Origin of the sequence: Rhodococcus sp. IEGM 1306, from assembly GCF_036541985.1 — a bacterium.
GTDB classification, from domain to species: Bacteria; Actinomycetota; Actinomycetes; order Mycobacteriales; family Mycobacteriaceae; genus Rhodococcus_F; species Rhodococcus_F qingshengii.
This window is the reverse complement of the sequence record NZ_JAZHFF010000006.1, coordinates 230,687-288,357: the sequence shown is the minus strand read 5'-3', so window position 1 is coordinate 288,357 and position 57,671 is coordinate 230,687. Positions and strand designations below refer to the sequence as shown.

Here is a 57,671-nt window from a genome sequence, read left to right as displayed (position 1 = left end):
TCGTCGCGCAACCGAACCTCAGTACGACCATCGCATTGGGAATCATCGTCGGGGCCCTGCTGTGGTTCGGTGGGCTGCCACTGAAGCTCTTCGGCTCGATCGCGGTGACGGGCGTCGTCGTGGCGGGCGTGCTGGCGATGACGGCCGGTTATCGTTCCGATCGAGTTCAAGCCTTCTTCAACAAGAGCGACGACTTGCAGGGCAACAACTATCAGGCCAAGCAGGCTTTGTATTCGCTCGCCGACGGGGGCCTTTTCGGACGCGGACTCGGTCAGAGCGTCGCCAAGTGGAACTACCTACCCAACGCGCACAACGACTTCATCTTCGCGATCATCGGCGAAGAGTTGGGATTTGTCGGCTGCGCAGTGGTGATCGGTTTGTTCGCTGTATTCGTCTACACGGGATTGCGGATCGCAGCCCGCAGCATCGATCCGTTCTGGCGGCTCCTGTCGGCCACTGCAACTACCTGGATCGTCGGCCAGGCAATGATCAACATCGGTTACGTCATCGGACTGCTGCCGGTGACCGGACTCCAGTTGCCCTTGGTCTCCGCCGGCGGTTCGTCCTTGGCGATCACATTGTTCATGTTCGGTGTCATCGCCAATGCAGCGCGCCACGAGCCCGAAGCAGTTGCCGCTCTGAACTCCGGGCAGGACGGCAAGATCTCGAAGTTGCTCAGACTGCCGAAGCCCGTGCTGTACCACCCGCCGTCAGGGGGCCGGCCGATCCGTCGACCGAAGCCCGCACGGCAGATCGAACCGGCACGCGGACGCGACGGCCGGCGCGCGATCGAGACGGGCGATCGACGCAAGCGGGCAGATCAAGGTGCTCGCCCTTCCTCGGATTCCAACCGAGGTGCGGCCGCTGGGTCACGGAAGCGCACCGCGGGAGGGCAGAATGGTCAGCGTCGGCAGGCGCCGACACGTAGGGCACAAGATCCACGAGAAGTTCGAGAGCGAGGAATTCGTAGGTGAGCGGCAACAAATCGGCTCTGTCGGTAGTGGTGGCAGGGGGAGGCACGGCTGGTCACATCGAACCCGCACTTGCTGTCGCGGACGCGGTCAAGGCCGCTGCGCCCGACACCAGAATCACTGCGCTCGGGACGGCGCGTGGTCTCGAAACCACCTTGGTGCCGGCTCGCGGGTACACGCTCGAGCTCATTCCCCCGGTTCCGCTTCCTCGTAAGCCCACGATGGATCTCGTCAAACTGCCGACACGCATCCTCGCCTCGGTGCGCAAGACCCGTGAGGTACTCGATTCCGTCGACGCCGACGTGATCGTCGGTTTCGGTGGTTACGTCGCGCTTCCGGCGTATCTTGCCGCACGTGGCGGAGTTCTTCGGCGCCGCCGCAAGATTCCGATCGTCATCCACGAGGCGAACGCCAGTGCCGGCATCGCGAACAAGATCGGTGCTCGCCTGGCGACGCGGGTGCTTGCCGCCGTTCCGGGGTCAGGTGTGAAGAACCGCGGCGATCAGGACGCCGAGATCGTTGGCATCCCGGTCCGGGCGTCGATCGCGAATTTCGATCGAGCGGGACTCCGCTCGCAAGCTCGCGAGTACTTCGGACTTCCTCAGGACGGTCCCGTTCTGCTCGTCTTCGGCGGATCGCAAGGCGCGAAGTCGCTCAACGACGCGGTGTCCGGAGCAGCGGAAGAACTGGCGAAGGCCGGGATCTCGGTCCTTCACGCACACGGACCCAAGAACTCTCTCGAAGTCACGCAGTACTCGGAGACGGCACCGTATGTGGCTGTTCCCTATCTTTCGCGGATGGATCTCGCGTATGCCGCAGCCGACGCGACTATCTGTCGTTCGGGCGCGATGACGGTCGCCGAGGTCTCGGCGGTCGGGCTTCCGGCCGTCTACGTTCCGTTGCCGCACGGCAATGGTGAGCAGGAACTCAACGCGAAACCCGTTGTCGCAGCGGGCGGTGCGATCATCGTCTCCGACAACGAGCTCACGCCGACGTTCGTCGCCGGTACCGTCGTCCCGATGCTGAGCGACAGCGCGCGCCTCGACAAGATGAGCAGTGGTGCTGCCAACGTCGGGCACCGCACCGCGGCAACCGAGATCGCACGGATCGTGCTCGACATCGCGGCAAAGGAAAACGCCGTCCAGGAAAACGCAAGGGGAAACCGATGACCGCGCTGCCCGCCCACCTCGAGCGAGTACACATGGTCGGAATCGGCGGTGCCGGTATGTCCGGCATCGCTCGAATTCTGCTTTCCCGCGGGGGCCTTGTCTCGGGTTCGGACGCCAAGGAGAGCCGAGGAGTCCTGGCGCTTCGTGCACGCGGGGCGCAGGTCCGGATCGGCCACGACGCCGATGCTCTCGACCTGCTGCCGGGTGGTCCGACCGTCGTCGTGACGACGCACGCGGCTATCCCGAAGGACAACCCGGAACTCGTCGAGGCCGCTCGCCGCGGAATCCCGGTGATTCTTCGGCCGGCTGTCCTTGCATCTCTGATGCAGGGCAATCGCACGTTCCTGGTTTCGGGTACACACGGCAAGACGTCGACGACCTCGATGCTAGTGGTCGCCCTGCAGCACTGTGGTTTCGACCCTTCGTTTGCCGTTGGCGGCGAACTCAACGAAGCGGGAACGAATGCCCATCACGGCAGCGGTGACGTCTTTGTCGCCGAGGCGGACGAGAGTGACGGGTCGCTGCTCCAGTACGACCCCAACGTGATCGTCGTGACCAACATCGAGGCCGATCACCTCGACTATTTCGGCAGCGTCGAAGCGTATGTGAAGGTGTTCGACGATTTTGTCGACAAGTTGCGTCCGGGTGGGCTCTTGATTGCTTGCCTCGACGACCCGGGATCGGCGGATCTCGCGAAGCGAATCGTGGCCTCGGGCCGTTCGGACATCCGGGTACTCGGTTACGGATCGGCAGACGCGCAGGAGGTGGAGGCGGGCACCGCCTTCGAGCCTGTCGACGGTGTCGAGGTCGGAGTCCGACTACTGGGCTTCCATGCGCACGACGTCGGGGGAGTCCTGCAGTTCCACCTGGCGGGCGAGAGCGCCGCGCGAACCGTGCGGATGGCAGTGCCGGGTCGTCACATGGCGCTCAACGCACTTGCGGCTCTACTGGCTGCCCGTGACGCCGGCGCCGAGACGGAGGAGATCGTCGAGGGGCTCGCCGGATTCGGTGGCGTACACCGCCGGTTCCAGTTCACCGGCCGCGAGCGTGGTGTCCGGGTGTTCGACGACTACGCCCACCATCCGACCGAAGTTCGTGCGGTTCTCGGCGCGGCGGCGGATCTGGTTCGACCGGAGGACGATTCGTCGTCGACCAATTCGGCGGCCGGACGCGTGATCGTGGTCTTCCAACCTCATCTCTATTCACGCACCGCCGCGTTTGCCGAGGAGTTCGCGCAGGCGCTGGACTTGGCCGACGAGGTTGTCGTTCTCGATGTCTACGGCGCTCGCGAAGAGCCGATGCCGGGCGTCAGTGGTGCGCTGGTCGCTCAGTCGGTCACGAAACCTGTTCACTATCAACCGGATCTGTCACAGGCGCCGAAGCAGGTGGCGGCGTTGGCTCACCCCGGCGACATCGTCATCACGATGGGTGCCGGTGACGTGACCATGCTCGGCAAACAGATCCTCGATGCTTTGCGTTCGGCGCCGCATCCCGCGCCGCGATGACACCCGACGCACGAAGTCAGCGCGGGCGTCGAGATCCTCGAGCCAGACAAGCCACCAGTACGCGTCGGCGCAGTACTCGCACCGAATCGCGATACTCGACGCGGTCGACGGAGCCGGCTCCCGAACCCACACCGACTCGTAAGTGGTTCAAGCGACCGCTGATCGTGGCACCGCTGGCAATCGTGCTGGTGGTGGGAATTGCGTTGACGGCTTGGTTGTCTCCGGTGCTCTCGGTCCGGGGCACCGAAGTTCTCGGTGCGACGACCGTCAGTGAGGAACAGATCCTTTCGCTCCTGGCCGTACCGACCGGTCAGCCGTTGATGCGGGTAGACACCGGCGCCGCCGCCGCACGTGTGGCGACGATTCCGAAGGTGGCCTCGGCTCGTGTGCAGCGGGTGTATCCGTCGACTATCCGCGTCACCGTCACCGAACGGGTACCGGTCGTCTTCGTCGACTCACCTGAGGGTGCACACCTGCTGGACGAGAAGGGCGTCGACTTCGAGATGGGCGTCCCGCCGCCCGGGGTTCCGCGTCTGGTGACACCGACGCCCGGGTGGAACGACGAGCCGACGCTTGCCGCGCTCGAGGTGTTGTCGGTGTTGCCGCCGGATCTGAGATTTCAGGTGGGAGAGGTTGCCGCTCGGTCGATTTCGAGTGTCACGCTGACTCTGCTCGACGGTCGCGTCGTAAACTGGGGCGGTGTCGAGCACTCGGATCGTAAGGCTGCTGTGACGCTTCCGCTGTTGACCCAACCGGGGCAGACGTACGACGTGTCCAGTCCTGATCTGCCGACGGTGCGATAGCGCCCGGTGCAGCCGTGCGTCAGTGCGCAGCAAATACTTCGGTGTGTCTCGGCGCGCCTAATGGCGGAACGCGACGACGGTGCATAGCGTTTCGTTTCAGATCGAATACTTGACATAACTCTAACCCTGTGGTTGAGGTTTAGGGTTTATCTCGAACACCAGCAGTGACAAATACAGCAGCAGTAAAAAGACAGCAGCACTGACAAGCAGCGTGAAACACGACACGGAAGGCGAGAGCCGATGACGCCCCCGCACAACTACCTCGCCGTAATCAAGGTCGTCGGCATCGGCGGCGGCGGCGTGAACGCAGTCAACCGCATGATCGAACAGGGACTCAAGGGAGTCGAGTTCATCGCGGTCAACACGGACGCGCAAGCCCTTCTGATGAGTGACGCCGACGTCAAGCTCGACGTCGGTCGTGAATTGACCCGTGGCCTCGGCGCCGGTGCCGACCCGGAAGTGGGTCGCAAGGCAGCCGAAGATCACAAGGACGAGATCGAAGAGGTCATCAAGGGCGCCGACATGGTGTTCGTGACCGCAGGCGAGGGTGGTGGCACCGGAACCGGTGGTGCCCCTGTCGTGGCAAGCATCGCCCGGAAGCTGGGCGCACTCACCGTCGGTGTCGTGACGCGACCGTTCTCTTTCGAGGGCAAGCGTCGTGGGGGACAGGCGGATACCGGAATCCAGGCGCTCCGCGAGTCCTGCGACACGCTGATCGTCATTCCCAACGATCGCCTGCTCCAGCTGGGTGACGCGGCCGTCAGCCTGATGGACGCGTTCCGCAGCGCGGACGAGGTTCTCCTCAACGGCGTCCAGGGCATCACCGACCTCATCACCACTCCGGGTCTGATCAACGTCGACTTCGCGGACGTCAAGGGTGTCATGTCCGGTGCCGGTAGTGCGTTGATGGGAATCGGTTCCTCGCGGGGTGAGGGACGCGCGATCAAGGCGGCGGAATCCGCGATCAATTCCCCGCTCCTCGAAGCTTCGATGGAAGGCGCCCGCGGCGTGCTTCTGTCGATCGCCGGCGGTAGCGATCTGGGTCTGTTCGAGATCAACGAGGCGGCTTCGCTGGTGCAGGAAGCTGCCCACATCGACGCCAACATCATCTTCGGAACGGTCATCGACGATTCACTCGGTGACGAGGTTCGTGTGACGGTCATCGCTGCGGGATTCGACGGAGGAGCTCCGGCTCGTCGTCCCGTGGAGTCGACCGCGCAGGGACGTGGAGCTATCGGCGCCGGGCGCGCGGGTGAGGTCGGCCGGTCGCCGGTGGCCGCCGAACCTGCTGGCGAGCAGCCGATTTCCGCAGCGCGCGAGACCACCGGTTCGGGCAGCTTGCCTCCGATCGGTGGCCCCCGCCATGCGCCGGTCCAGGAAGACGAGGGCGACGACGACGTCGACGTGCCGGTCTTCATGCGTCGCTGACGTAGGGCTACAAACAGTTTCGAGAACAGGGTGCCCGGAATTTCTGGGTACCCTGTTCTTGACTGGATGTCCGGTCACGTCTGAGCCGGACGACAACTTTCGACGTTTGTGAGCACACTTATCTTGAGTACCGAGAAGTCGACCACCCGCACCCGCATTCGCCGCGTCGTGACCAGCCGAGCTGGTGGTGTTTCCGCGTCACCGTACGAGTCGTTCAATCTGGGCGATCACGTCGGAGACGATCCCGCAGCCGTCGATGCGAATCGCCGACGTCTGGCACGCGAAATAGGCGTCGAGCCTGACCATCTCGTGTGGATGGAACAAATCCATTCGCGCAACGTCACTGTCGTGACGGAACCGACCGACGAAGTGATTCCGGTGACGGATGCTCTGGTCACCACTGTTCCCGGCCTGGCGCTCGCCACCCTCAGTGCAGATTGTGTTCCCGTTCTGCTCTCCGACGAGGAGGCCGGTGTGATCGCGGCCGTTCATGCCGGACGGATCGGTGCCCGCATCGGTATCGTCCCGCGCGTCCTCGCGGAGATGGTGCGTCAGGGCGCGGACGTTTCGCGTATCGGCGCCTTCCTCGGTCCGGCTGCGAGCGGACGCCAGTACGAGGTTCCCGCTGCGATGCGCGCGGACGTGGAAAAGCACTTGCCGGGCAGCGCAACTCGCACCGAGAAGGGCACGCCGGGGCTCGATCTGCGTGCGGGACTGCGTAAGCAGTTGCTCGCCGCGGGTGTGTCCGGTGTCGCCGAGGACCCGCGGTGCACGATCGAGGATCGCGCGTTGTTCAGTCATCGCCGAGAATCTCTGACCGGGCGTCAAGCTGCAGTGATCTGGATGGAAGCGCCCGCAGCGCAGGAAACCGTCTAGGCAGAAATGCGCGAGACGGAAATGCGGCTGACAGAAATATCGACGGCACTCGACTCGGTGAGGGCGCGATTGGCGGCCGCCTGCCTTGCCGCCGGTCGCGAGGTTTCCGACGTAGCACTGCTGCCGGTGACCAAATTCTTTCCGGCGTCCGACGCTCGAATTCTGTACGAACTGGGTTGCCGTGAATTCGGTGAGTCGCGTGAGCAGGAAGCAGTGGAGAAGGTCGCGGACTTCGACGGCGCTGCACAGACGGGCGCGATCGATGATCCGGTTCGCTGGCACATGATCGGACAGTTGCAGCGCAACAAAGCTCGATCGGTAGCGAAGTGGGCCTATGCAATTCACTCGGTGGACAGTGCGCGACTGGCCGATGCACTCGATCGGGCTGCGCTGAGTGCTTTGTCGGACGGTGAGCGCACGGAGCCGCTCCGGGCGCTCATCCAGGTAAGTCTCGACGGAGACCCCGCGCGTGGCGGAGTTCCGACGGGCGAGCTAACGCCTCTCGCCGAGCGGATCGAATCAGCCGAAGGTCTCGAATTCGCGGGACTGATGGCCGTCCCGCCGCTTGGATCAGATCCGGACGAGCAGTTCGAAATCCTCCGCAGGGCACATCTTTTGATCCTCGAATCGCATCCCCGGGCAACCGAACTCTCGGCCGGTATGACCGGCGATCTGGAGGCTGCAGTGCGCCACGGATCAACCTGCGTGCGTGTCGGAACCGCACTGCTCGGCTCACGACCAGTAATCTCGAGGTGATCGCTCAGGTGATCGCCCAACCCGTCCACACCGCTGCGACCGGTCGCAGTCGGATTGATTCCGCCGCGCCAAGGAAGGTCGATCAATGAGCAACCTGCATAAGTTCAAGGCTTACTTCGGCATGGTTCCCCTCGATGACTACGAGGACGAATACGTGGAGGAGCCCGATCAGGCTCGCCGCGCACCCCGTCGTAGTCACGACGGCTATGCCGAGCGCGACGACCGCGAGTTCGTCGAACCTGCCTTCTCGAAGGCGAGCTACGCGCCCAGTCGTCGTGACGAAGAGGACGCGGAGTTCGATCGCTACGATTCCCGGCCCCGCGTCGACACCGTTCCCAGCCGCAGCAGCCGCCCGGCGATGGCGCCGCGCCCGGCAAGCCGTGGCAACCTCGCGGTCGACGCGCGCGCAGAGCGACCCGAAGCGCGACGTGCGCCGGTTGTCGACGACGGCGGCCCGCTCGCCAAGATCACGACACTGCGTCCGCAGAGCTACGCAGAGGCCCGCACGATCGGTGAGCGGTTCCGGGACGGCACTCCCGTCATCATGGATCTGGTCGACATGAGCAACGCCGACGCGAAGCGTCTGGTCGATTTCGCGGCCGGCCTGGCGTTCGCATTGCGTGGTTCTTTCGACAAGGTAGCCACCAAAGTGTTTCTTCTCTCACCGGCCGACATCGACGTTTCCGCCGAGGAGCGCCGTCGGATCGCCGAGACGGGTTTCTACAGCCAGAAATGATGGTCTCGACCGCAGTCCGGCCCCTGAGCAGGGGTGACGTGAGCACATTCGAACGGCGGCCCGCCTCGGCGGACGCCGCATTCGGACCCATCGTCGGCCGTTACAAGACGGACTCGATGCGGACCGGTTCCGGAATTGCTGCGGTGTGTCTGTTTTGGACACACCGCAGAAGTCAGGCAGAGTGAGGGTGTGGACGCGCTTCTCTCTGTGATCTATCTGGTGCTGGTTGTCTTCTGGCTGTTGCTGATCGGCAGAGTGATCGTCGAGTTCGTTCGTTCGTTTGCCAGAGATTGGCGACCGACCGGATTGGTCGCAGTCATTCTCGAAACCATTTTTACGATCACCGATCCTCCGGTGAAACTGCTCCGCAGGTTGATCCCCCCGATCAACCTCGGTGGAGTTCGCTTGGATCTATCCATCATGGTCTTGCTTTTCATCGTCATCATCCTGATGTCGGTTGTTCGCTGAGCGCAGTCCGAGTGAGTGGTATGCCAGAATGGATGCCATAACTCATCCAGTGGTTCGCCACTACGTAGACTGTGTTGCAACTGAATGCTTGCTAGACCGCCAAATGACGCGTGAAGGGATCCTTCCATGCCGCAACTGACTCCAGCTGACGTGCACAACGTTGCGTTCAGCAAGCCGCCTATCGGCAAGCGTGGCTACAACGAGGACGAGGTCGACGCATTCCTCGACCTCGTCGAGCAGGCGCTGTCGCAGCTCATCGAAGAGAATGCGGACCTGCGCCAGCGCGTAGGTGAGCTGGATCAGGAGCTCGCGGCTGCCAAGAAGTCGCCGGCACCTGCTCAGCAGGCAGCACCCGTCGCAGCGCAGCCCAAGCCGGAGCCCGCTCGGGTCGTCGAACCGCCCAAGCCTGCACCTGTTGCAGCGCCGGTTCCCGCCGCCGCTGCCGTTGCAGCGCCGCAGAGTGGCGACACCCACATGCAGGCCGCAAAGGTCCTCGGACTGGCTCAGGAGATGGCGGATCGCCTCACCAACGATGCCAAGACCGAGTCCGAGCAGCTGCTCGGCAGTGCCCGCACCAACTCCGAGCAGCTCATGAGCGAGGCTCGCAGCAAGGCTGACGGCATGATCGCGGATGCGCGCAACAAGTCGGAGGCGATGCTCACCGACGCTCAGACTCGCTCCGAGACCCAGCTTCGCCAGGCTCAGGAGAAGGCAGACGCTCTCAAGGCGGACGCCGAGAAGAAGCACACCGAAATCATGGCGACCATCAACCAGCAGCGTTCGGTCCTCGAGGGCCGTATCGAGCAGCTCAAGACGTTCGAACGCGAGTACCGGGTGCGCCTGAAGTCCTACCTGGAATCGCAGCTCGAAGAGCTCGAACAGCGCGGCTCGGCCGTTCCGGTCGACGGTGGACAGGATTCCTACAGCCCGTCCTTCGCCAAGGGAAACAGCTGACCGAGAGCGCCCCGTCGGCTCAGCTATCGGACCGGACAAAGGTTGATACGTGCTGGTCGTGACGTTGGTTCTCGCGGGAGTTGGTTTCGCTCTCCTGATCGTCGCCCTGACCACAGGGTCGCTGATCTGGGCGTGGGCATGTATCGCGATTTGTGTAGCAGGTGCCGTCCTCCTGCTGGTCAGTGCACTGACCAGCAGGAAGGCGGTTCCTTCGTTGGATGACCCGGCATCGGGCAGCGGAATGTCGTCGCCTTACGGTCGAGTCGAGAGTTCCTCGAATTCGTCGATCGACGATGCAGCCACCGCCAACGATGACAATCAGAGAAATCATGGCGAGTCGCCGGGTGGCCCCGACAAGTCCTAGGGCGAGTTCCGACAAGGTCCAGGACGAGTATTAGACTGTCCAACACGAATACCAGGCTGTGATCCGGCAATCACCGGGGAGCTTTCGGAAGAACGGTTCTTGTCGCTTCAGGCGCCCAGAACTCAGTAGAACCGAACGGGTGAGCCCGTCACAGCTCGATCGAGTGGCACCTCGGGATCCAAGCGCGGATCTACGGGGTGCAAACGGGGTGGTACCGCGGTGTCGGCGCACAAGCGCCACGTCGTCCCCGTGCCGAGTCCGACTGGCACGAGGAGATCGCCATGGCGAGTAACGGGTATCCCAAAGTCGACTACGGTGTCCCCGCCGACACCGGAGTCAAGTTCCCCGAACTGGAACAGAAAGTCCTGAAACAGTGGGACGACGACGACACCTTCCGTGCGTCGGTTTCCAATCGGGACGGCAGCGAAGAGTTCGTTTTCTACGACGGACCGCCCTTCGCAAACGGTTTGCCGCACTACGGCCACCTGCTGACGGGGTACGTCAAGGACCTGGTGCCGCGCTTCCAGACCATGCGTGGACGCAAGGTCGAGCGACGCTTCGGCTGGGACTGCCACGGACTGCCCGCAGAACTCGAAGCGGAGAAGCAACTCGGCATCAAGGACAAGGCCGAGATCGAAGTCATGGGTCTGGCCAAGTTCAACGAGTACTGCAAGGCCTCGGTGCTCAAGTACACCGACGAGTGGCGCGACTACGTCACCCGCCAGGCACGTTGGGTCGACTTCGACAACGACTACAAGACCCTGGACGTCGACTTCATGGAGTCCGTCATGTGGGCCTTCAAGGAGCTGCACGACAAGGGCCTGATCTATCAGGGCTTCCGCGTGCTGCCCTACAGCTGGTACGAGCAGACTCCGCTGTCCAATCAGGAGACTCGTCTCGACGACGCGTACAAGATGCGTCAGGATCCTGCAGTCACGGTCGACATGCCGCTGGTCGCTCCGGGTTCACCATTGGACGGCGCAAACGCGATCATCTGGACCACGACTCCGTGGACACTGCCGTCCAACTTGGCCACTGCGGTTCATCCCGAGGTCGACTACGTCCAGGTGCTCGGCGAGGACGGAAAGCGGTATGTGCTCGCGGAAGCACGGGTTGCTCATTACGCACGTGAGCTGGGGGAGGACCCCGAGGTCGTTTCCCGTCACAAGGGCGCCGAGTTGGTCGGACTGTCGTACATACCGCCGTTCGACTTCTTCCTCGGACATCCGAACGCGCACGTCGTGCTTTCGGCCGACTACGTGACAACCGATTCCGGAACCGGAATCGTCCACCTCGCACCGGCTTTCGGTGAGGAGGATATGGATGTCGCCACAGCCAACGGTATCGAGGTCGTGCAGCCGCTCGATCCGGGTGGAAAGTTCACCTCGATGGTTCCGCCGTACGAGGGCTTGATGGTCTTCGACGCCAACCCGGTCATCATCAAGGACCTCAAGGCCGCTGGAAAGCTGCTGCGGCACGAGACGATCGAGCACTCGTACCCGCACAGTTGGCGCAGTGGGCAGCCGCTCATCTACATGGCGGTTCCCTCGTGGTTCGTCGCGGTCACCAAGTTCCGCGATCGCATGGTCGAGCTGAACAAGGACATCACGTGGGTGCCCGAGCACATCCGTGACGGCCAGTTCGGCAAGTGGCTCGAAGGTGCACGCGACTGGAACATCAGCCGAAACCGCTACTGGGGCAGCCCGATCCCGGTGTGGGTGTCGGACGATCCGCAGTACCCGCGTACGGACGTCTACGGATCGCTCGATCAGTTGGAGGCAGACTTCGGTGTGCGTCCGACCGATCTGCATCGCCCGATGATCGACGACCTGGTCCGCCCGAACCCCGACGACCCGACCGGGAAGTCGATGATGCGCCGCGTTCCCGAGGTGCTCGACTGCTGGTTCGAATCCGGTTCGATGCCGTACGCGCAGGTGCACTACCCATTCGAGAACCGTGAATGGTTCGAGGGCCATTTCCCGGGCGATTTCATCGTCGAGTACAACGGGCAGACTCGCGGCTGGTTCTACACGCTGCACGTGCTGGCCACCGCACTCTTCGATCGTCCGGCGTTCAAAACCGTTGCTGCGCACGGCATCGTGCTCGGCGACGACGGACTCAAGATGAGCAAGTCCAAGGGCAACTACCCGGACGTGAAGGAGGTGTTCAACCGCGACGGCAGCGATGCGATGCGATGGTTCCTGATGTCTTCGCCGATCTTGCGCGGCGGAAACCTCATCGTGACCGAGCAGGGCATCCGCGAAGGTGTGCGTCAGGCATTGCTCCCGCTGTGGAACGCCTGGAGCTTCCTGCAGTTGTACGCCCCGGAATCCGGGGTGTGGCGTACCGATTCGGAGAACATCCTCGATCAGTACATCCTGGCCAAGCTCGCTACCACCCGCGACGTGATCACCGAGGCCCTCGAGGTCAACGACATCGCCGGTGCGTGCGACGAGCTTCGGTTGTTCTGTGATGCGCTCACCAACTGGTATGTGCGACGGTCTCGTTCGCGGTTCTGGGACGAGGATCGCGACGCGATCGACACCCTGCACACCGTGCTCGAGGTCGTGACGCGTCTCGCTGCGCCGCTGTTGCCGTTGGTGTCCGAGGTGATCTGGCGAGGGTTGACCGGGGAGCGCTCGGTTCACCTGGCTGATTGGCCCGAGGCGTCGGAGCTCCCCGCGAACCCCGACCTGGTAGCGGCGATGGACGACGTCCGGACCGTGTGCTCCACGGTGCTGAGCCTGCGCAAGGCACAGAATCTGCGTGTTCGTCTTCCGCTGCCCGAGGTCACGGTTGCGGCGCCGGATGCCGAGCGTCTGCGTCCGTTCCTCGGACTGATCGCCGACGAGGTCAACGTCAAGAAGGTCGATCTGACCGATGACGTCGACGTGCACGGGCGCTTCGAGATCGCGGTCAACGCGCGTGCTGCAGGACCGCGTCTGGGCAAGTCCGTTCAGACTGTCATCAAGGCGGTCAAGGCGGGCGACTGGACCGAGAACGCGGACGGCGTCGTGGTTGCGGCGGGCATCGAACTGCTGCCCGAGGAGTACACGCAGAAACTGGTTGCGGCCGAGCCGGATTCGACGGCTGCTCTGCCGGACGGTGCGGGACTGGTCGTACTCGATTCCGCTGTGACGGAGGAACTCGAAGCCGAGGGATGGGCCAAGGACCGTATCCGTCAGTTGCAGGATGCGCGCCGCGCCGCCGGTTTGGACGTCTCGGACCGGATCAACGTCGTGCTCGAGGTTCCGCAGGACTGCAAGGAGTGGGCAGAGCGTCATCGCGAATTGATCGCCGGTGAGGTTCTGGCCACCTCCTTCTCGGTGGGTGAAGCGGGAGACGACGCCGTCGATCTCGGTGAGGGTATCCGCGCCGCAATCACGAAGGTCTAGTACCGACGCGACTACTCCGGCTCTCCGATGAATGTCTGTATGTCGGGGTGCCGGAGTAGTTTGCTCTCATGAGCACGAGCAAGGAAACCGTGGCGCGCATTCTCGAGCAGTTGGAACCGCTCGACGTGCGGGCAAGGGCGATGTTCGGCGAGTACGGACTGTATTGCGACGAGAAGATCGTGGGCTTGATCTGCGGAGACGTTCTGTTCGTCAAACCCACCGAGGTCAGTACGGAGTTCGGATCAGAGGCCGATCTGGCTCCGCCGTACCCGGGAGCGAAGGATTATTACCGGGTGACGGAGGAACGGTTGCAGGACCTCGATCACCTGCACGCCTTCATTCAACGGACTGCCGACGTATTGCCCCTGCCGAAGAAGAAGTCGCCGAAGAAGAAGGCGCGGACGTAAATTCTGCACCTACTTTTGAGAGAACCGTAACGCCCGATGAATCAAGGTGATCCCACACGAAGTCGTAGGTGGGTGCTGCATCTCGACATGGATGCGTTTTTCGCTTCCGCCGAGCAGTTGACGCGTCCCACTCTGCGAGGTCGCCCGGTGCTGGTCGGCGGCTTGGGCGGGCGCGGGGTGGTGGCCGGGGCAAGTTACGAAGCGAGAGTTTTCGGTGCGCGATCGGCAATGCCGATGCATCAAGCACGCCGGATGGTCGGTGGTGGAGCGGTGGTATTGCCGCCACGGATGTCCCTGTACTCGGTTCTCAGTAAACGCACGTTCGACGCGTTGCGCCTTCGTATGCCGATCCTCGAGCAACTGTCGGTGGACGAGGCTTTCGGGGAACCGGTGGAGTTGGCCGGTGTCGGAGCTGACGAGGTCCGCGCGTTTTGCGAGGACCTGCGGGCGTTGATCAAAGCCGAGACCGGGTTGGTCGCTTCGATCGGGGCCGGCGCAGGTAAGCAGGTCGCCAAGATCGCGTCGGGACTGGCAAAGCCCGACGGCGTCGCAGTGATTCCTCCCGGGATGCAGCACGAGTTGCTCGATCCACTGCCGGTGCGAAAGCTCTGGGGGATCGGTCCCGTCGCCGAGGAAAAGCTCAAGCGTCTCGGCATCGAAACCATCGGTGGGTTTGCCCGCACTCCCATAGCGGAGGTGGCGTCGATACTGGGAACCACTGTCGGTCCGGGGTTGCATCGGCTCGCACAGGGGATCGACGATCGGCCTGTCGCCGAGCGTGCCGAATCCAAGCAGATCAGCGCGGAATCCACGTTCGCCGCAGACATCGTCACGATGGCGCAACTGCGCGCCGCCGTCGAAAGTAGTGGTCGTGCAGCATTTTCCAGGCTGGAGAAGGACGGAAGAGCTGCTCGCACCGTCGTACTGAAGCTCAAGAAGTCCGATATGAGTATCTTGACTCGATCCGTGACGCTGCCGTTTGCCACCATCGACCGCCAAATCCTCATCGCGACTGCGCAGAAACAGGTCATCGATCCACAGGAATTGGGGCCGATTCGCCTGGTCGGTGTGGGATTCGCCGGTTTGTCCACCGTTCGGCAAGGATCACTTTTTCCCGAGTTGGATCAGGACGTTCCCGGCTATCCGGTCGAGACTCTCACGGGCGCCCTCGATGAGGCCGAACTCGACGTTCCGGTGGCAGCACGTGTCCCTCAGCGCTACTGGCACCCCGGTTTGGACGTGAAGCATCCAGAATACGGACACGGTTGGGTGCAGGGCGCCGGGCACGGTGTGGTCACCGTTCGCTTCGAAACCCGTTCCAGCGGAACGGGAATCGCCAAAACCTTTGCCGAATCCGACGAGGTGCTCGAGGTAGCAGATGCGGTCGACAGCCTTCTCTGAGGATGTCCTTAGACTTTTTCCGCTTACCGTTGGGTAATGTTGTCGACGATCCTCGAGCAAGCACGATGTTCGACTGACGCTCGAATGTGAACACCCGAATGGATAGGACTGAGAAGTTGAAGCTTCAGAAGATGACCGTTGCAGCCGTGGCGATCGCAGCAGCCCTGACGATGACCGCGTGTGGTTCAGACGGAGGAGACTCCGACAAGACGACTTCGGCGAAGCCCACGACCACCACCTCTGCGGCACCCACGTCCGAGGTTGTTCTGCCGACCGCCCCTGAGCTCAACGCCAAGGTCGCTCAGGCACTCGACGAGAGCGTTCCGGCCGCAGACAAGGTCAACCTCGTCCAGGGCGCCGAGGCTGATCCCGAGCTGATCAACCAGGTCGCCGCTGCCGCCAAGGCTGCCGGCGCGCAGGTCGAGATCCTCGACCCGGTCACCGACACGGGCAGCGAGACGGCAGCGGCTTCGCTGAACATCGTCGTCAACGGCCAGCCGCTGCAGCAGGGCCTGCAGGCTTCGTTCGTCTACGAAGACGGCGTCTGGAAGCTCTCGAAGACCACCGCTTGCCAGATCGTCGGCGTTGCAGGTCTGACCTCGCCGGCTTGCGCTGCTTGATCTCTCGGTAACACCTGAAACACCAGAGCGGCCGCCGACTCCCGAAGGGGAGTGGGCGGCCGCTCTTCACGCGGTAAGCGACGTCAGTGATGGAATCCCTCGGTGACGCGCGGCCGCGGCATCGGGCTGTCCAGTTCGTCGAGGAACGTGGTTTCCTCTTCGATGATGCGCAGCAGATTGGCCGCCAGGTCCATGCTCAGTCCGTTACGAACCACGATGCGCTGCACTGTCAGATCCGCGAGATCGTCCGGCATGGGGTAGGCCGGCACCAACCAGCCCTTGCCTCGCAACCGGTCCGAGAGGTCGTACAGCGTCCAGTTGGACGTGTGCCCCTCGGCGAGGCGCCACGCGAAGACCGGGATGTCGGAACCGTCGTTCCACAGTTCGAACGCGTCGAGTTTCCCGATCCCTTCGGCGAGAAATTTCGCCACGTCCTGGGAGGACTGCTGGATCGCGCGATAGCCGTCGTGGCCGAGACGCAGGAACAAGTAGAACTGCAGGATCACCTGAGCGCCGGGACGCGAGAAGTTCAGTGCGAAGGTCGGCATACTGCCGCCGAGGTAGCTCACCTTGAAGACGAGGTCGTCGGGAAGTAGATCCTGCGATCGCCAGACCACCCAGCCGAGGCCGGGGTAGACGAGCCCGTACTTGTGCGCCGAGGTGTTGATGGAGTGGACGCGCGGGAGCCGGAAATCCCATTCGAGTTCGGGCTGAAGGAACGGTGCGATCATCGCACCGGAAGCGCCGTCGACGTGGATGGGGACGTCGAGTCCCGTCTTCGCCTGGATCGCATCGAGTGCCTTCGAGATTTCCAGGACCGGCTCGTACATCCCGGTGTACGTGACGCCCATGATCGCGACGACGCCGATGGTGTTCTCGTCGACGTACTTGTCCAGATCGTGACCGTCGAGGGTGCGGTGTTCCTCGCTGATCGGCACGTAACGCGCTTCGACGTCCCAGTAGTTGCAGAACTTCTCCCAGCACACCTGGACCGCGGAACTCATGATGAGATTTGGCTTTTCGGTGGACTTGCCCGCGGCTTTTCGTGCGTGCTGCCAGCGTCGTTTCATCGCCAGGCCGCCGAGCATGCAGGCTTCGGACGAACCGATCGTCGAGGTGCCGATTGCGTCCTTGGGGGAGGGTGAGTGCCAGAGGTCGGCAAGGATGCGCCAGCAATAGGTTTCGATCGCGGCGGTCTGCGGATACTCGTCCTTGTCGATCATGTTCTTGTCGAACGACTCGGCATACAGTTTGGTGGCGTGATCGTCCATCCACGTGCTGACGAACGTCGCGAGATTGAGCCGCGCATTGCCGTCGAGCATCGTTTCGTCGTGGACGATCTGATACGCGGTCTCGGGAAGCATGCCGTCGGGTTCGAGTGTGTACTTCGATGCAACCGAATCCTCGCCAGGCCTCGAGAAGATCGGATTGACGGCTACGTAATCGGTGTGATCTGACCTTCTGGGTTCCGGCATGAACTCTGGCTCCTCACATCAGTGTGTCGCGTTGGTCTGTTTCGTACCTACTCTCACCGTTCAGTGTGGACGGGCAGTTGTCAAAGGGTCTGTGGTCCCGAATCATTCGCGAAAGGCCGAGACAGGACGAATCCGCTCGTAGTCAGGGCGTTTGTGCGCGCAGGCGATCTGCGGCGGCCGATGCCATCGAGTGGAGAACATCGGGGGCGATCGGACTCGGCGCCGTCGCGGACAGCTGAGTCAACGTCGTCCCGACTGCGGCCACGATCGCGTCGGCAACCAAGGTGAAACCGCCACTCTCCGTGATGATTCGGAAAGCGAAAGACGCGTCGCCGATGTTCGGGTCCGACGCTCCGCCGACGCGATAGGTGATTGTCGTTCCGTCGGCATCGGTTCCCGAATACTCCGCACACCCAGCCAGCGTGGTCTGAAGTTTCTCGAAAGCTGCTGCTGCCGCGGTGCCGTCGGCGTACGAAGCAGAGTCCTGATCGATGCTCGTGAAATCGGGGCCGGTGAACATGTCGGAGAGGTCGGCGACCGATCCGGGAGCCTGGGTGGCTATCGGCGCCAGAACCTGGGCGCAGACGGCGGGGTCGGTGCTCGACTTGTCCGCCTCCGAATTTTCCGGCGCCGGTGCGAGGCCGAGGTCGTCGACCGGGTCGGGAACTACGTCGAAGTCGGCAGGTAGCTCGGACAGGGTGAGCGCGGCTCGTTGCAGGCCGTCACGGTCGAGAGGCGCCCCGCTCAGCGGTGCGGCCGGAGCAGCCGTGAACGGCGCCAAGCCGACCTGTGGGGCGGAAACCTGCGTAGTCGTGTCGGCACCAGGCGAGTCGTCCGAGCCGCAACCGGTCACGACGAACAGTGCCGCCGTTGCGGTCAGACCAAGTGCGAGAAGCGACCGGCGTGTCACGATTCCCACCGAATGCTGTTGGAGATGGTCTGCCGGATCACCGAGGAGCTGTCCGGGTCGCCGTATGCCTGGTCGCCGCCGACGGTCATCTGTCCGTCGATCGGCAAGGGGAGTGAGAGGTCGACGGTGAGGTTTCCGGAGCCGGCCATGACGTACTGATCGATGTTCAGCGTTCCGGCGTCACCGGCCAGGTTCCAGACCGGGCTCTGCGGGGTCTGCGATACGTCCACCGCGAGCGAAAGCCGATTGCCCTCGCGCGCGGTGAGCGTGACGGTGGTTGTCTGATCGAGCAGGATTTCGCTGCTGACTTGCTGCCGAACCACCCAACGTGCGCCGACACCGACCGGAGCGTCGGGGAGTGCGACGGTCCGGTAGACCGCTTGGCCCAGCGCTTGTTCGATTGCAGCGCGGGCAGCATTGGCCGAGTTGGCGGAGGGCTTCAACCGTAGGGCGGTGATGGCGCCCGAATCCGTGACCGACAATCCGGCCGCAGACCCGTCGGCCCCGCTCAGCGCAGCCTGCAGCGTTGCATCGGGCGAGGTCATCGACGACAGCGTGAGGTCAACGACTGCGGTGGGATCGTCAGCGGTCACGTTTGCCGAGAGCGGGATCGTGATCTCCGGCGAAGAGAAATCCTGCGCCGGTTGTTGATCGATCTGCTGACTCACGACGGCCTGGGTGACGAGCGTCGTCGTCTGCGTGGTGCCGACAGGCAAGTTCGTACGCAAAACCTCGCGCGGCTCGCTTCCCGCCTCGAGAACTTCGACCGTCGCGGCGGTCACCGGAACAGTCACCTCACTCGGCGAGGAGGTCGGGGTGTTCGGAGGTTGATCCGAGTCGCCGCAAGCGGTGAGAACGGTGATGAGAGCGAGGGCAGCGAGGGCGAACGGAACGCGTCGGCCGGTCGTGGACAGCAGTGGCACGCGCTCCAGGCTAGCCGCAGTTGCAGAGTGCGTGACCCGGTGCGGTGAACATGAGGGATGATGGTTGCGTGAGTACAGACCACCCAGACCGAGATGTCAACGCGGAGGATCAGCCGATTACCGAAATCTCGAAGGCCGACGAGCCCGAAACCGTGAAACCGGAAGCCGTGAAATCGGAAGACGGTGACCTGGCGGTTGCGCCGGTCGAAAAGCCCCGCCGGCTGACCATGCTCATTGCCATCGCCGCTGTCATCCTGCTCTCGGACATTCTCACGAAGGTGTGGGCAGTCGCCGCGGTCAAACCGGGGCAGCCGATCGAAATCATCGGTGACGTGGTCACATTCACGATGGTGCGCAATCCGGGGGCAGCGTTCTCGATGGCGACGTCGATGACGTGGATCCTCACTCTCGTCGCAATCGGTGTGGTCATCGGTGTGATCAAGATCGGTCGCACGCTCCGATCACCGTGGTGGGCGCTCGGTCTCGGCCTCGTTCTCGGCGGCGCGCTGGGTAACCTCGTCGACCGATTCTTCCGCTCTCCCGGAATCATGCGCGGACATGTGGTGGATTTCGTCTCCGTCGGCTGGTGGCCGGTGTTCAACATTGCGGATTCCGCGATCGTCTGTGGCGCGATTCTGCTCGTCGTCCTGACACTGTTCGGCTTCGAACCCAACGGTGAACGCCTGCGTGATCACAAGGCGGACGACAAGAAGCTCACCGAATCGAAGGCTGCAGCCGAGGGAGAAACCAAGTGAGGGAATCCCGTTCGATGCCAGTGCCCGACGGTCTCGATGCCATGCGCGTCGATGCCGGCCTCGCGCGCCTTCTCGGACTCTCGCGCACCGTGGTCGCGACACTCGCGGAAGAAGGCTCGGTACTCGTCGACGGTGTGGCCGTCGGCAAGTCCGATCGTCTGACGGCAGGATCCTGGCTCGAGGTAGTCCTGCCCGAACCGCCGCGGCCCCTGACCATCGAAGCGACACCGGTCGAGGGAATGGAGATCCTCTACGCCGACGACGACGTCGTGGCAGTCGACAAGCCCGTCGGAGTTGCCGCGCACGCCAGCGTCGGGTGGACGGGACCGACCGTCATCGGCGGACTTGCCGCGGCCGGTTTCCGCATCTCGACGTCCGGTGCCCACGAGCGTCAGGGCATCGTCCACCGCCTGGACGTCGGAACGTCGGGTGTCATGGTGGTTGCCACATCCGAGCGCGCGTACACGTTGCTCAAGCGCGCTTTCAAGCAGCGGACCATCGACAAGCGCTACCACGCTCTCGTGCAGGGACACCCCGACCCGAGCAGCGGAACGATCGACGCGCCCATCGGACGCCATCACGGGAACGACTGGCGATTCACGGTCACGGCCGACGGCAAGCCCAGCGTCACGCACTACGACACCATCGAGGCGTTCCAGGCAGCGAGTCTGCTGGACGTGCACCTCGAAACCGGTCGCACACACCAGATCCGTGTCCACTTTTCGGCGTTGCGCCATCCGTGCTGCGGCGACCTGACTTACGGCGCGGACCCTCGACTTGCCGAAAGGCTCGGCCTCGAGCGCCAGTGGTTGCACGCCGTGTCTCTTGGATTCGCACATCCGGCGGACGGGCGCTGGGTCGAGATCAAGAGCAAGTACCCGAAGGATCTCGAACACGCACTCGAAGTTCTCCGGTCCTCATGACACCGCGCGGGCTTACCCCCGCGCTGGCCGTCGTCGCGGTGGTGGTCGGTGTGGCGGCGGTGGTGGGCGTGGGGTTCGCGAATCCCGTGCCGACCCCGCCGATCCGGACGGACACTCTGGGTCCGGACAGCGGGGAAGCTGTCCCGGACTACCTCGACCGAGCGCGAGATTCTGTTGCGTCGGTCGACGGGCCGGTGTGGGCGTTGGTCTCGTTCACGAAGGCACTCACCGTCGGCGAGGTCATCACGTCGACCAGCAGTGTTCAGGTGCCGGGCGCTGAGGTCTCGGGCGTTCGCGTGTCCAGGGTCATGTTCCGAGTTCCGATCGAACGCGTCCAGACGCCGCTCATGTCGGTGCCCGTGCCCGACAACGACGAAGCAGTGCGCAGATCGCCCGGGGTTGCAGCCACGCGACTGGTCTCGCTCGGCGGCGACACCGATCGCCAGCAACAGGTGGCGCTCGCGTCGGCGAAGCGATTGTCCGCCGGGTGCGCCTGCGCGGTGGGCGTGCTGGTGCGAGCTACTCCCGAAGGACTCGAAGCGATCGAACATGACTCGAACGTCCGTGCAGTGGAAGCGTTGCCGTCCGACGCCTCGCCGTGGCTGGCAGCCGTCCGTCCCTTGCTGCCGGAGTACGTGGACGTCGTTGCTCCCGGCCCCGACGACGGCCCGGTCCCGTGAACTCCGGTTCTGTGAACAAGGACGAACGCGCTAGGTCTGGTTCGTCCTCGGGGATCCTCTACGGTGTGGCGGCGTTCCTGTTGTGGGGAACGTTCCCGGCATTCTTCGGACTACTCGACTTCGCCGATCCGGTCGAGATCCTGGCGCACCGGGTGGTGTGGACCCTTCTGTTGATGCTGATCGTGTTGGCCTTTGCCGGCCGCCTCGGATCGCTTCGCGGAATCAGCGCACGCACCTGGCTGCTGGTGACCGCGGCGTCAGCGGCGATCGCCGTGAACTGGGGGACGTACATCTATGCCGTGGTGTCAGGCCGCGTCGTGGAGGCGGCTCTCGGGTACTTCATCAACCCGCTGGTCACCGTTCTGCTCGGCGTCGTGATCTTCCGCGAACGACTGCGTCCCGCCCAGATCGCCGCGCTCGTTCTCGCTGCCACGGCAGTTGTGGTGATCACGGTCGACTTCGGGAAACCTCCGATCGTCGCTTTGCTGCTCGCCGGCTCGTTTGCCACCTATGGGTTGGTCAAGAAGGTGGTTCCGCTCGATCCTCGAACCAGTTTGACTGCCGAGGGAGTCGTTGCCGCACCGTTCGCGGTCGGCTACCTCGTGTTTCTCGGCCTGACCGGGGCCGGTGCATTCATCAGCAGCGGTACCGGGCACAGCCTGTTGCTGCTTGCCGCCGGCCCGGTCACCGCGCTGCCGCTGCTCCTGTTCGGCGTCGCCGCTCAGAGAGTTCCGTTGGCGACGATGGGCATGCTGCAGTACCTCACCCCGGCGCTCCAGATGGCGTGGGGTGTGGCCGTCATGCACGAGGACATGCCGGCGTCACGGTGGATCGGCTTCGTTCTGATCTGGGCTGCACTGGTGATCTTCACGACAGACACCTTCGTCGCCGGTCGACGTTCGCGGCGTTCGGTGAGGTCGAGCGCCGAACCCGAGGTTCCGGTCACGTGACCGGAGGCGGCGCACGGCGACTCCGCTACGTCGGTCGCCGGTCGTGTCGGCAGCGCGGCATACACTCGATCTCGCTCCCAGACCTTCAGAGAGGCGCACGTGGCTGACTCGTTCGTACATCTTCACAATCACACCGAGTACTCGATGCTCGACGGTGCGGCCAAGGTCGGCGCCATGTTCGAGGAGGCCGCTCGTCTCGAAATGACCGCAGTCGGCATGACCGACCACGGAAACATGTACGGCGCCAGCCAGTTCTACAACGAGGCAAAGAGCGCCGGCATCAAGCCGATCATCGGCATCGAGGCCTACATCGCACCCGAGTCTCGCTTCAACACCAAGCGAGTTCTGTGGGGCGATCGCAGCCAGAAGTCCGACGACGTCTCCGGTAGCGGTGCGTACACCCACATGACGATGGTGGCCGAGAACGCGACCGGACTCCGCAACCTCTTCAAGCTGTCGTCGCTCGCGTCCATCGAGGGCCAGCTCGGTAAATGGCCACGGATGGACGAGGAGCTCATCGCCGCGCACGCCGAGGGCATCATCGCGACCACGGGTTGCCCGTCCGGTGAGATCCAGACCCGCCTTCGTCTCGGTCACGATCGCGAGGCTCTCGAAGCTGCCGCGAAGTGGCAGGAGATCTGGGGCCCGGACAACTTCTTCCTCGAACTGATGGATCACGGTCTCTCGATCGAGCGCCGTGTGCGAGAGGGTCTGCTCGACATCGGCAAGCAACTCGGTATTCCGCCACTTGCCACCAACGACTGCCATTACGTCACCAAGGACGCCGCCGAGAATCACGAGGCGCTGCTCTGCATTCAGACCGGCAAGACGCTCTCCGACCCCACTCGCTTCAAGTTCGACGGCGACGGCTACTACCTCAAGTCCGCTGCCGAGATGCGCGCCATCTGGGACAACGAGGTACCGGGGGCATGCGACAACACCGTTGCCATCGGCGAGCGTGTGCAGTCGTACGAGGACGTCTGGGCATTCCACGACCGCATGCCGATCTTCCCGGTCCCGGAGGGACACACGCAGCAGACCTTCCTGCGCGCCGAGGTGATGCGCGGACTCGATCGCCGCTTCCCGAGCGGACCGCCGCAGGAGTACCTCGCCCGCGCCGACTACGAGATCGGCGTCATCAACGAAATGGGCTTCCCGGCCTACTTCCTCGTGGTCGGCGACCTGATCAACCACGCCAAGGATGTCGGGATCCGTGTCGGGCCCGGCCGTGGATCGGCTGCCGGTTCGTTGGTGGCCTACGCGATGGGTATCACCAACATCGACCCCATCCCGTACGGGTTGCTGTTCGAGCGATTCCTCAACCCCGAGCGTGTGTCCATGCCCGATATCGATATCGACTTCGATGATCGCCGTCGCGGCGAGATGGTTCGCTACGCGACGGACAAGTGGGGCAACGACAAGGTCGCCCAGGTCATCACCTTCGGCACCATCAAGACCAAGGCTGCCATCAAGGACTCGGCTCGCGTCCAGTTCGGCAAGCCGGGCTTCGCCATCGCCGATCAGATCACCAAGGCACTCCCGCCGCCCATCATGGCCAAGGACATCTCTGTCTCCGGTATCACCGATCCGAAGCACGAGCGGTACAAGGAAGCCGTCGAGGTTCGAGCACTCATCGACTCCAGCCCGGACGTCGCGAAGATCTACAAGACTGCGGTGGGTCTGGAGGGGCTGATCCGTAACGCCGGTGTGCACGCCTGCGCGGTCATCATGTCGTCCGAACCGCTCACCGACGCAATCCCGGTCTGGAAGCGCGCCCAGGACGGCGCCATCATCACCGGGTGGGACTACCCTTCGTGTGAAGCCATCGGCCTGCTCAAGATGGACTTCCTCGGTCTGCGAAACCTCACGGTCATCGGCGACACGCTCGAGAACATCAAAGCCAACCGCGGCATCGACCTCGACCTCGACACTTTGCCGATGGACGATGCGGCAACATACGAACTGCTCGCCCGCGGCGACACTCTCGGTGTGTTCCAGCTCGACGGCGGCGGTATGCGCGAGTTGCTGAAACTGATGCAGCCCACCGGATTCGGCGACATCGTCGCCGCCTTGGCGCTGTATCGACCGGGACCGATGGGTGTGGACGCCCACATCTCGTACGCCAAGCGCAAGAACGCCTTGGAAGACGTCAAGCCGATTCACCCCGAACTGGAGGAGCCGCTCGCGGAGATCCTCTCCGAGACCTACGGCCTGATCATCTACCAGGAGCAGATCATGCAACTGGCGCAGAAGGTGGCCGGGTACACCCTGGGTCAGGCCGACTTGCTGCGTCGCGCCATGGGTAAGAAGAAGCTGTCCGAGCTGGAAAAGGCCTACGCCGGCTTCCGGCAGGGCATGTTGGACAACAACTTCAGCGAAGCGGCCATCAAGGCGCTGTGGGACACGGTCCTTCCCTTCGCCGGCTACGCGTTCAACAAGTCGCACTCCGCCGGCTACGGACTCGTGTCGTACTGGACTGCGTACCTCAAGGCGAACTACCCGGCCGAGTACATGGCAGGTCTGCTCACCTCCGTCGGTGACGACAAGGACAAGTCCGCGATCTACCTCGCAGACTGCCGCAAGTTGGGCATCACCGTTCTCCCACCGGACGTCAACGAATCGCGAGTCGACTTCGCGACCGTCGGCGACGACATCCGTTTCGGTATGGGGTCGGTGCGTAACGTCGGCGCCAACGTCGTCGCCTCGATCATCAAGGCGCGCACCGAGAAGTCGAAGTTCACAGATTTCTCCGACTATCTCGGCAAGATCGACGCGATGGCTTGCAACAAGAAGGTCACCGAATCTCTCATCAAGGCCGGTGCTTTCGACTCGTTGGGTCATCCGCGCAAGGGCCTGATGTTGGTCCATGCCGACGCCATCGATTCCGTGATGAGCACCAAGAAGGCAGAGGCGATCGGACAGTTCGACCTCTTCGGCGGTGCCGAGGCGGACGAGTCGATCACCTCGGTGTTCGACGTCAAGATTCCTGACGAAGAGTGGGATTCCAAGCATCGCCTGGCACTCGAACGAGAAATGTTGGGGCTGTATGTCTCCGGCCATCCGCTCAACGGTGTCGAGCACATTCTTCGCCAGCAGTCCGACACGTCCATCGCTGCGATACTCGAAGGCGGCGTCCAGGACGGTGCCCAGGTAACTCTCGGCGGCATCATTGCCTCGGTGGACCGCCGGGTCAACAAGAACGGTCTGACCTGGTGCATCGTGCAGCTCGAAGATCTCGTGGGTGGAATCGAGGTGCTGTTCTTCCCGCAGGCGTACGCCGTGTACGGAATGGACATCGCCGAGGATGCCATCGTGTTGGTCAAGGCTCGCGTTTCGATCCGAGACGATCGGATGTCGCTGATCGGCAACGACCTTGCGGTGCCTGATATTTCGGCGATCGGGGTCGCGCGCCCCCTGTCGGTCTCGCTGCCGCTTCGGCAATGCACCAAGGACAAGCTCAGTGCTCTCAAGCAGGTGCTGACGAGGCACCCCGGAACGTCCGACGTTCACGTTCGGCTGATCGGTGGAACCGAGATCAGCTTGTGGAAGGTCGACGACGTCCTTCGGGTCGAACCATCCTCGGCTTTGATGGGCGACCTGAAGGCATTACTCGGGCCGAGCTGTCTGACGGTCTGACCGCCGATCGAGCGGATCTGAACAGAACGAAGGGACCTTGCTGCATCAGCAGCAAGGTCCCTTCGTGGTTCGCGGGAGATCGGGGAGTGGAGTGATCAGGTGGTGCGCGAGTAGTACACGCGACGCGCCCACCAGGTGACCACGGCTGCTGTTGCGGCAGTCAGTACGGCTACCTGCATCGACTGGGTGACAGCTCCGGCGACCACGAACAGCACAAAACCGACCGCGAGAGCTTCGATCTTGTACAGCGGCCACCGAGTTCCGGCCAGATCGACGCAATAGTCGGGGGAGGGGCGTGATTCGCGAGTGGAGATATCTGCGGTGGTCATCTCGTCCCTTTCTGATACGGCTGTTCGAAGCTGTGGTTTCAGAGTAGCCAGAGATGAGAGTTCGGGCAAGCGAACTTTATTGATCGGCAGCTCACTTAATCGATCAACCAGGGGAGTGTGCGGGCGACAGGCCTGGTCGGCGTGGTTCGGTGGCCAAGGTGCTCGAGTGGGTGTTCACTGGTACACATGCCAATCACAGGTGAGTACGAACCCAGTCCAGCGTCGTGGGCCGCCGATCAGGTCGCACGCATCGAGAACTCCGGTGGCACCGAGGGAAACGACATGAACGGCATGCCCGTCGTCGTTCTCACGACCATCGGGGCAAAGTCCGGCAAGGTCAGGAAGACGCCGCTGATGCGCGTCGAGCACGACGGTTCGTATGCCGTTGTGGCTTCGCTCGGTGGCGCCCCGAAGAATCCGGTCTGGTACTACAACGTCAAAGCCGACCCGCACGTCACGCTGCGTGACGCGACGCAGGTCTTCGACCTGGTTGCTCGGGAAGTCACCGGCGACGAGAAGGCGGTCTGGTGGGAGCGCGCTGTCGCTGCGTACCCCGACTACGCCGATTATCAGACGAAGACCGATCGTGAGATTCCGGTGTTCGTGCTCGAACCCAAGTAACCCCGCATTCCACAAGAAGCGCTGCATCAATCACAAGTAAATCGTCACTCCCGGGGGTCGGCGATCCCGACTCCCGTGAGTGTGTCATGGAGGTCTGATGAGTCCGAAAACCGTTGCAGATCAATTGGTTCAGCAGCTCGTTGACGCGGGTGTCAGTCGGATCTACGGCATTGTCGGTGACAGTCTCAATCCCATCGTCGATGCGGTTCGTCGCACCGGTGGTTCCGAGAAGGGCGGAATCGATTGGATACACGTCCGGCATGAGGAAGCAGCTGCGTTTGCGGCCGCAGCGGATGCCCAGATCACCGGAAAACTCGCAGTGTGTGCCGGATCCTGCGGCCCCGGAAACCTTCACCTGATCAACGGCCTGTACGACGCTCATCGTTCGGGCGCGCCGGTCCTCGCGATCGCCTCACACATCCCCAGCGCCCAGATCGGAATGGGCTACTTTCAGGAAACGCATCCCGAGCGGATCTTCATCGAATGTTCGAGTTACACCGAACTCGTCAGCACGGCAGTCCAATCACCACGCGTGGTGCAGTCGGCGATTCAGCATTCGGTGGCTCGAAACGGCGTCTCGGTGATCGTGCTTCCCGGGGACATCGCCGATCGTCCGGCAGAAGGCACCCCGCCGACGCTCGTCGAAACCCGAAGGCCGACAGTCGTTCCGGATGCCGGTGACGTCAAGGCGTTGGCAGATGTGATCAACGGCTCGCGTAAGGTTGCGATCTTCGCCGGCGCGGGCGTGCGAGATGCGCGCGCGGAGGTTCTGGCGTTGGCCGAAACCGTCGGCGCTCCCATCGGGCATTCACTGCGTGGCAAGGAATGGATCCAGTACGACAATCCATACGACGTCGGGATGACCGGATTGCTCGGTTACGGTGCGGCGCACGACGGTATCCACGGCGCCGATCTCCTGCTCCTGATCGGTACGGACTTTCCCTACGATCAGTTCTTGCCCGACGACGTTCGCACTGCTCAGATCGACATCGCGGCCGAGCGGTTGGGGCGTCGAACCAGCCTGGACCTGGCTGTGCACGGCGACGTCGCGAGCACCTTGCGCGCACTGATTCCGCAGCTCGGTCGAAAGACCGACCGCGGGTTCCTGGAGGACACGCTCGCCAAGCACAACACTCTGATGACCAAAGTGGTTGGTGCATACACGGATCCGGTCAAGCAGCGCACGCCGATTCACCCCGAGTATGCGGCATCGATCTTGGACGATCTGGCAGCCGACGACGCAATCTTCACCGCCGACACCGGGATGTGCAACGTGTGGACGGCGCGCTATCTCAATCCGAACGGATCGAGACGCTTCATCTCCTCGGCGCTGCACGGATCGATGTCCAATGCGCTCCCACACGCGATGGGTGCTGCATGGTCGAGTCCGGGGCGTCAGGTCATCTCGGTGTCGGGCGACGGTGGATTGTCGATGCTGCTCGGTGAGTTGGTCACCGTCGCGATGTACAAGTTGCCGGTCAAGATCGTGGTGTTCAACAACTCGACGCTCGGAATGGTCAAGCTCGAGATGCTGGTCGACGGCCTTCCGGATTTCGGGGTCGACGTGCCCGCGGTCGACTACGCGGCGGTTGCTGCTGCGCTCGGTATCTTTTCGCGCCGAATCGAGAATCCTGCGGACATCGAAGCGGGCCTACGCGCCGCGCTCGATCATGACGGTCCGGCCTTGGTGGATCTGGTGACCGATCCGTTGGCATTGTCGTTGCCGCCCACCATCACCGGTGGTCAGATGAAGGGCTTCGCTTTGGCGATGTCGAAGATGGTGATGAACGGCGGCGTCGGCGAGGCAGTACAGATGGCCAAGTCGAATCTGCGGAACGTGCCACGTCCCTCACAGTTGGATCCGCGCGGCTGACCTACCGCCACCCTGCCTCGCAGACCATGCGGGGCGGGGTGGTGGGAAGGTTGATCTCCGACGTGCGAAAATGGCGGGGTGTCTAACTCGCCCGATGTCGTAGTAACGAAGTCCACCGTCCCCGCGCTCGACGCGCAGGAGATCGACGCGGCCATCGAGCGAATTCAGCACGTCATTGCGGCGACGCCCCTGCAGTACAGCGATCGTCTTTCGGCGTTGACCGGGGCACACGTGTATCTCAAGCGTGAGGACCTCCAGGGCGTTCGTTCGTACAAGATTCGTGGCGCGTACAACCTGATCGCTCAGCTCAACGAGGCCGAACGCGGTGCCGGCGTAGTGACTGCCAGTGCCGGTAACCATGCGCAGGGTGTTGCTTTCGCGTGCCGAACGATGCAGATCAAGGGTCGGATCTACGTTCCGGCCAATACCCCCAAGCAGAAGCGTGATCGCATCCGCGCGCACGGTGGAGCGTTTGTCGAACTGTTCATGATCGGTGAGACCTATGACGCCGCCGCTGCTGCGGCCGCGGAGGACGTAGCCGAAACCGGCGCAACCATGGTTCCGCCGTTCGACGACGTGCGCACCGCTGCGGGGCAAGGAACCATTGCAGCGGAGATTCTCACGCAATTGGACGCCCCTCTCGACACGATCGTCGTGCCGGTCGGCGGCGGCGGTTGCATTGCGGGCATCGCCACCTACCTGCACGAACGGTCGCCGAAGACGTCGATCGTCGGGATCGAGCCGTCCGGTGCGGCGTCAATGACGGCCGCTCTTGTTGCCGGGGGCCCGGTGACTCTTCCCGACGTCGATCCATTTGTCGACGGAGCAGCGGTCAAGAGGATCGGCGATGTTCCCTACGAGGTCGTCTCACGTCTGGGTGCCGCCGTGGTGTCGCACGCGTCGTTGCCGCTCGTGGCTCGTCAACTTCAGACACGGTCCGGTTCGGGATCGTTTGTCGTCAATCAGATCGACGAGGGCGCTATCTGCACGGCGATGCTCGAGCTGTATCAGAGCGAGGGCATCATCGCCGAACCCGCGGGAGCGCTTTCCGTTGCGGCACTTCAGAATTTGACGTTCGAGCCGGGTTCGACCGTCGTGTGCCTGATCTCCGGTGGCAACAACGACGTCTCTCGTTACGGCGAAATCCTCGAGCGTTCGCTCGTTCACCTCGGGCTCAAGCACTACTTCCTGGTCGACTTTCCGCAGGAACCGGGAGCGCTCCGTCGCTTCCTCTCGGACGTGCTCGGGCCGGACGACGACATCGCGCTGTTCGAGTACGTCAAGCGAAACAATCGCGAGACGGGTGCCGCGTTGGTGGGTATCGAACTCGGTTCCGCCGACGGGTTGGCGGCGTTACTCGAGCGGATGGAGCGCGCGCCGATGCAGTCCGAGAGGCTCGAGCCGGGAAGCCCGGCGTACCGCTATCTGACGTAAGGGACGCCCCCGGTCAGGGCCGCAGTCGCTCGACCACCTGTCGATGCAATTCGGGATCCGGCTGGGGGAGCCCGAGCATGGCCGCCAGATACAGGCCGTCGCCGACGAGTCGGATGATCTCGGCCTGCACAGGGTCGGCGATCTCGGTCTGAAGGCCCTTGTCCCAGCTCCGCATCACGTGGGTGACGGCTTTCTGGATCTCGTCGTGTTGTCCGTCGACTGTTCGCAGTGCCGCGATGATCGACCGGAAGAGTGAGAGTTCTTCGCTTTCGTTCGCATCGGGGATCTGCAGATAGAACTCGGTGACCGTCGTACCGCCGGCTACGGCGTCTTCGAGTTGCTGATCCGAGCGTTCTCCGAGTCTGCGGACCATCGCCGCGAGCAGTGCTTCCTTGCTGGGGAAGTGATAGAGAAGTCCGCCCTTGGAAACCCCGGCTTCGGCGGCAACGCCTTCGAGCGTGACTTGGGCGACGCCGCTGACCAGCAGCAGCTTCTCCAGTGCGTCGAGAATTCGATCGCGAGTGTCGGCAGCCATGTGATGTGACCCTACCCGGAAATAACTTTACCGCTCGGACGGTTCACTGTTACCGTAGACCTACTGTACCGGCTGGACGGTGCAGTGAAGTCTTTTCGAAAGAACTCAGAGAAAGTCGCAGGGGAGCAATGTCAGTGTCGGCAGATCAGACGTCTGCAATCAATCCCGACGAGGTTCGGGCGACAAAGCGTGACTGGGCGGGCTTGATAGTCCTTGCCTTTGCTGTGTTGCTCATCGCAGTCGACGGCACGGTGCTCGATCTTGCGCTTCCGTTCATCAGCGCCGACCTCGAACCGAGCAGCACGCAGTTGCTGTGGATCATCGACGTCTATTCGTTCGTGCTCGCCGGTCTGCTCATCACCATGGGTACGCTCGGCGACCGGATCGGTAGGCGAAAACTGCTCCTGATCGGCGCAGTCGGCTTCGGTCTCGCCTCGATCATCGCCGCTCTCGCTGTCAGTCCCGAGATGCTCATTGCCGCCCGCGTGCTGCAGGGTATTTCCGGTGCAACGCTGATGCCGGCCACCCTCGGTCTGATCCGCACGATCTTCGTCAACCCGCGTCAGCGCACCGAGGCGATCGGTGTCTGGGGCGCGATGGCCGGTGGCGGTACCGCGGCAGGCCCTTTGGTCGGTGGTTGGTTGCTCGAGCACTTCTGGTGGGGTTCGGTCTTCTTGATCAACATTCCGGTCATGATCGCGCTGGTTGTACTCGGCCCGATCCTGATCCCGGAGTCGAAGGACCCCAATCCGGGTCGATTCGACCTCATCAGCGCTGGTCTGTCGATGGCGACCATGTTGCCGCTGGTGTACGCGGTCAAGGAATCCGTGGTGCACGGCGTCAGCATCACGTTGCTGGTGATCGGCCTCGTTGGTCTCGCGGCGGGTTACGTGTTCGTGCGTCGTCAGCGGATGCTGAAGGATCCGATGTTGGATCTGAAGCTGTTTGCCAACGCGTCGTTCTCCACCGCCGTCATCACCAACCTGCTCTCGATCTTCGCGCTGGCAGGTGTCCTGTTCTTCGGCTCGCAGTACCTGCAGTTGGTGCTCGGTAACTCGGCGCTCGACGCCGGGCTGCTGATGCTCCCGGGTATGTTGCTCAGCGCATTCACCGCGGTTGCGGCGGCCTGGTTGATTCGCCGGTGGTCGGTGTCTCACGTGCTCAGCGCGGGCCTCGCGGTTGCCGGTATCGGTGCTGCGATGCTGCTCGCGCTCGGCGTCGACAGCGGCCCGTTGATGTTCGTGCTCGGCTTCGGTCTGGCCGGTGCTGGTGTCGGTGTCGCGTTGACGTTGACATCGGATCTCGTGGTCAGCTCGGTGGAACCCGAGCGTGCCGGCGCTGCGTCCGCTGTGTCGGAGACCGCGTACGAACTCGGCATCGCGCTCGGCGTGGCGATTCTGGGCAGCGTGGTGATGGCGATCTTCCGCAAGGGAATCGACACCTCGATGCTCGAAGCAGATCAGGCGCATGCTGCACAGGGCACACTCGGCGGTGCCCTGCAGGAAGCAACGTACCTACCTGGTGAACTCGGTTCGGTGCTTGCCGATTCCGCGAAGTAGGCGTTTGTCGACGGTATGCACGTTGCTGCCGGTGCAACAGCTTTGGTTCTGTTCGTCAGTGCCGCATTGGTGTTGAGGATGCTGCGGAGTACACCAGAGAACGCGAAGCGTTAATACCGGAATTTCGAGAGTTAGTCAGCTTTCGAGTACGACGAACGAGTGCCCCGGCACCACTGTTGCGGACGCGGTCTCGTCCTGTGTCGGCGGATCCCACCAGAGGATGGGGGTTCCGCCGGCCGGGACCGAGGCCGCGTCCGTTCCCAGATTGCACACGATCTGTAATGCGCCGCGGCGCAGGGTGATCCACTGGTCGTCCTCGTCGTAGTCGACGTGCAGGTGCCCCAGCCAAGGGTCGGTGATCTCGATTCGCTTCCTGCGCAGGGCAAGTAGATCGCGATAGCAGGCCAGGACGCGAGCGCGTGTCTCGTCGTCTCGCTCGTCCCAGTCCAGTTTCGATCGCAGAAATGTCTGTGGGTCTTGCGGATCCGGAATGTCGTCACTGTTCCAGCCGTGCGCCGCGAACTCCGCTTTGCGGCCTTTGGCAGTGGCCTCGCCGAGTTCCGGTTCCGGATGCGAGGTGAAGAACTGGAACGGAGTGGTCGCTCCCCATTCCTCGCCCATGAACAGCATCGGCGTGTACGGCGAGAGCAGGACCAGCGCCGCCTTGATCGCCAATTGTCCTGGCGTCAGATAGGCGCTCGGGCGGTCCCCGATCGCGCGGTTGCCGATCTGATCGTGGGTGCACGTGTATGCGAGCAGGGCGCTGGCGGGCTGATGCGTGATGTCGATCGGCCGGCCGTGAACCCGTCCACGGAACGAGGAATACGTTCCGGCGTGGAAGAAACCGCGCCGCAATGTATTTGCAAGGGATTCCAAGGATCCGAAGTCGGCGTAATAACCCTGGCGTTCGCCGGACACGGCCGTGTGAATGGTGTGGTGGATGTCGTCGTCCCACTGCGCGTCCAAGCCGAACCCGCCGGCCGCTCGTGGCGTGATCAGAGTGGCGTCGTTGAGATCGCTTTCGGCGATCAACGTGAGCGGTCGACCCAGATGGGCCGACAGTGTTTCCGTTCGGACGGCGAGTTCCTCGAGGATGTGCGTTCCGGTGTGATCGACCAACGCGTGGACGGCGTCGAGGCGTAGACCGTCGATGTGGAAATCGCGCATCCATCGCAGGGCATTGCCGATGATGTACTCGCGAACCTCGCCCGACTGCGGGCCTCCGATGTTGATCGTTCGGCCCCAGGTGTTCGCTCCATCGGCAATGTAGGGGCCGAACTTTTCGAGGTAGTTGCCCGACGGGCCCAGGTGGTTGTAGACCACGTCAAGAATCAGGCCGAGTCCGCGTTCGTGGGCCGCATTCACCAAGCGTTGCAATCCGTCCGGGCCACCGTAGATCTCGTGGACCGTGTACCAGAGCACACCGTCGTAGCCCCAGTTGTGAGTTCCGTTGAAGCCGTTGACCGGCATGATTTCCACGAAGCCGACGCCGAGGTCTACCAGGTGATCGAGACGTTCGATCGCGGCGTCGAATGTTCCTTCGGGGGTGAACGTTCCGATGTGCAGTTCGTAGACCGATGATCCTGGGAGTTGTCGTCCGGTCCACTGAGAGTCGGTCCAGGACGCCTCGTCGAGTTGGTGCAGTTGGGAGCGGAGATGCACGCCTTCGGGCTGGCGTGGTGAACGCGGATCCGGGAGTGTTTCACCGTCGACGACAAAGCCGTAGCGAGCGCGGTTGTCGCAGTCGACCTCGGCGCGCCACCACCCGTCGTCGGTCCGGTCCATCTCGTGCGTGATGCCGTCGACTTCGACCCGGACCGATTCCGGTGTTGGCGCCCAGACCTCGAATGTATGCACACGATCAGCATGCCTTGTTCGGCCGGATGTGGCAGCCCGGCGGGCTGGTTCCGTCGTCAAGGACTGTTTCTATCCGCAGGTGTTGCCGGACGGTGCAGACAGCGTGATCAGTTTCGGAGCGGGGGCGCTGCAGCATCCGCCCTCGGCTTTCCCTGTGTCGGTTTCTGCTGTGTCAGGTTCGTCGAAAATGCCTGCGCCGCCGCAGACTCCGGTCTCCGGAAGGATCAACTCGACACGGGCCGCTGCCTCGTGATCGCCGGCGAGCTCGGCTGCGATGCTGCGAACCTGCTCGTAGCCGGTCATCGCCAGGAAGGTGGGTGCTCGGCCGTAGCTTTTCATTCCTGCCAAGTACACCCCCGGCTCCGGATGGCGAAGCTCCTTCGCGCCATGCGGGTAAACGGTGCCGCACGAGTGGACGTTCGGGTCGATCAGCGGAGCAAGCTCGACCGGTGCTTGTAAGACCGGGTCGAGGCCGAGTCGAATTTCCGAGAGCCAGGACAGATCGGGGCGGAAGCCGGTCAGCGTTATGACGTTGTCCACGTTCTCGATGCGATCACCCGCATCGGAGGCAAGTATGAGTTGTCCCGAAGGGGTAGTTGTCACCTCTGTGGTGCGGAAGCCGCTGACGACGCTCAACAGGCCATCCTCGACGGCCTTCTTTGCGCGCAATCCCAGGGCGCCGCGCGCGGGCAGTTCGTCAGCGTCGCCGCCTCCGAATGCAGAGCCGATGTTTCCTCGGCGGACCGCCCAGGTGATGCGGGTGCTCGGAGCCTGCTCTGCCAACCCTGACAGCGCAACGATCGCCGTCAGCGCGGAGTGGCCACTACCTGCGATGACGGTGTGCGTTCCGGCGAACTGTGCCCGCACTGCCGGATCGTCGAGATCAGGAACCCGGTACCGGATCGCAGTACCCACAGCGCCTTCGCCGAGCGCAGGAAGACCTTCACCACCGAGCGGGTTCGGGGTGCCCCAGGTGCCGGACGCATCCACAATGGCCTGGGCGAACATCCGATCCTCGGTTCCGTCCCGGCGCCGCAGGTGAATCGAGAGGGGTTCGCTGTCGCGTCCGGCGTCGACGACCAGGTCACGTCCGCGTCGAGCGACGCCGATCACCTCGGTGTCGAACTGGACCAGGTCGGCGAGGGCCGAGGCGAGTGGTTCGAGGTAGAGCTCGCGCCATTGCCGGCCGGTCGGATAGGTCTGCCCGTCGGGTGAGCTCCATCCATTCTGGTCGAGGAGTCGCCGCGCGGCGGGGGAGACGAGTTCGGACCACCGGGAGAACAGTCGAACGTGATTCCACTCGGAGATCGCAGCACCGGCTGTGGTTCCGCGCTCGAATACAAGGGGTGTGAGTCCGCGCTCGCGCAGTTCTGCTGCGGCTGCCAGGCCGATCGGGCCGGCCCCGATCACGACAACGGGTAGGGGGTTCATTTTCGTGCCTTTCATCGACGATTATCGATCTACGGAGAACTGTATCGACGATCATCAATGTAGGCAACCATCGACAGCTGTCGATATAGTGGAGAGATGACTTCGCTGCAGACTCCGACGGTGCGAGTCGGAGATTCGGACCCGGATCAGATCCGTTCTTCCGTCCTCGCGCAGGGCGATGCCGATACCTACGCGCAGTGGTTCGCCTGCCTTGCCGAGCCGATGCGCGTCCGATTGCTTCACCGGGTAGCGAGCGCGGTCGGTGGTATTACCGTCGGAGCGCTCGCCGAGGCGTTGGGGATCGGGCAACCGACGGTGTCGCACCACCTGCGCAAGCTCGCCGATGTGGGTTTTGTGACCATGCGTAAGGAAGGGACGAGCACGGTCGTCGCGATGAGTCCGACGTGTTGCGTTGCCTTGCCGCAGGCGGCGGATGTGGTGATGGGAGTCCTTGCTCCGCGTCCGTGCTGCCCGAGTGATCTGCCCGACGATGTCTCTGTCCGGGTCATGATCGACGACGACTGGGATGCGGTTCGCCGTATTTACGGCGAGGGTATCGACACCCGAAATGCCGCCTTTGCCGCTGAGGTCCCCTCGCGTGAGCATCTCCACGAACGGTGGCTGCCGCAGCATCGATGGGTGGCGACTGTCGGGGGTGTTGTTGTCGGATGGGCTGCGTTGAGTCCGGTTTCCGAGCGTGACTGCTACCGCGGGGTTGCCGAGAACTCCGTGTACGTTGCGGACGGCATGCGTGGTCGTGGCGTCGGAAAGGCGTTGTTGCGCAAGCAAGTCATGGCCGCCGACGCCGACGGACTCTGGACTCTGCAGACGTCGATGTTCCCGGAGAACCGTGCCTCCATCTCGCTCCATCATTCGGCCGGGTTTCGAACGGTCGGCCTTCGCGAGAAGATCGCCGAACTCGACGGCGTGTGGCGCGACACTGTTCTGCTCGAGCGTCGAACGGCGATCGCCGAGGGATGAGTCCGGGATCCGGCTGACCGGATGCCCGATTGCGCGTTGATTCGATATCTGTCAATATCGAAGAATGTCGAATCAAGAGCTGACGGACTCCGAGGCTTGCTGCACCCCGCTCGTTCGTGAACCGTTGACCGAGGATTGGGCCGGCGACTTGTCTCGGATGTTCAAGGCCCTCGGCGATCCGGTTCGTCTCCGCTTGCTCAGCTTGGTGGCAAGTCACGAGGGTGGTGAAGCCTGCGTCTGCGAAATCTCCGACTCGTTCGACTTGTCTCAGCCGACTATCTCGCATCACCTGAAGGTGTTGCGCCAGGCCGGGCTGCTCGATTGTGAACGACGCGGGACCTGGGTGTACTACTGGGTTATTCCGGCTGCGCTGCAACAGCTTTCCGCCGTTCTGCTGGTAGAAGGTGCGAGCGTGAGTGCCGTGGACGCTTGCGCTGAGGTCACCGCATGAGCAACACCGCTGCCACCACCGAACACCCCGAAGTCGTCGGAAAACTCTCCACCCTCGACCGCTATCTGGCGGTCTGGATCGGCGTGGCCATGGTCGTCGGCCTGCTGGTTGGACGCTGGATCCCCGGTGTGAACACTGCCCTGGACAAGGTGCAGATCGACGGCATCTCGCTACCGATCGCCCTCGGTCTGCTGATCATGATGTACCCGGTCCTGGCGAAGGTCCGCTACGACCGCCTCGACACAGTCACCGGGGACAAGAAACTCCTCGCCGGCTCCCTGTTCCTGAACTGGGTTCTCGGCCCGGCGCTGATGTTCGCCCTCGCCTGGCTGTTTCTTCCTGACCTGCCGGAATACCGAACCGGTTTGATCATCGTCGGTCTCGCTCGCTGCATCGCGATGGTGATCATCTGGAACGACCTGGCCTGCGGAGACCGCGAAGCCGCCGCGGTGCTGGTCGCCATCAATTCGGTGTTCCAGGTGATCATGTTCGCCGTGCTCGGTTGGTTCTACCTCTCGGTCCTGCCCGGGTGGCTCGGCCTCGAACAGACCACCATCGACACCTCGCCCTGGCAGATCGCCAAATCCGTTCTGATCTTCCTCGGTATCCCGCTGCTGGCAGGTTTTCTGTCCCGCTTCTTCGGCGAACGCGCCAAAGGCCGCGACTGGTACGACAACAAGTTCATCCCCAAGATCAGCCCCTGGGCGCTCTACGGTCTGCTGTTCACCATCGTCGTGCTCTTCTCGATGCAGGGCGAACAGATCACCTCCCAGCCTTGGGATGTCGTCCGGATCGCGCTGCCCTTGCTCGCGTACTTCGCGCTCATGTGGGGCGGAGGCTACATCCTCGGCGCCGCAATCGGATTGGGCTATGAACGCACCACGACCCTGGCGTTCACCGCCGCGGGCAACAACTTCGAACTCGCGATCGCGGTAGCCATCGCCACCTACGGCGCCACCTCGGGGCAAGCTCTTGCCGGTGTCGTCGGCCCGCTGATCGAGGTACCGGTGCTCGTCGGGCTGGTCTATGTCTCCCTTGCACTACGCAAACGCTTTGCAGTCGAAGAGGTTTCATCCAGTCGAGAAAGAGCGAGGTCATGAGCAAACCATCGGTGTTGTTCGTCTGCGTCCACAATGCCGGTCGATCTCAGATGGCCGCGGGATTCCTGAGCCATCTCGCAGGCGACGCCATCGAGGTCCGTTCCGCCGGATCCGCACCCGCCGAGACCGTCAATTCGGCAGCGGTCGAGGCGATGGCAGAGCGCGGTATCGACATCTCAGCGCAGTCTCCGAAGATCCTCACTGTCGACGCCGTCCAGGATTCGGATGTCGTCATCACCATGGGCTGCGGCGACACGTGCCCGATCTTCCCCGGCAAGAGTTACCGAGACTGGGTTCTCGACGACCCGGCCGGACAGGGCCTTGAAGCAGTTCGCCCGATCCGTGACGAAATCGAGCGGCGCGTTCAAGCTCTGATCGACGAACTCACGCAGATTCGCCAGGCATTGACCACGGCGACAGATTCGGACCCGCCAGACACAAACAGAACGGATGACCAGCGGGATCGAGTAGAACCCGGCAACGCTCCGGCGCGTTCTGCCGGCTACCGATTTGAGCACCGAGGCTGACAGCTTGCTCCTGTGCGATGTCCAGATCATCGACCACTAAATCCAGATGAATCTGCTTCGGTATTGCAGCCATCGGCCACGTGCTCGGGCGGTGTTCGTCGATGCGGATTGCGGTGATCTGGCCACCGCCTGTGCTGACGGTCGCAAACTTCTCAGTGTTGTACGTGATTTCGCCGCCCAGCATATTTCGCCAGAATTCCGCAAGGCGTTGTGGATCACTGCAATCGAGGGTGATCGATCCCAAGCAAGCTACAGGCATGGTCTCGACGCTACAGAATGCCTTGCTTCGGCTTCCTTTGCGGAGGCGTCATTCGTCGGTGGGCTCGATGTGTTCGGCACCGAGGACGGAGAGTCGGTATTCCTGTGCGTCCTGCTCGGTTTCGAAATCTTTCTCTTCGAGGAGATTCCGGTCGGCGTCGAGGTATCGGTAAGTAGTCATTCCTCCACCGTGTCACTGATGAACGATTCGTGCTCGGATACCGGTTCGATTTCGTCGACGGCTATTTGAATCAGCCTTCCGTAGCGCCGGATCAGATCCTCCGACGACAGTGAATCCTCACCGAGGAGTTCGAGCGTCCGCATGCCGGTGGCCAGTCCGAGCAGCAGTGAGACGACGATCTGGCTGCGTACCAAACCGGGCTCCGTGTCGCCGATGCGGCGCGCGATCCCGTGAACGTATCGTTGCTTGATCTCGGCCCGAGCGGCGGCCGGATCTGGCGCCTCGTGAACGTGTACTGCGAGCATTGCCCACGGATCGGTTTCGTCGGATTCTCTACGAGCGACAAGTTTCTCGACCAGTTGACAGCCGATGTCTCCGGTGGCGTCGGCATTCGGATCCTCGTCCATCGGAGGTGCGGACGGGATCGCAGCCGAGTACAGCCGAGCTTTGCTGCCGTAGATCTTCATGACCAGGGCAGGGGAGTAGCCGGCTGCGACCGCGATGTCCTTGATGGTCGTCGATGCGTAACCTCGTTCCGCGAACAAGGCTTTCGCTGCTGTGAGGATGCTGGCTTCGCCGCTGCTCATGTCGCTCGCCTCCGCCTCGATACCCGATCGCCATGCGTTCGGTTGCTCGTACTGGCGTTCATACTGTCGTCAACGGCTCGGCATCGACGGGTACGTCGAAATCGACGACGGTGGACTGCGCGATGACCGCTATCTGACGAGCCAATGTGCCGTGTCCGCTCTCGGTCAGCGCGGTCAGGATGTACCGGCCGGATGTGGGAAGTGCGATTCCGTGGTGCCCGGTTCCGTCGGTGACCGTGGATGCGACGAATTCGCCGGTCGGTTTCGTGAGTGTGACGACGGTTCCCGAGGTTGTTCGGCCGCCGACTCCGACCTTGCCGGAGATGGTGAGGCGGTCACCGAGTTCGACGGTGTGCGTCGATTGCGCGCTGTCGAAGCTGATTACCTGTGATCTCGGGGACCAACCGTCGGCGCTCGTGACCACCAGGTACCGGCCGGGCCGGGGTAGGGCGAGGGAGAAGTTGCCCTCGTTGTCGGCGCGACTCCAGTCAATCGGTCGACCCTCCATATCCATCACGGTGACAACGGCCTGCCGGATCGGTCGGCTGTCGGCCCGGACCACACGACCGGCAACCACAATTTCCGTTTCGGACACGGCGGCGTCGGGAAGCTCGAACCCTTCCGGGGTCACCGGGCGAAGTGCCGCTTCCGGTTTTGCGCCGCGGCGAGGAATGAACGCAGCGGCAGCGGCAGCAGCCACGGCGGCGATGGCGGCCAGCCAGAAGATGTTCTTGAAGGCGTCGATCGACGGAAGGCCCTCGCCCGGCCCGGACGGGATGACCATCGACGTGAGCATGGCGGCAACCACCGCGCTGGAGGTCGACGTACCGACCGAGCGGAGCAGCGAATTGAGGCCGTTTGCCGACGCGGTTTCGGTGATCGGAACCGATCGCATGATCAGCATCGGCATCGCGGAGTAGGCGATTGCAGTTCCGATGCTGACCACCGCCGCGCTGATGATGATCAGTGCTATCGAACCGGTCAGGAACACTCGCGCGATGTAGGCGAGCGCGAGCACCGTGCCGCCGACGATCAGGGTGATCTTGGCTCCGAATCGCTTCGTGATGTTCGCGGAGACGGGCGCGAAGAAGACCATCGCGAGGCCTGCCGGAATCATGCACAGTCCGGCCGCCATCACGCCCAGTTCGAAGCCGTAGCCGGAGATCTTCGGCATCTGAAGTTGTTGGGTGGTGGAGAGGTTGTTCGCGTACATCGAGAAGCCGACGAGGATCGAGGCGACGTTGGTCAGCAGAACAGGCCGCTTGGCCGACGTTCGTAGATCGACCATCGGCTGGGTGACGCGGAGTTCGTAAGGGAACCACAATGCGAGAGTCACGATTCCGATGACGAACATCAGCAATGTCAGTTCGCTCGTCCATCCCCAACGGGCGCCCTTGGAGATGGCGAGGAGGATCGCCGTGAGTGCTGTCGAAAGCATGACCGCGCCCAGGAAGTCGAATTTGCCGCGGGTACGAACACTCGATTCCGGGACGACGACGGCTACCGCGATGATCAGCAGGACGCCCACGATCGCCGAGAGCCAGAAGATGGCGGGCCAGCCCAGATGCTCGAAGATCAACCCGGACAGCGGGAGCCCGAGTGCGCTGCCGATTCCGAGAGTGGCACTCATCAACGCTGTTGCCGACGCCACCTTCTCCTTGGGCAGTTCGTCGCGCATGATGCTGATTCCGACGGGGATCATCGAGATCGCGAAGCCCTGGAGACCACGTCCGATGAGCAGGGCGACAAAATTGCCGCCGATCGCCGCGACCAGTGATCCGACCACGATCATCGTCATCGAGATCAGCATCATGCGTCGTTTTCCGAACATGTCTGCCAGGCGGGAGACGATCGGAGTGGCGACGGCACTCGTGAGGAGCGTGACGGTGACGAGCCAGGAGGCGTCGTCAGCGCTGACGCCGAGGATCTTCGGGAAATCGGGCAACAACGGAATGACCATCGTTTGTTGCAGCGCGACCACGGTGCCGGAAAGACAGAGAATTGCGGTAATGAGCCGACTTGAACGGCGAGTGGTCGGAGACGAGTGCAATGCCAAGAGACGGTCCTTCACGCGGCGATGGTGAACGGGAATTCACCCATGAGTGAACCACTGTTCACCCGTCGGTGTCACCTTCGGTGAATATGCGATTTCTCACGACGGCAACTCGCCCCGGGGTTTCCGAGTCGGCATGGCGGGAACAACGTCAGTGGTTGGTCTGCGCCTGCGCGAGCGGGCAGCGAGGAGGAGTGATGCATGCCGAAGTGGGTGACCGTCTCCACGTCCAGGGGCGCGTGGTGGGGCAGGCGGAGGTAACTGCCGAGGTTCTCGAGGTGCACGGCGAGGACGGCGGTCCTCCGTATCTGGTCAGGTACGACAACGGCCACGAGGCGTTGGTGTTTCCCGGTAGCGACGGCTGGATAGATCACCCCGGAAAAGGCTCCTGAGCTGCACGATTCTTTCCATGCATGGTCGTTGCATCGAATGCGGCTAAAGTGTGCGCAATGGAGGGCAGACGCCAGTACCACTCCCGCGTGCGTGAAGCTTCCGCGCAGCGAACGCGTGAACTCATTCGTGATGCGGCGACGGCCTTGTTTGTTCGAGACGGGTATGTCAAAGCCACCGTCAAGCAGATTGCCGCCTCGGCCGGCGTCGCCGATCGGACGGTGTTCACAGCCTTCCCCGGCGGGAAACTCGAGATCTTCGAAGCGGCCCTCGCTGCGGCGCTCGATGCCGAAGAGGTTCCACTCGGCGCGCCGAACCTGGCCTCGGACTCCGATGACGTTCGCCGGATCGTCTCCCAGATCGTGGCTCAGGGCATCGGACTGCTCGAACGTGTTGGCGCTCTGATGATGGTCGCGGTCGAATCCTCGGGTGCGGATGCCGACATGCGTCGACTATCCGAGGAGTCGTCGGATCAGTCGGCCGTCAATGCGATGTCGATAGCCGAGGGTCTCTCCGAGCATGGCTTGTTGAGGCCTGAGATTTCGCTCGAGAAAGCCGCGGGCATACTTGCCGCTTTCGTCTCGCCTCAGCTTCATCAGCAATTGCGTCGGGTCAGTGGATGGGACGTCGATGCGTACCGAGGATGGCTCGAGTTCAACATTCGCCAGAATCTAATGTACTAATTGGTCTGTTTTCGTTAGCATGGCGAGGGTTTTTTATTCTCGGGAGGAATCGCCAGCGTGCCCTATGCCTTGTTCGGCCTCATCACGATGTTGCTGTGGATTTTCTGCATCGTCGACGCCATCACGAGAGATGACGCCTACATCCAGTACCTACCCAAGGTCGTCTGGATTCTGATCATCATCTTCCTTCCTACTTTGGGATCGGTTCTGTGGCTGGTGGTCGGGCGCGGACAGAACGCGCCCCGCGGTTACGTCGGCCCAACCGGTTACGGCGAATACGAGCGCCCGGGACGTGCCGTTGCGCAGGATCCGGCGGCGGACGAAGCCTTCTTGCGTCAGTGCCGCGAGCGGGCGGAAGAGCAGCGTCGAATTGCCAAGCAGCAGCGCCGCGACGGCGACGCTGATCGGATGTGAGTTATCGGTAGGCCGTGAGTCGGTCCAACACGAGCCGAAGCGGCGGCCACGACGATCGGCCGCGACGCGTCACCGCATAGGCAGTGAGGATGACGGGCGGATCGACGAGTGGTTCGACGCGCACGCCTTCGCGAGTCTTGCGTTCGAGCGGCATCAGCCCCACGCCGTAACCACTGAGGATCAAGAGTTCGACCAAGTCGAGACTGTCGATCTGGTGAGTGATCCGAGGGGTGAACCCGGCCAGCGACGCGAGGGTTCGCACAGCGCGCTCGTCTGCCGTGTTGCGTGAGTTCACTATCCATGACGTGTCGGCGAAGGCGCGGAGATCGATTCCGGATTCTGTGGACTTGTCGGGAGCTTTGGCGTCGTCGGGAACACACAGTCCCCATGGCGTCGACCAGAGCGGAATTGCTTCGAGTAGTGGGCTCGGCGACGCGGGGGCAAGGTTGTAGTCGTACGTCAGTGCGAGGTCTAGATCGTCGCGTTCGAGGAGTGCAAAAGCCTCGACGGGTTCGTATTCGTAGATCATCACGTCCACCTGCGGGTGACTGCGTTGCAGGCTTCGAGCGACGGGGAGCATCGCGGTTCTGATCGCAGTTGCGAATCCGCCGACTCGCAGGGTCCCCACCGGTTCCGCGTCCGGATCGAGGTCCAGGCGAGCTGCATCGACGGCTGCCAGGATGGTGACGGCATGTTCGGCCAGCCGTTGACCGGCCGGCGTCAGCCGCACCCGGCGACCGTCGGGCTCGATCAGTGCGGTACCGGTCTCCGCGGTCAAGGCCGCGAGTTGTTGGGACACTGTCGACGTCGTGAGGTTGTGCGCTTCGGCGACCGCACGCATCGAACCCAAGCGGGAGAGTTCGAGGAGGAGATGGAGTCGACGGGTTTCCATCCTTCGATCATTCACTAATCGTGAACATAATGTAGGTCAAAATCGCGTGGACACGAACGGTTGGCCTCCCGTTCAATTCAGCTATGGATACGAAAGCGCGGGCCGGAGTGGGCCTGGCTGTTTTGGCGATGTTGTGCGTGCAGCTCGGGCTCGCTGTGTCGGTGGGCCTGATCGATCAGCTCGGCGCAGACGGAGCGGCGTGGCTACGACTCGCCTGGGCAGGCATCATTCTTCTGATCATCGTCAGGCCCCGACCTTCGGCGTTCACTCGCAAGGCGTTTCTGGCTTGCGTGGTTCTGGGTGTGGTCACCGCAGGCATGACGCTCCTGTTCATGGCAGCGGTGGAGCGCCTTCCGCTGGGAACAGCAAGCGCATTGGAATTCTTGGGTCCGCTGACGGTTGCATTGCTCCGGGGGCGTGGCCGCGTTCTGTGGCCGGTTCTGGCAGGCGTGGGCGTCGTGCTTCTCACCGAACCATGGGCAGGGACAGTCGATCTGGTCGGTGTGGCGTACGCACTCGGTGCGGCGCTCTGCTGGGCGATGTACATAGTGCTCACCCAGCGCGTCGGCGACGAGGTTGCCGGTATCAACGGGCTGGCGGTGTCGATGGCGGTAGCCGGGTTGGCCGCGACAATTGCCGTAGGCCACTCGGCTATCGGGCGGCTGACTCCGCATCTGATTCTCGTGGGCCTCGGACTCGCGATCTTGCTGCCCGTCGTGCCGTTCGTTCTGGAGATGGTCTCGTTGCGAAGGCTGTCCACGGCGGCGTTCGGCACGCTGATGAGTCTCGAGCCTGCTTTCGCGCAGCTTATCGGTCTGGTTGTGCTGCAACAGGTTCCGAGTGTTCTGGCCGTGGCAGGTATCGCGTGCGTCGTCGTCGCAGGAATCGGCGCGGCCCGCGGTGGTGCTCGGGATGGTGCTCGGGATGGCGCCCGGAAGCCGACTGAGTCACCCTCCGATTCCGAGCGAACGTACCTTTCGGCGCCTTCATGAGACCGAGAGTGCCGTTCGCTCAGGTCGCGTTCGCTCAGTGCGAGTGCGCCGCGGCGATTGCTCCGTCGAACACGTCGGCGACCTCGCCGAGGGAATCGAGAATCGGCTGACCGGATCGTTCGACGCGAGCCCGCACCAGCGAGGACACTGCCAGGACGGCAAGCCGTTCCGCTCGCGCACGTCCGACCCCGGACGCGATCAGTGTGTCGCGCAGTAGCGAAGTCCACTGTCGATACACCGCCTGTCCGGCGGCTGTCACGCTCTCCGAATCGGGGGCAAGTTCCAACAACACCGTCGTGATCGGCGAGCCTTCGTGGAAATCCGAATCGCTCACCCATCCGGCGAGCAACCGCGCGTACTCGCGCAGCAGCGACCCGGCGTCCGATTGGCTGTCGGCGAGTTCGGTCAGGGTGTCGGTGACCAACTGCCCGCCGACGCGGACGACCTCTTCGCCGATCTGCTCTTTGCCGCCGGGAAAGTAGTGGTAGAGCGAACCTTTCGGCGCCCCGCTCGACTTGAGGATCTCGTTGAGGCCCGTTGCCGCATACCCCTGGCGGCGAAACAGATCGGCCGCAGCTCGTACGAGTGCTTCGCGGTGTTTCGGGGGAGTCGCCACGAGTTGGAGCTTAAACACCCCAGCGATCCACCACAATCTATGTAGACTGGTCTACATTGGAAATTCTGAAATGCTCGAACAGTTGCGCGCGGTCAACGCCTCGGCGGCCTTCAACCGGTGGGCCGGATTCGAAGTCACGGGGGCCGAACCGGGTCGCGTTTGTCTGCGGCTCGAATGGCGTGAGGATCTGGGCCAGTACTCGGGACACCTGCACGCTGCGCTCGTGGCGGGACTCGTCGACACCGCGTGCGGATTTGCTGCTTTCACCCAGGTAGGTGTCGTGGCGGCGTCCAACTGCGCGGTCAATTTCGTGAGTCCGGGCGTCGGAACCGCATTTGTCGCTACGGCGCGCTCGGTCAAGGCCGGGCGCAAGCAGGTGTTCGTCACTGCCGAGGTACATGCCGAACGCGAAGGCGAATCGGTGCTCGTCGCGTTCGGCACCACCCTGTTGGTTCCACTCGCCCCTAAGGCCTAGGCAAGACAGAGCTGAAGGTCACGGAACGAGGATGAACTTTCCCGCGGGGTGCGAACTCTGCAACTCGGTGTGAGCGAGTGCCACGTCCGCTAGCGGGAAGGTCTTGGCGATCTTCACGATGAGGTGTCCGGAACCGGCTTGTTCGACAAGTTCGGATCGTGCCTTCAAACGCGCTTCCGCACTTGCCGGATTGCCTCCGCCGACGGAAGCGAAGCCGTCGGTCTGGGCGCGTCCGAACGCGACGATGGTGACGATGCGACTCTTGTCGGTGACCAAAGCCAGAGATGCATCGACGGCTTCGTCCGTTCCGGCGGTGTCGAACGCCGCATCGACGCCGTTCGGCGCGAGTTCACGGACACGCGCTTCGAGGCCGTGGCCGTAGAGCACAGGCGTGGCGCCGAGCGAGCGCACGTAATCCTGATTCGAGGCTCCCGCAGTGCCGATCACCGTAGCTCCGCGACCAACTGCCAGCTGAACAGCGATCGCGCCGACGCCGCCGGACGCGCCGTGGATGAGAACGGTGTCGCCGGAACCGACCCGAATGGTGTCGAGGGCGTCGACTGCAGTTCCGCCGACCAGAAGGAGGCCGGCTGCCTGTTCCCAGCTGATGCCTGCGGGCTTCGCGGTGACAGAGGAGACCGGCACGACTACTTGTTCGGAGTAGAGGCCGTTGCCGGGGCTGACGATCACTTCGTCGCCGACGTTCACATTTGTGACGCCGTCGCCGACAGCCGAGACGACGCCCGCTGCCTCGCCGCCGAGGCGGATGGGAAGTTTCTCGGGGTCGGTGCCGAAAGCGCCGCTGTAGAGCTTGAAGTCGAAGGGATTGACGCCGATCGCCTTCACGTCGACCAGGACTTCACCTGATTTCGGTGCCGGTAAATCGACGTCCACCAGCTTCAGGACCTCGGGCGTGCCGTACGTCTGCGCTACAACAGTTTTGGTCATGTCTCGCGCAACCGTCCTCGGGGAAACGATATTCCCCGAGGACGGGAAAAACTCGAGAAGATTCGATCAGCGGATCAGGGTGCCCAGATCGAGCGGCATCGCGATGCCGGTGATGTGATGGGCCTCGTCGGAACCGAGGAACGCGACGGCGGCGGCGATGTCCTCCGGCTGGCTGACCGGGTCGGGCAAGGTCTGCATGAAGATCGGACCGAGTGTGTGGGCGTTGGCGTCGATGAGCGGCCGCATGTCCGTCATCTGCATTCCGGTTTCCACGCCGTGTGGGTGGATGGTGTTGACCCGAATGTTGTACTGCCCCAACTCCGAGGCCATCGTCTTGGCCAGACCGGTGATGCCGTGTTTGCTCGCGACGTAATGGCCGAGGAAGGGGAGGCCGCGCAGGCCGGCGACGGAGCTGGTGAAGATGATCGAGCCACCGGTGCCTTGCTTGATCAGGTGCGGGATCGCTGCCTTGGCGGTGTGGAAGACGCCGGTCAGGTTGACGTCGAGCGTTTCCTGCCACTGCTCGGGCGTGATTTCCCAGGACATGTTGGCAGAACAGATTCCGGCGTTCGCGACGACGACGTCAAGTCGCCCCAATTCGTCGATGCCGGCCGCGAGCGCCGCGGACAGCGCAGAGAAGTCGCGAACGTCGGTCTTGGTAGCGACAATTCGACGGTCCAGGGCCTTGACCATTTCGACTGTCTCGGCCAGGTCGTCGTCGGTGGCGCCGGCATACGAGGTGGATTCGAATTGAACACACGCGTCGACGGCGATGATGTCTGCGCCCTCTTCTGCCAGCCGGACAGCTTCGGCGCGCCCCTGACCACGGGCGGCTCCGGTGATGAAGGCAACTTTTCCGGTGAATCGACTGGCGGCCATGCTCAAACCTCCGACTAGTGGTGATGATCTGCTCTTCGGAAGTTAGCGCGACGAAGTTCTTTTCGGGGGTGAATGCCCAGTCAGCGGAAACCGCTCAGCGCACCCTGGTCAACAGGGCACATGGCCCGGCAGCGAAGATGTCCCGCGCATCCGAAGACAAGACGGGTTGTCCGCTCAGTGCGTCGACCCATTCGCCATCTGGCAGGTCCACTCGCGTATCTCTCCAACCGTGCGACGAGAGTCTGAGCGAATGTCGCGTCGCCAGAGCAACGACCATAGGCGGATCACCTGCCGGGCCGCGCGAGAAGCCGACCAGATGACCGGATCCGGAACCTGAAGCGAAGACCGGCCGGTACTCACCGTGATCGAACCACGAGGGGTTCTCCCGCCGCAGTGTCAGTGCCGTGCGAACGAGGTGCAACTTTGCGGTTCCGGTTGCGTCGATCGGCGCGGCGCCGGAATCGAGCAGTGATCGCCTCGTTCCGTAGTCGACAAGCCGCCGGTTGTCCGGATCGACCAACGAGTCCTCCCACAGCTCAGTGCCCTGGTAGACGTCGGGAACGCCGGGCCCGAGAAGTTGGAGCAGCTTTTGGCCCAGAGAGTCCGACCAGCCGTGACGCGCGATCCGGCCGACGAATTCGCTGACCGAATCACCGACTGGGCCGTCGATCACCTCGTCGATCCAGCGGTGCACTGCCGACTCGAAGTCGACGTCCGGATCGTTCCAGGAAGTTCTGGCGCCGGACTCGCGGACGGCTTTCTCCGCATAGGCGTGCAAACGCTCGCGCAGCTCTGGAACCGAGGCTGCCGAGCGGCCGTCCGCCGGCCACACACCGATGATGTTCTGCCACAAGAACAATCCGGTAAGCGGATCAGGGCTGGGGCACACGTCTTCCCACTCGCGAATCAGCCGGGCCCACAGCGTCGGCACCTGAGACACAACACCGATCCGTGCCCGCACGTCCTCGCCGCGTTTGGTGTCGTGAGTGGACAGACTCGTCATCGCGCGCGGCCACCGCTTCGCTCGGTCCGCGTTGTGGAGATGGAATTCGGCGACGGAGACGGCAAGCGATGCCGGGTTGCCGCCGACTTCCTGACGTGAGACCAGGCGCGCCGTCCGATAGAAGAGTCGATCTTCGACGGACTTGGCCATGACAGCGCCACACACCTGCTGGAAGCGAACTGAGGCTTCACCGCTGTTCACCAGGGATTGCGCCAACACGTTGAACGATGGTTCATGTCCGGGAGCCAATTCGTGCATGTCGCCGACGATCCGAGCGGCCAAACCGGCGAGGGGACTGTAGTCGGATCGGTACACCGGCATCCGAGCGATCGCGACGACAACTGCGTCGTTCAGTTCGGTCTCACTGCAACGACTTCCGGTTTCGCGTCGGATTGCACGTACGAGCCTGCGAACCTCCGGTGCCAGGTCACCGCGCCCGGTGTCGCGTTTGAACTGACGTTCGGTGTGATGCAACCACGTACTGTCCCCGTCGTCGCCGGTCAGATCTGCCGAGAGTTCGGTCAATTCGAGTTCGGCGGCGGGATCGACGAAAATGCCGCCCAGCTGATTGAGGGCGTCGTATCCGGTGGTGCCGTCGATCGGGAGCATCGGATCGAGTGGTTCCGTATGGCCGAGGATCTTTTCGATCACGAGCCACTGATCTGGTCCGATCAGTTCTCGCAGGCGCCCGAGATATTCCGCCGGATTCGCGAGTCCGTCCGGATGATCGATGCGAACGCCGTCGATCAGTCCTTCGTCGACCCACGACTTCACTTGCCGATGGCAGAGTTCGAAGACTTGGGGGTCCTCCTGGCGCAGCGCAGCGAGTTCGTTGACGGCAAAGAACCGTCGGTAGTTGACGATCCCGGCGTTCCACGGTACGAGTCGGTACGACTGCCTGGAGTGCACCTCCTGTGGAGATCCGAATTCAGTACCGGCAGCGATGGGGAAGCGGTGCTCGTAGAACGCGAGAAGTGTTTCCTCGCCATCTTTCTCGACAGTCAGTGCGTCGAGATCGTCCGGGCTGCCCAGTACCGGGAGTGAGAGTTTGCCGTCGGCGCCGTTGGCTCCGTTGTCCTCGGCCCAATCGATGTCGAAGAAATGCGCGTACTCCGACGACTGCCCGTGCGTGAGAACGTCCCACCACCAAGCATTTTCGCGAGGTTTGGCGACACCGACATGGTTGGGGACCAGATCGACGATCAGGCCCATCCCACGTGATCGAACGGCGCGCGAGAGCTCCACCAGGGCCTCGCGGCCACCAAGTCCTTCGGACACGGTTGTCGGATCGGTGACGTCGTAGCCGTGCGTCGATCCGGACGTTGCCGTGAGGATGGGGGAGAGATAGAGATGTGAGACCCCCAATGCCTCGAAGTAGTCCACCTGTGCGGCCGCATCACGAAGAGTGAATGCATCCGGTCGCAACTGCAGTCGGTAGGTGCTGGTTATCGGGGCCATGTGCACGTCTCCCTCAAGCGGTTCTGCGAAGTACCGTCAATGCTCGCGCTTTTACATCCAATGTTGTTCCGGCTTTGATCACGGTATCGCTCTCACCGGTGGGGACCGAGGTGTCCAGTACGACGGTCCACTCCGACGCGTAGTCCGCGTTGGGGGTGGAGAATTCGAGATCTTCGTAGTGGGCGTTGAAGCAGAGAAGGAACGAATCTCCGGTGACGCGCTCGCCACGGTAGTTCGGTTCCGGGATCGCGTCACCGTTGAGAAAGACAGCCAACGACTTGCCGAAACCGCTGTCCCAGTCGGCCGGAGTCATCTCTTCGCCAGACGGCGTGAGCCAGGCGATGTCGCGACTCTGATCGCCGCTTCGAATAGGTCGCCCCTCGAAGAATCGACGACGCCGGAAGACCGGGTTCTTGGCGCGCAAGGCAATTGCGCGCTTGGTGAACTCGACGAGGTCGGCGTTGGTTTCCGCGAGAGTCCAATCCATCCATGACAGTTCCGAATCCTGGCAGTAAACGTTGTTGTTACCCTGCTGAGTTCGGCCCATCTCGTCGCCGTGAGCAAGCATCGGGGTGCCCTGGCTGAGCATCAGCGTAGCCAGTATGTTCCGGCTCTGACGGCCACGCAGTTCGAGGATTTCCGGGTCGTCGGTGGGGCCTTCGACCCCGCAGTTCCAAGATCGGTTGTGCGATTCGCCGTCGTTGTTGTTCTCGCCGTTGGCTTCGTTGTGCTTCTCGTTGTACGAGACTAGGTCGTGGAGGGTGAAACCGTCGTGAGCGATGACGAAGTTGATGCTCGCGCCAGGGCGACGTCCGGTGGCCTCGTAGAGATCAGAGGATCCGGTGAGACGGGAGGCGAACTCCCCCAGCGTTGCCGGCTCACCACGCCAGTAGTCGCGGACGGTGTCGCGGTATTTGCCGTTCCATTCGGTCCACAGGCCGGGGAAGTTGCCGACCTGGTAACCGCCTTCGCCGACGTCCCACGGTTCGGCGATCAGCTTCACCTGACTGACGATCGGATCCTGTTGCACGAGATCGAAGAAGGCCGAAAGGCGGTCCACGTCGTGCAGTTCACGGGCGAGTGTCGAGGCGAGGTCGAAGCGGAAACCGTCGACGTGCATCTCCGTGACCCAGTACCGCAGAGAGTCCATGATCAATTGCAGCGTATGCGGATGACGGGCGTTGAGGCTGTTGCCCGTTCCGGTGTAGTCCATGTAGTGCTCTTCGTCGCCGTCGACCAGGCGGTAGTAGGCGGCATTGTCGATTCCGCGGAAGCTGATGGTCGGCCCCATGTGATTGCCCTCGGCGGTGTGGTTGTAGACCACGTCGAGGATCACTTCGATACCCGCCTGGTGGAAGCTGCGCACCATGGCTTTGAATTCCGCTACGGCCGCATCGGGTTTCGTGGCCGAGGAGTAGTCGGTGTGCGGAGCGAGAAAGCCGAAGGTGTTGTAACCCCAGTAGTTTCGCAGACCTTGGTCGAGAAGCACCTGATCGTGCATGAACTGGTGGACCGGCATCAGTTCGATCGCCGTGACACCCAGATCGGTGAGGTGCTCGATGATCACCGGATGAGCGAGCCCCGCGTACGTGCCGCGCAATTCCTCCGGAACTCCGGGATGCGTCGCGGTCATACCCTTGACGTGCGCTTCGTAGATGACCGTCTCGTGATACGGACGCTTCGGCGAGTGGTCGGACGCCCAATCGAAGAACGGGTTGATGACGACGGTCGACATCGTATGGCCGAGCGAATCATGTTGGGGGAAAGGGATGGTGGCGGGTTCGTCGACGAGTGGTTCCGGCTCGAAGGGTTCGGGCTCGAGGATCTCGTCCGATTCCTGATCGCCCGTGGGCGAGTCGTCTTCGAGGCCCACCTCGTCCGATTCGGCTTCCGAACTCGTTTCGTCGGTAGCCTCTTGCGGCCCCACGGCGGGAGATTCGTCGTCTCCTGAAGGTTCGGGGTCCGCCGCCGATTCGACGTCGTACGAGAACAGCGAACGGTCTCCGTCGAAGTCTCCGTCGAACGCTTTTCCGTACGGGTCCAGCAGGAGTTTGCTCGGATCGCATCGCAGACCTGCAGCCGGATCGTACGGCCCGTGTACGCGGTAGCCGTATCGCTGGCCGGGGGATACCGACGGAAGGTACGCATGCCAGACGTAACCGTCGACCTCGTCCATCCGAATGCGGGTTTCGGTTCCGTCCTTGGCGATCAGGCACAGCTCGACGGCCTCGGCGACCTCGGAGAAGAGCGAGAAATTGGTCCCAGCGCCGTCGTAGGTGGCACCGAGTGGGTACGCACTGCCAGGCCATACCGGGATGGGAGTGGCTGAGGTCTCGCTCGGCGGTTGATCCATGAATCAGACCCTATCGGGTGCAGCCGATCGAATCTCGTCGACTGTCTACGGTGCCGATCACCGTTTCGCCTGGCTGCGGGCGGTTGCAAGCATTCCGGCTGTGATCTGTTCCACCTCTGCCTCCGAACACAGGTACGGAGGCATCGCGTATACGAGGTTGCGGAACGGCCGGAGCCAGACGCCGGCGTCGACGGCTGCATCGGTCGCGCTCTGCATGTCGACCGGCTGTTCGAGTTCGATCACTCCGATTCCGCCTTTGACGCGGACGTCGACGACCCCGGGAATTGTGACGGCTTCGGCGAGGCCTCGAGCGAGGCCACGTTCGAGGGTTGCGACGTCACGCCGCCAGTCCATCGCAAGCAGAAGTTCGGTCGACGCCACCGCGACGGCGCACGCGAGTGGATTGCCCATGAAGGTGGGGCCGTGCATCAGCCCGCCGCCCTCACCGGCAGTGATGGTCTCCGCGATCTCCGTGGTGCACAGCGTTGCCGCCAGACTCATGTACCCGCCGGTCAGTGCCTTGCCGACGCACATGACGTCGGGACTGACGCCGGCGTGATCGGCGGCGAACAATTCTCCGGTGCGTCCGAATCCGGTCGCGATCTCGTCGAAGACCAGGAGGACTTGGTACTTGTCGCAGAGGTTACGCAGGTCGATCAGGTACGCGGGATCGTGGAAACGCATTCCGCCGGCGCCTTGGACCACCGGTTCCACGATCACCGCTGCGAGGTCCTCGTGATGCTCGGCCAAGAGCGATTCCAACTCCTGCACGTATTCGGGGAGATAGCCCGCCGGGGGAGCCTGCGCGAAGACCTGAGGGCGCAGGACGTCGGTCCAGAGAGAATGCATGCCGCCGTCGGGATCGCAGACGCTCATGGGGGTGAAGGTGTCACCGTGGTATCCGCCGCGCCAGGTCATCAAACGATTCTTCGACGGCTTTCCGAGGCTCCGCCAGTACTGCAGGCACATCTTCACTGCGACTTCGACCGCCACCGAACCGGAGTCGGAGAGGAACACCTTGTCGAGGTGAGGTGGTGTGATGTCGACGAGCAGTCGCCCGAGGCGAGCGGCGGGTTCGTGCGTCAGTCCGCCGAACATGACATGGCTCATTTTGCCGAGCTGCCGTGCGGCGGCGGTGTCGAGCACGGGATTGCGGTAGCCGTGAATGGCGGCCCACCACGAGCTCATCCCGTCGACCAATCGGCGGCCGTCGGAGAGCGTCAGGGTAGCCCCCTGCGCAGAGTCGACGATCAGCGGACGAGTCGACGCGGGAAACGATCCGTACGGATGCCAGAGGACATCGGCATCGATGGCGGAGACGTCATGGGGATCAAGTCCGGTTGTGAGCACGGATGCACCCTAACCATTGAGTTGAACGGTGTTCAAGTATGGTCGGAAAAGTGAACACCTCGCTGAATTGGCTGACGGCCGTCGAAGCGGACCGCAGGGCCGCTGGACTGCGTCGCGAACTCCGTCCTCGCACGGTCGACTCCCCGTTGATCGACCTGGCGTCGAACGATTACCTCGGACTCGTGCGGCACCCCGATGTGATCGAGGGTGCCGCGGCGGCTCTGCGCCGTTGGGGCGCGGGCGCCACGGGCTCGCGTCTGGTCACCGGCACCACCACCGAACACGAACTGCTCGAAGTCGAACTGGCCGAGTTCGTCGGGGCGGACTCCGGACTTGTCTTCTCCTCCGGTTACACAGCCAATCTCGGCGCGGTGACGGCGCTCTCGGGTCCAGGGTCGTTGATCGTCTCCGATGCGGGATCGCATGCCTCGCTGGTGGATGCCTGCCGCCTGTCACGTGCTCGGGTCGCCGTTGCTCCGCATTCGGACGTGGGCTTTCTCGCCGACACGATGCGCAGCAGAGTGGAAGAGCGAGCGCTGGTCGTCACCGATTCGGTCTTCAGTGCCGACGGAGACCTCGCGCCACTGCGGCAGATGCATCAGGTGTGCCGCGAGTACGGGGCGATCCTGTTGGTCGACGAGGCGCATGGCATCGGTGTGCGCGGTGCCGGTGGACGTGGACTCGTCCACGAGTCGGGCCTGGCCGGTGAACCCGACGTCGTCGTGACGGCAACACTGTCCAAGTCGCTCGCCAGCCAGGGCGGAGTTGTGCTCGGTGACAACAAGATCCGCGCGCATCTCATCGACGCGGCAAGAACGTTCATCTTCGACACCGGTCTCGCACCGGCCGCCGTAGGCGCGGCCAGGGCTGCACTCGCCGTACTCCAGCGTGAGCCGACGCGAGCGCTCGACGTCCTGGCCCGGGCATCCGAGTTGGCGGACGTCACCGGTGCTCCGTCGCCTGAATCTGCTGTCGTCTCAGTCGTTCTCGGTGATCCGCAGCGGGCGTTCGATGCCGCGTCGGCGTGCCGGGATCAGGGGTTGCATGTCGGTTGCTTCCGCCCGCCGTCGGTTCCGGAAGGAACGTCACGGCTGCGTCTGACCGCACGAGCGACGCTGTCCGCATCCGAGATGGAGCAGATCGCTCTCGTACTGCGCGAAGTATTGGCCGGAGCCCGAGCATGAGCATTTTCCTGGTGACCGGAACGTCGACCGACGTCGGAAAAACAGTGGTGACAGCCGCATTGGCATCGGTGGCCTTGCAGTCGGGCAAGTCGGTTGCAGTGCTCAAACCGGCCCAGACCGGCGTCGACGTGGACGGTGCGGGTGATCTGGCCGAGATCGAGCGTCTGACCGGCGGCGGCGTGACGCTGGTCGAGTTGGCGCGGTATCCCGAACCTTTGGCGCCGGATACTGCTGCCCGTCGAAGTGGTCTGCCGTTGTTGGCGCTCGACGAAGTAGTCCGAGTTGCTCGCGACCTGGACACCACCCACGACTTGACCCTGATCGAAGGCGCCGGCGGCTTGCTGGTCCGCTTGGGCGTCGACGGGTTCACCGCTCGCGATCTTGCCGCGGCTCTGGCAGTGCCAGTGGTGCTGGTGGTTGCGTCCGGCCTGGGCACGCTCAACCACACCGCACTGACCGTGGAAGCCCTACGTGCATCCGGCGTGGACTGCGCCGGGTTGGTGATCGGTTCGTGGCCGCAGGAACCGGACCTCGCCGAGAGATGCAATCGCGAGGATCTGGTTTCAGTCAGCGGTGTTCCCCTTCTCGGGGTAATGCCTGCCGGAAGTGGAGGCGCGAGTGTCCGAGAGTTTGCTCGCACCGCTCCGATCACGCTCGGTGAACTTCATTTGACCAACTGACGACGTAACATCCGATTTGTCCGCATCGATAGCCAAGGCACAGTGGGGCGCCTTGGGTTTCGACGTCCCTCGCGTACGATTCCGGTCGGTATATTTCGACGGGTGTCTTGCGGCGACCCTGCATCCGGGGCGCCTTGGTCACCGACAGTGGTTGTCGAATTGTGAGTAGGTCAGTCGAATGTAGGTGGTGAGCACGGTCGAAAAGTCGTTGTCGTCATCGGCCGTACGTCGCGCACTGCTTATCGGCGTAGTCGTCTTCGTCTCGTGCCTGGTCGGAATTCTGAGCCGTCTGCCGGGCACGCTTGCAGTCTTCTGGCCGGCGAACGCGCTGCTACTCGGGATCCTCTTTCGGTCGCCGCGTTCCGCCACACTGCTCACCTGGATCTGCGTCGTAGTCGGTTATGTCGGAGCCGACCTGATCACCGGTGGGGCATGGGAGTCCACGGTGTGGCTCAACGCGGCCAACATCGTCGGGGTTGCGAGCGGCTTCTACGCCTTTCGCTGGGTCGACAGTGAGGACCGTCGACTGACCAGTATTCAGTCCGTCGGCTATCTCGTGTCGATGACTGTCGCCGCCGCGTCGATGGCGGCGCTCGTGGGCGGAATCGCGAACCGCGTGCTGTTCGGCGGGCAGTGGTGGGACGGCTGGTTGCTCTGGTTCTCGAGTGAGTTCGTCAACTACATGACCATCGTCCCCTTGGTGCTGACATTCCCTTCGCTTCGACGAGTGGATCGAGAACCGAAAGCTGTTGCCACGCTTGTGCGTCGATCAGTCGTTCCGACGGCGCTGCTGGCCGTCTGCATCATCTTGGAGTGGGTGATAGGCGGTGCCGGAGCGATCGCGTTTGCCATGCCGGCGCTGGTGACTGCAGCCTTGCTCACCAATGTATTTGTCACGTCGGTGCTCACCGCTGTGTCAACTGCCTGGACGTTGGTACTGACGGCCGACGGCCATCTCGGATTGTCCAGCGAGGGCGTCTCGCCGGTCAGCGCGTCGGTCCAGATCGGATTGTCGCTGCTGGCGGTAGCGCCGATCGCGGTGGCCTGCGTGATCCTCGAGCGTCGCCGCGCGCTCGAGGCACTCACCCAGGCCGTCACCCACGACGATCTCACCGGTGCGTTGCGCCGGGACGAATTCCTGCGGCGAGGCGGCAGCGTGACGGGTGCGACCGATCCGCGTCGCCACTCTGGACGTCCGGTCAGCGTCCTGATGATGGATCTGGATCACTTCAAGATGGTGAACGACAACCTCGGTCATCGTGCCGGCGATACGGCGTTGGTGAGTTTTGCCGATCAGGTGCGGCGGCACCTCGATGACAAGCATCTCTTCGCCCGATTGGGCGGCGAGGAGTTCGTCGTACTGATGGCCGGCGTCGATCTCGAGGGTGCGACCGAAACAGCCGAGATGATTCGACGCGCGCAAGCGGAGAATTCGTCGGCAGTATTGGGTGAATTCGGGCCGACGGTCAGCA

General features: G+C 63.1%; 52 protein-coding genes and 2 pseudogenes (2 of these 54 running past the window's edge). 36 read left to right on the top strand and 18 right to left on the bottom strand.

Translation table 11 applies throughout. The features are described 5' to 3' along the window. The 15 genes from ftsW to V3587_RS19280 form a co-directional block, all read left to right on the top strand. Positions 1-974 carry the 3' portion of a putative lipid II flippase FtsW gene (ftsW, locus tag V3587_RS19350; RefSeq protein WP_007730088.1) on the top strand. 505 nt of this gene lie to the left of the window's left edge, so only the last 974 of its 1,479 coding nucleotides appear in the window; the start codon falls outside the window, past its left edge; its stop codon occupies positions 972-974. Further along, positions 971-2,140, top strand: coding sequence for an undecaprenyldiphospho-muramoylpentapeptide beta-N-acetylglucosaminyltransferase (murG, locus tag V3587_RS19345; protein WP_003941767.1), 1,170 nt, complete (start codon positions 971-973; stop codon positions 2,138-2,140). Before ftsW ends, murG begins: the two co-directional genes overlap by 4 nt. Beyond that, positions 2,137-3,645, top strand: a complete 1,509-nt coding sequence (gene murC, locus V3587_RS19340; RefSeq protein WP_030537033.1) for a UDP-N-acetylmuramate--L-alanine ligase — start codon at positions 2,137-2,139, stop codon at positions 3,643-3,645. Before murG ends, murC begins: the two co-directional genes overlap by 4 nt. A 164-nt stretch (positions 3,646-3,809) precedes the next feature. After that, entirely contained in the window at positions 3,810-4,448 is a 639-nt protein-coding gene (locus V3587_RS19335) for a cell division protein FtsQ/DivIB (protein WP_161120707.1), read from the top strand. 240 nt (positions 4,449-4,688) lie between these two features. Next, positions 4,689-5,876, top strand: coding sequence for a cell division protein FtsZ (gene ftsZ, locus V3587_RS19330; protein ID WP_003941788.1), 1,188 nt, complete (start codon positions 4,689-4,691; stop codon positions 5,874-5,876). A gap of 108 nt (positions 5,877-5,984) precedes the next feature. Continuing rightward, the gene (gene pgeF / locus V3587_RS19325) at positions 5,985-6,752 is read left to right on the top strand and encodes a peptidoglycan editing factor PgeF (RefSeq protein ID WP_007733207.1); all 768 of its coding nucleotides are present in this window, start codon (positions 5,985-5,987) and stop codon (positions 6,750-6,752) included. Positions 6,753-6,758: 6 nt separating this feature from the next. Further along, complete coding sequence (locus V3587_RS19320) at positions 6,759-7,508, top strand: YggS family pyridoxal phosphate-dependent enzyme (RefSeq protein ID WP_030537030.1); 750 nt, start codon at positions 6,759-6,761, stop codon at positions 7,506-7,508. Positions 7,509-7,593: 85 nt separating this feature from the next. Next, positions 7,594-8,244 (top strand): cell division protein SepF, encoded by a 651-nt coding sequence (locus V3587_RS19315; RefSeq protein WP_003941752.1) that lies wholly within the window; start codon positions 7,594-7,596, stop codon positions 8,242-8,244. Positions 8,245-8,433: 189 nt separating this feature from the next. Next, complete coding sequence (locus V3587_RS19310; RefSeq protein ID WP_003941780.1) at positions 8,434-8,712, top strand: YggT family protein; 279 nt, start codon at positions 8,434-8,436, stop codon at positions 8,710-8,712. 126 nt (positions 8,713-8,838) lie between these two features. Next, entirely contained in the window at positions 8,839-9,666 is an 828-nt protein-coding gene (gene wag31 / locus V3587_RS19305) for a DivIVA-like cell division protein Wag31 (RefSeq protein ID WP_003941722.1), read from the top strand. A gap of 49 nt (positions 9,667-9,715) precedes the next feature. Next, complete coding sequence (locus tag V3587_RS19300) at positions 9,716-10,030, top strand: hypothetical protein (protein ID WP_007733197.1); 315 nt, start codon at positions 9,716-9,718, stop codon at positions 10,028-10,030. 281 nt (positions 10,031-10,311) lie between these two features. After that, positions 10,312-13,425 (top strand): isoleucine--tRNA ligase, encoded by a 3,114-nt coding sequence (ileS, locus tag V3587_RS19295; RefSeq protein ID WP_161120624.1) that lies wholly within the window; start codon positions 10,312-10,314, stop codon positions 13,423-13,425. A 68-nt stretch (positions 13,426-13,493) separates the two neighbouring features. Continuing rightward, positions 13,494-13,832 (top strand): TfoX/Sxy family protein, encoded by a 339-nt coding sequence (locus V3587_RS19290; RefSeq protein WP_003941748.1) that lies wholly within the window; start codon positions 13,494-13,496, stop codon positions 13,830-13,832. Between the two features lie 36 nt (positions 13,833-13,868). Then, positions 13,869-15,233 carry a DNA polymerase IV gene (locus tag V3587_RS19285; RefSeq protein WP_042452844.1) on the top strand — a complete coding sequence of 455 codons (1,365 nt, stop codon included), beginning with the start codon at positions 13,869-13,871 and terminating at the stop codon, positions 15,231-15,233. A gap of 131 nt (positions 15,234-15,364) precedes the next feature. Next, positions 15,365-15,853, top strand: coding sequence for a hypothetical protein (locus V3587_RS19280; RefSeq protein ID WP_371713249.1), 489 nt, complete (start codon positions 15,365-15,367; stop codon positions 15,851-15,853). 83 nt (positions 15,854-15,936) lie between these two features. Here the strand turns inward: V3587_RS19280 and V3587_RS19275 are convergent, their stop codons facing one another. The 3 genes from V3587_RS19275 to V3587_RS19265 form a co-directional block, all read right to left on the bottom strand. Further along, positions 15,937-17,328, bottom strand: coding sequence for a glutamate decarboxylase (locus V3587_RS19275; RefSeq protein WP_161120623.1), 1,392 nt, complete (start codon positions 17,326-17,328; stop codon positions 15,937-15,939). Positions 17,329-17,470: 142 nt separating this feature from the next. Next, on the bottom strand, positions 17,471-18,238 hold the full coding sequence (locus tag V3587_RS19270) for a sensor domain-containing protein (RefSeq protein ID WP_235808431.1): 768 nt from the start codon (positions 18,236-18,238) through the stop codon (positions 17,471-17,473). Further along, entirely contained in the window at positions 18,235-19,161 is a 927-nt protein-coding gene (locus tag V3587_RS19265) for a hypothetical protein (RefSeq protein ID WP_161120622.1), read from the bottom strand. The genes V3587_RS19270 and V3587_RS19265 overlap by 4 nt, the downstream gene beginning before the upstream one ends. Before the next feature lie 68 nt (positions 19,162-19,229). Between V3587_RS19265 and lspA the strand changes: the two genes are divergently transcribed. From lspA to dnaE, 5 genes are all read left to right on the top strand, one after another. Further along, positions 19,230-19,916, top strand: a complete 687-nt coding sequence (gene lspA / locus V3587_RS19260) for a signal peptidase II (protein WP_003941684.1) — start codon at positions 19,230-19,232, stop codon at positions 19,914-19,916. Next, positions 19,913-20,839, top strand: a complete 927-nt coding sequence (locus V3587_RS19255; protein WP_007733161.1) for an RluA family pseudouridine synthase — start codon at positions 19,913-19,915, stop codon at positions 20,837-20,839. The genes lspA and V3587_RS19255 overlap by 4 nt, the downstream gene beginning before the upstream one ends. Then, entirely contained in the window at positions 20,836-21,519 is a 684-nt protein-coding gene (locus tag V3587_RS19250; RefSeq protein ID WP_161120621.1) for a hypothetical protein, read from the top strand. The genes V3587_RS19255 and V3587_RS19250 overlap by 4 nt, the downstream gene beginning before the upstream one ends. 11 nt (positions 21,520-21,530) lie before the next feature. Then, on the top strand, positions 21,531-22,469 hold the full coding sequence (rarD, locus tag V3587_RS19245; protein WP_042453573.1) for an EamA family transporter RarD: 939 nt from the start codon (positions 21,531-21,533) through the stop codon (positions 22,467-22,469). A gap of 99 nt (positions 22,470-22,568) precedes the next feature. Further along, complete coding sequence (dnaE, locus tag V3587_RS19240) at positions 22,569-26,105, top strand: DNA polymerase III subunit alpha (RefSeq protein ID WP_003941755.1); 3,537 nt, start codon at positions 22,569-22,571, stop codon at positions 26,103-26,105. 95 nt (positions 26,106-26,200) lie between these two features. Here the strand turns inward: dnaE and V3587_RS19235 are convergent, their stop codons facing one another. Next, positions 26,201-26,434, bottom strand: a complete 234-nt coding sequence (locus tag V3587_RS19235) for a hypothetical protein (protein WP_283377198.1) — start codon at positions 26,432-26,434, stop codon at positions 26,201-26,203. Positions 26,435-26,620: 186 nt separating this feature from the next. Here V3587_RS19235 and V3587_RS19230 point away from each other — a divergent pair, with 186 nt between their 5' ends. The 3 genes from V3587_RS19230 to ilvA all read left to right on the top strand — a co-directional run bounded on the left by V3587_RS19230 (position 26,621) and on the right by ilvA (position 30,362). After that, positions 26,621-27,055, top strand: a complete 435-nt coding sequence (locus V3587_RS19230; RefSeq protein WP_003941666.1) for a nitroreductase family deazaflavin-dependent oxidoreductase — start codon at positions 26,621-26,623, stop codon at positions 27,053-27,055. A gap of 97 nt (positions 27,056-27,152) precedes the next feature. Continuing rightward, positions 27,153-28,928: a pyruvate dehydrogenase gene (locus V3587_RS19225; RefSeq protein WP_283377197.1), complete on the top strand. Its 1,776-nt coding sequence runs from the start codon at positions 27,153-27,155 to the stop codon at positions 28,926-28,928. A gap of 78 nt (positions 28,929-29,006) precedes the next feature. Then, positions 29,007-30,362: a threonine ammonia-lyase IlvA gene (ilvA, locus tag V3587_RS19220; RefSeq protein ID WP_007733150.1), complete on the top strand. Its 1,356-nt coding sequence runs from the start codon at positions 29,007-29,009 to the stop codon at positions 30,360-30,362. A gap of 13 nt (positions 30,363-30,375) precedes the next feature. Here ilvA and V3587_RS19215 read toward each other — a convergent pair whose 3' ends face one another. After that, complete coding sequence (locus V3587_RS19215; RefSeq protein WP_007733148.1) at positions 30,376-30,897, bottom strand: TetR/AcrR family transcriptional regulator; 522 nt, start codon at positions 30,895-30,897, stop codon at positions 30,376-30,378. 128 nt (positions 30,898-31,025) lie between these two features. On the opposite strand from V3587_RS19215, the pseudogene V3587_RS19210 reads away from it, so the two are divergent. Then, positions 31,026-32,570: pseudogene (locus V3587_RS19210) on the top strand (MFS transporter). Between the two features lie 21 nt (positions 32,571-32,591). On the opposite strand, the gene treZ reads toward V3587_RS19210, so the two are convergent. Together treZ and V3587_RS19200 are read right to left on the bottom strand one after the other, a co-directional pair. Next, on the bottom strand, positions 32,592-34,313 hold the full coding sequence (gene treZ, locus V3587_RS19205; protein ID WP_058039463.1) for a malto-oligosyltrehalose trehalohydrolase: 1,722 nt from the start codon (positions 34,311-34,313) through the stop codon (positions 32,592-32,594). A gap of 69 nt (positions 34,314-34,382) precedes the next feature. Continuing rightward, positions 34,383-35,744, bottom strand: coding sequence for an NAD(P)-binding domain-containing protein (locus V3587_RS19200; protein ID WP_058039464.1), 1,362 nt, complete (start codon positions 35,742-35,744; stop codon positions 34,383-34,385). A gap of 96 nt (positions 35,745-35,840) precedes the next feature. Between V3587_RS19200 and V3587_RS19195 the strand changes: the two genes are divergently transcribed. The 4 genes and pseudogenes from V3587_RS19195 to V3587_RS19180 all read left to right on the top strand — a co-directional run. Beyond that, on the top strand, positions 35,841-36,725 hold the full coding sequence (locus V3587_RS19195) for a helix-turn-helix domain-containing GNAT family N-acetyltransferase (protein ID WP_283377196.1): 885 nt from the start codon (positions 35,841-35,843) through the stop codon (positions 36,723-36,725). A gap of 64 nt (positions 36,726-36,789) precedes the next feature. Next, positions 36,790-37,176, top strand: coding sequence for an ArsR/SmtB family transcription factor (locus V3587_RS19190; RefSeq protein WP_283377195.1), 387 nt, complete (start codon positions 36,790-36,792; stop codon positions 37,174-37,176). Continuing rightward, the gene (gene arsB / locus V3587_RS19185) at positions 37,173-38,276 is read left to right on the top strand and encodes an ACR3 family arsenite efflux transporter (RefSeq protein WP_003941673.1); all 1,104 of its coding nucleotides are present in this window, start codon (positions 37,173-37,175) and stop codon (positions 38,274-38,276) included. Before V3587_RS19190 ends, arsB begins: the two co-directional genes overlap by 4 nt. Beyond that, positions 38,273-38,662 (top strand): annotated as a pseudogene (locus V3587_RS19180) (arsenate reductase ArsC); the annotation flags it as partial. The gene arsB and the pseudogene V3587_RS19180, both read left to right, overlap by 4 nt. Here V3587_RS19180 and V3587_RS19175 read toward each other — a convergent pair. The 4 genes from V3587_RS19175 to V3587_RS19160 all read right to left on the bottom strand — a co-directional run bounded on the left by V3587_RS19175 (position 38,661) and on the right by V3587_RS19160 (position 41,900). Beyond that, positions 38,661-38,987 carry a VOC family protein gene (locus tag V3587_RS19175; protein ID WP_230691664.1) on the bottom strand — a complete coding sequence of 109 codons (327 nt, stop codon included), beginning with the start codon at positions 38,985-38,987 and terminating at the stop codon, positions 38,661-38,663. The pseudogene V3587_RS19180 and the gene V3587_RS19175 overlap by 2 nt on opposite strands. Before the next feature lie 123 nt (positions 38,988-39,110). After that, positions 39,111-39,242: a hypothetical protein gene (locus V3587_RS19170; RefSeq protein ID WP_256082667.1), complete on the bottom strand. Its 132-nt coding sequence runs from the start codon at positions 39,240-39,242 to the stop codon at positions 39,111-39,113. Further along, positions 39,239-39,829, bottom strand: coding sequence for a TetR/AcrR family transcriptional regulator (locus tag V3587_RS19165; protein WP_003941800.1), 591 nt, complete (start codon positions 39,827-39,829; stop codon positions 39,239-39,241). The genes V3587_RS19170 and V3587_RS19165 overlap by 4 nt, the downstream gene beginning before the upstream one ends. Positions 39,830-39,887: 58 nt before the next feature. Next, positions 39,888-41,900, bottom strand: a complete 2,013-nt coding sequence (locus tag V3587_RS19160) for an MFS transporter (RefSeq protein WP_283377194.1) — start codon at positions 41,898-41,900, stop codon at positions 39,888-39,890. 179 nt (positions 41,901-42,079) lie between these two features. Between V3587_RS19160 and V3587_RS19155 the strand changes: the two genes are divergently transcribed. Genes V3587_RS19155 through V3587_RS19145 form a run of 3 tightly spaced genes read left to right on the top strand, consistent with a single transcriptional unit; the run spans position 42,080 to position 43,369 of the window. Further along, entirely contained in the window at positions 42,080-42,274 is a 195-nt protein-coding gene (locus V3587_RS19155; protein ID WP_003941743.1) for a DUF1918 domain-containing protein, read from the top strand. 57 nt (positions 42,275-42,331) lie between these two features. After that, positions 42,332-42,955 carry a TetR/AcrR family transcriptional regulator gene (locus tag V3587_RS19150; RefSeq protein ID WP_283377193.1) on the top strand — a complete coding sequence of 208 codons (624 nt, stop codon included), beginning with the start codon at positions 42,332-42,334 and terminating at the stop codon, positions 42,953-42,955. A 57-nt stretch (positions 42,956-43,012) separates the two neighbouring features. Next, positions 43,013-43,369: a PLD nuclease N-terminal domain-containing protein gene (locus tag V3587_RS19145; RefSeq protein WP_003941757.1), complete on the top strand. Its 357-nt coding sequence runs from the start codon at positions 43,013-43,015 to the stop codon at positions 43,367-43,369. 1 nt (position 43,370) lies between these two features. Here the strand turns inward: V3587_RS19145 and V3587_RS19140 are convergent, their stop codons facing one another. Further along, complete coding sequence (locus V3587_RS19140) at positions 43,371-44,261, bottom strand: LysR family transcriptional regulator (RefSeq protein ID WP_042450139.1); 891 nt, start codon at positions 44,259-44,261, stop codon at positions 43,371-43,373. 83 nt (positions 44,262-44,344) lie between these two features. On the opposite strand from V3587_RS19140, the gene V3587_RS19135 reads away from it, so the two are divergent. Further along, a complete protein-coding gene (locus tag V3587_RS19135) occupies positions 44,345-45,253 on the top strand; it encodes an EamA family transporter (RefSeq protein WP_065456576.1) in 909 nt (302 codons plus the stop codon). A 34-nt stretch (positions 45,254-45,287) separates the two neighbouring features. Here the strand turns inward: V3587_RS19135 and V3587_RS19130 are convergent, their stop codons facing one another. Then, positions 45,288-45,869, bottom strand: a complete 582-nt coding sequence (locus V3587_RS19130; RefSeq protein WP_283377192.1) for a TetR/AcrR family transcriptional regulator — start codon at positions 45,867-45,869, stop codon at positions 45,288-45,290. 70 nt (positions 45,870-45,939) lie between these two features. Here V3587_RS19130 and V3587_RS19125 point away from each other — a divergent pair, with 70 nt between their 5' ends. After that, positions 45,940-46,344 carry a PaaI family thioesterase gene (locus V3587_RS19125; RefSeq protein ID WP_283377191.1) on the top strand — a complete coding sequence of 135 codons (405 nt, stop codon included), beginning with the start codon at positions 45,940-45,942 and terminating at the stop codon, positions 46,342-46,344. An 18-nt stretch (positions 46,345-46,362) separates the two neighbouring features. Here V3587_RS19125 and V3587_RS19120 read toward each other — a convergent pair whose 3' ends face one another. The 5 genes from V3587_RS19120 to V3587_RS19100 form a co-directional block, all read right to left on the bottom strand. Next, positions 46,363-47,292, bottom strand: coding sequence for an NADP-dependent oxidoreductase (locus V3587_RS19120; RefSeq protein WP_047270119.1), 930 nt, complete (start codon positions 47,290-47,292; stop codon positions 46,363-46,365). A gap of 66 nt (positions 47,293-47,358) precedes the next feature. Next, positions 47,359-48,171: a mycofactocin-coupled SDR family oxidoreductase gene (locus V3587_RS19115; RefSeq protein ID WP_047270120.1), complete on the bottom strand. Its 813-nt coding sequence runs from the start codon at positions 48,169-48,171 to the stop codon at positions 47,359-47,361. 94 nt (positions 48,172-48,265) lie between these two features. Beyond that, entirely contained in the window at positions 48,266-50,632 is a 2,367-nt protein-coding gene (gene treY, locus V3587_RS19110) for a malto-oligosyltrehalose synthase (RefSeq protein ID WP_064075428.1), read from the bottom strand. A 13-nt stretch (positions 50,633-50,645) separates the two neighbouring features. Next, a complete protein-coding gene (gene glgX, locus V3587_RS19105) occupies positions 50,646-52,985 on the bottom strand; it encodes a glycogen debranching protein GlgX (RefSeq protein ID WP_030537109.1) in 2,340 nt (779 codons plus the stop codon). 57 nt (positions 52,986-53,042) lie between these two features. Then, complete coding sequence (locus V3587_RS19100; protein WP_030537108.1) at positions 53,043-54,335, bottom strand: adenosylmethionine--8-amino-7-oxononanoate transaminase; 1,293 nt, start codon at positions 54,333-54,335, stop codon at positions 53,043-53,045. 38 nt (positions 54,336-54,373) lie between these two features. Between V3587_RS19100 and V3587_RS19095 the strand changes: the two genes are divergently transcribed. The 3 genes from V3587_RS19095 to V3587_RS19085 all read left to right on the top strand — a co-directional run. Beyond that, positions 54,374-55,519, top strand: a complete 1,146-nt coding sequence (locus V3587_RS19095; protein WP_283377190.1) for an 8-amino-7-oxononanoate synthase — start codon at positions 54,374-54,376, stop codon at positions 55,517-55,519. After that, positions 55,516-56,199 carry a dethiobiotin synthase gene (gene bioD / locus V3587_RS19090; RefSeq protein WP_283377189.1) on the top strand — a complete coding sequence of 228 codons (684 nt, stop codon included), beginning with the start codon at positions 55,516-55,518 and terminating at the stop codon, positions 56,197-56,199. Before V3587_RS19095 ends, bioD begins: the two co-directional genes overlap by 4 nt. Before the next feature lie 187 nt (positions 56,200-56,386). Then, on the top strand, positions 56,387-57,671 hold the 5' portion of the coding sequence (locus V3587_RS19085) for a GGDEF domain-containing protein (protein WP_283377188.1). The gene runs 128 nt beyond the window's last position; only the first 1,285 of its 1,413 coding nucleotides appear in the window; it begins with the start codon at positions 56,387-56,389; its stop codon lies off the right edge, out of view.

Excerpts from the sequence above, each read along its gene's own strand:
- V3587_RS19175 (WP_230691664.1), bottom strand. The coding sequence starts at position 38,987 with ATGCTGGGCGGCGAAATCACGTACAACACTGAGAAGTTTGCGACCGTC.
- V3587_RS19165 (WP_003941800.1), bottom strand. The coding sequence starts at position 39,829 with ATGAGCAGCGGCGAAGCCAGCATCCTCACAGCAGCGAAAGCCTTGTTC.
- treY (WP_064075428.1), bottom strand. The coding sequence starts at position 50,632 with ATGGCCCCGATAACCAGCACCTACCGACTGCAGTTGCGACCGGATGCA.
- arsB (WP_003941673.1), top strand. The coding sequence starts at position 37,173 with ATGAGCAACACCGCTGCCACCACCGAACACCCCGAAGTCGTCGGAAAA.
- V3587_RS19235 (WP_283377198.1), bottom strand. The coding sequence starts at position 26,434 with ATGACCACCGCAGATATCTCCACTCGCGAATCACGCCCCTCCCCCGAC.
- V3587_RS19190 (WP_283377195.1), top strand. The coding sequence starts at position 36,790 with ATGTCGAATCAAGAGCTGACGGACTCCGAGGCTTGCTGCACCCCGCTC.
- V3587_RS19120 (WP_047270119.1), bottom strand. The coding sequence starts at position 47,292 with ATGACCAAAACTGTTGTAGCGCAGACGTACGGCACGCCCGAGGTCCTG.
- bioD (WP_283377189.1), top strand. The coding sequence starts at position 55,516 with ATGAGCATTTTCCTGGTGACCGGAACGTCGACCGACGTCGGAAAAACA.
- V3587_RS19225 (WP_283377197.1), top strand. The coding sequence starts at position 27,153 with ATGAGTCCGAAAACCGTTGCAGATCAATTGGTTCAGCAGCTCGTTGAC.
- V3587_RS19200 (WP_058039464.1), bottom strand. The coding sequence starts at position 35,744 with ATGAACCCCCTACCCGTTGTCGTGATCGGGGCCGGCCCGATCGGCCTG.
- V3587_RS19275 (WP_161120623.1), bottom strand. The coding sequence starts at position 17,328 with ATGCCGGAACCCAGAAGGTCAGATCACACCGATTACGTAGCCGTCAAT.
- V3587_RS19280 (WP_371713249.1), top strand. The coding sequence starts at position 15,365 with ATGACCGTTGCAGCCGTGGCGATCGCAGCAGCCCTGACGATGACCGCG.
- ileS (WP_161120624.1), top strand. The coding sequence starts at position 10,312 with ATGGCGAGTAACGGGTATCCCAAAGTCGACTACGGTGTCCCCGCCGAC.
- V3587_RS19230 (WP_003941666.1), top strand. The coding sequence starts at position 26,621 with ATGCCAATCACAGGTGAGTACGAACCCAGTCCAGCGTCGTGGGCCGCC.
- V3587_RS19285 (WP_042452844.1), top strand. The coding sequence starts at position 13,869 with ATGAATCAAGGTGATCCCACACGAAGTCGTAGGTGGGTGCTGCATCTC.
- V3587_RS19320 (WP_030537030.1), top strand. The coding sequence starts at position 6,759 with ATGCGCGAGACGGAAATGCGGCTGACAGAAATATCGACGGCACTCGAC.
- V3587_RS19195 (WP_283377196.1), top strand. The coding sequence starts at position 35,841 with ATGACTTCGCTGCAGACTCCGACGGTGCGAGTCGGAGATTCGGACCCG.
- V3587_RS19115 (WP_047270120.1), bottom strand. The coding sequence starts at position 48,171 with ATGGCCGCCAGTCGATTCACCGGAAAAGTTGCCTTCATCACCGGAGCC.
- V3587_RS19150 (WP_283377193.1), top strand. The coding sequence starts at position 42,332 with ATGGAGGGCAGACGCCAGTACCACTCCCGCGTGCGTGAAGCTTCCGCG.
- V3587_RS19125 (WP_283377191.1), top strand. The coding sequence starts at position 45,940 with ATGCTCGAACAGTTGCGCGCGGTCAACGCCTCGGCGGCCTTCAACCGG.
- V3587_RS19135 (WP_065456576.1), top strand. The coding sequence starts at position 44,345 with ATGGATACGAAAGCGCGGGCCGGAGTGGGCCTGGCTGTTTTGGCGATG.
- ftsZ (WP_003941788.1), top strand. The coding sequence starts at position 4,689 with ATGACGCCCCCGCACAACTACCTCGCCGTAATCAAGGTCGTCGGCATC.
- V3587_RS19095 (WP_283377190.1), top strand. The coding sequence starts at position 54,374 with ATGGTCGGAAAAGTGAACACCTCGCTGAATTGGCTGACGGCCGTCGAA.
- murC (WP_030537033.1), top strand. The coding sequence starts at position 2,137 with ATGACCGCGCTGCCCGCCCACCTCGAGCGAGTACACATGGTCGGAATC.
- V3587_RS19250 (WP_161120621.1), top strand. The coding sequence starts at position 20,836 with ATGACACCGCGCGGGCTTACCCCCGCGCTGGCCGTCGTCGCGGTGGTG.
- V3587_RS19140 (WP_042450139.1), bottom strand. The coding sequence starts at position 44,261 with ATGGAAACCCGTCGACTCCATCTCCTCCTCGAACTCTCCCGCTTGGGT.
- V3587_RS19170 (WP_256082667.1), bottom strand. The coding sequence starts at position 39,242 with ATGACTACTTACCGATACCTCGACGCCGACCGGAATCTCCTCGAAGAG.
- glgX (WP_030537109.1), bottom strand. The coding sequence starts at position 52,985 with ATGGATCAACCGCCGAGCGAGACCTCAGCCACTCCCATCCCGGTATGG.
- V3587_RS19215 (WP_007733148.1), bottom strand. The coding sequence starts at position 30,897 with ATGGCTGCCGACACTCGCGATCGAATTCTCGACGCACTGGAGAAGCTG.
- wag31 (WP_003941722.1), top strand. The coding sequence starts at position 8,839 with ATGCCGCAACTGACTCCAGCTGACGTGCACAACGTTGCGTTCAGCAAG.
- V3587_RS19290 (WP_003941748.1), top strand. The coding sequence starts at position 13,494 with ATGAGCACGAGCAAGGAAACCGTGGCGCGCATTCTCGAGCAGTTGGAA.
- V3587_RS19315 (WP_003941752.1), top strand. The coding sequence starts at position 7,594 with ATGAGCAACCTGCATAAGTTCAAGGCTTACTTCGGCATGGTTCCCCTC.
- V3587_RS19155 (WP_003941743.1), top strand. The coding sequence starts at position 42,080 with ATGCATGCCGAAGTGGGTGACCGTCTCCACGTCCAGGGGCGCGTGGTG.